Here is a 55,037-nt window from a genome sequence, read left to right on the forward strand (position 1 = left end):
TGGAAGCCTTGCAGAACTACCGGCCGGTCTCGTCGCTGTTCAAGCGTTCCAGAGACCAGGACGTGCGGTTCATCAGGCACTTCAAGGAAGGGCAGACGATGACGGTCAGGCGCTTCGAGCAGCTTCTGCAACAGTATCAGGTTCGGCCGATAGATTGTGTTGGCCAGTTATTCGATCCTGTTACCATGAGTGCGATTGAAACAGGCCATGACCCAAAGCTCGAAAACGGCATCGTGCTGGAGGAGCTGCGGAAAGGTTTTCTGCTCCAGGATCAGGTTCTGCGGCTGGCGGAAGTTAAAGTCAATAAAAATCAACGCTAGGGAACACTTATGAAAGACATCATTATTGGCATCGATTTAGGCACTACCAATTCGGAAGTTGCGGTTGTCGAGCAAGGGAAGGTCAGGGTTATCGCCGGCGACGGCAAAACAATCCTGCCTTCATTTGTCGGCATCGATGACCACGGCAACATTCTGGTCGGTGAAACGGCGAAGAACCAATACCTGGTTTACCCGGAACGCACCGTTAAATCCATCAAGCGCCTGATGGGGCAAGACAGCCGGGTGGAATTGGCGGGACAGCCCTATGCGCCGCAGGAAATTTCCGCGATCATTCTCAAACGCCTGAAAGCCATTGCCGAAAAGCACCTCGGGCAACCGGTCGGCAAGGCCGTCATCACCGTACCGGCTTATTTTTCCGATGCCCAGCGGCAAGCCACGCGCGAGGCCGGCGAAATTGCAGGGCTGGAAGTCGTGCGCATGATCAACGAACCCACTGCGGCGGCGCTGGCTTACGGCGCCAGCCAGTCCGAAGCCAAGCGCATGCTGGTGTATGACCTGGGCGGCGGCACGTTTGACGTGTCCGTGGTCAACATTCAGTCCGGCGTCGTCGAAGTGCTGTCCAGCCACGGCGACAATCACCTGGGCGGCGATGACTTTGACCAGAAAATCATAGAACACCTGCTCAAGCATCTGCAGAAAACCAGCCATGTAGACGCCCGCAGCCACAGCAAAGCCATGGCTCGCATCGCCCGGGCTGCGGAAAATGCAAAAATCCACCTCTCCGATCAGCCTTACGCCAAGATTGAGGAGGAGTATCTGCTGGAGCACGATGGCTCGCCGGTCCATTTGTCGGTTGAGCTGTCCCGGATGGAATACGAGGCGATGATCGAGGACTATGTCAACGCCACGCTGGATGCCGTGCACATCGCCTTGAAAGGGGCAAAACTGACCGCATCGGATATCGATGAAGTCATTCTGGTCGGCGGTTCCACCCGTACCCCTTGTGTGCGGGAGCGCCTGTTCAGTGAATTCGGTTTCGAACCCCACGGCGAAGTCGACCCTGATTTATGCGTGGCCATGGGCGCAGCCATTCAGGCGGCCATGATCATCGGCGAGCAAGTGGACACGGTGCTGGTCGACGTAACTCCGTACACCTACGGCACCAGCGCCATAGGCATGCTGAACGGCGAGTTTTACCCTTTCATGTTCGTGCCGGTCATTCACAAGAACAGCGTGCTGCCGAACCGCAAAACCGAGGCCTTCATGACCAACTATGATGGTCAGGAATTCGTTGAAGTCGCTATTTATCAAGGCGAAGATCCCGATGCCTTAAACAATACCCTCATAGGTGAGTTTCGGGTTGAAGGCCTGCAAAATGTGGCAGCCGGCAACGTGATAACGCTGACCCTGGATCTGGACCTCAACGGCATTCTGCACGTTTCGGCGCAGGAAAAAGCCACCGGCCTGGAAAAATCAATCGTCATTAAAAATGCGCTGTCGCGTTTTGAAAGCACAACGCTCGATACCGCCAGGCAGCGCATCACGTCGTTATTCGGGCAATTGGAACACAATCCTGACGAATTGGGCGAACCGGTACCTTTCGAAGAGCCGGCCGCGCCGGAAATCGAAGCCGCGCGCAGCGTGATGGCAAAAGCCGAAAGCTTGTTTGAGCGCGTCTCCGAGACGGATAAAGAAGACATGGTCGATTTGATCGGCACTATAACGGCGTGCATCAAGGCCAAGGATATCGAAGGCCTGAAAGAGCCGGTCGATCAATTGAACGACATTATCTACTATCTGGAATCCTGATGGAGCGCTGTCCATGCTGCAATGCCCGCCTAGGCGGTGCGGCGCGATGCTCCCGGTGTCAGGCTGATTTAAGCAGCATGATAGCGGCCGAGCAATCCGCCCGGTTCTGGCTGTCCAAAGCGATACAGCACTGGCAGGACAAGGAAGCCGGGCAAAGCGCCAGCGCTGTGGTGCTTTCGCTGCGCCTTAAAAAAACCGGGCTGGCGCTTGTCTTCCGTGATTTCTTGATTCGCCAGCAATGCCGGGAAATTTTGGCGTTGCTGGCGCAAAAACAGCTGCTGCCTGCGAAACAACGGCTCTACAGCGTGCGCAATTTGTTTCCTGACAGCCAGTTGTTGCAGCAATTGAACTCATTCGCTGATCATTTATTGGTAAGGGATCAATAACAGGACTTACGCAAGCCTGTGGGGGCGACTTTAGTCGCCCCCACAGGTTTTAAAACCGCTTGTTTCAGCAGTTGAACAGGCAAAATGCGTAATTCCTGATAGTTTTTCAGAGACGCCATCTTCCAGTGCTGGAGGCGTATGTCATCTACAAGGTCTCGTATACTATTTCTTCCGGCACCGGAACTTGATGTCCTTTGCCATACATGCACTGGATATAGCCGATGTCATAACCTTGCTGGCCTTCCTCTTTAGAGTCGGGTTCTTTTTGCGGCGCCATGATCAGTTCATTGGCGTACTGTCTGCACGCCGCATCATCAGTATGGAATTGGTTAAAGTCTTTGTCGTCGCCTGGCAGCACCAATACGCTGGGGCCTGTCGGCATTGTCGAGCATGAGCTGAGTATAAAGATGAACATTAAGAATTTGAAAGTCCGCAACATTTTTTAATCCCTCCGTTAAGGAACGATCTTTTTCCAGGGAATGGGCACTTCCTTACTTGGGAAGCGTATATTTTGAGCATGGGATTAATTAAATTAGAGCCATCGTATTAGGCATGTGTTTGCACATTGATCTTAATATCAGCGCCGCCTCAGGCCGCCAAAGCCCCCGCCGCTGAATCCTCTGCTGCGGCCGCTGCCCCAGCTGCGGCCGTAGCCTCCATTATAGCGGTTTCCCCAGCCGTAATTTCTGGGGCCATATTGATAGTATCGATATGGCTTGTGGCCGTAATAATAAGGACGATAGCCATAAGGGCGATACCCATAATAACCATACGGGCGGTAACGGTAATAGCTATAAGACCCTAAACCCAAGCCAAAACCGTAATAAGGCCCATCTCCGCCGTAAAATCCTACCTGCCCATAAGGTTGAGCATAGAAAGCGCAGCTTTGAATCATAAAGGCAAGCCCAATTATGGCCAACGAAGATATAACTCGCTTTTTCATAATTGCCTCCCTTTGCGGGCAAGTATTTACTGAATTAAATGAAGTTCGGGTGTTTTTGCTGTGCCGCCGCCTGTGTCCATAGAAGGCTCATTCAGCGTTCTTTGTTACATTCTTCCGGTATTCTTCCGGTATGGAATCATATACATCGGTAAAGTGAATCACGCCTTCTGCATCGGTATAGCGGTAGATCACCCTATTGCCTGGCGTCTGGTCAACGAGAGTTTCCGGGCTTGGATTAACATTTAATCCAAGCTTGGCCTTGATATCACCGAAAAGCTTCAGCGCCTGATCCTTTTTGAGGGCGATTTTCTTTTGATCGCTGGCGACGGAAATTCCCTTCTCGATATCATTTAGCGCGACCGGAGTGATCGGGCGCTCCGAAACCCACCCATTTGAAGGTTTTATGCCCAGATTGCTTAATAGTTCTTCGGCTTTTGTTCCGCCAGAAATAGGGCCAAGCTTTAACGCTTCAGCAAGTTGAACGGCGAAAGTACCTTCAGGAACTTGCGTTTGCTCTGCCGATGGCCAGCTGGCGCCATCCTGGCGGGTTGAAGGCGCTGGAAACGGCTCGACAAGCTCTTCGCCTTGTCCATAAGAGGCTGTCAAAGGCAGACACAAGGCAGCGAGAAGAACGCTTAGGCCGCGAATGAAGTGCCATTTAAAGCCATGTGCGAACATGATTGACACACCTTTCCGGAAATAAAATTTTCGACTATGCGATCGGATGGTTGTTCAATGGCTTTCAGTCGGGAATCCGTACAGTTGGCGCATAATCTATCTCGGATCGGAATTTCTTGCCGGCATTTTTCAGAAGTTCGCAACACACTCTCAAAAAGTCACTATTTAATTTAACTCGACATCAAATTGAACCTTTAGTGTTTTTAAGGGATCAACTATTGAGTATTTGAACTGACAAAAACTCCAATTAAGTGATTCTTAGCTCGAAATTTATCTTTTATGAGGAGGCATTTATGAAAATAAGCAGCAATATAGCGATACTAATAGCAGGTTCTTTAGCTGCCACTACACCTTTATTTGCGAAGAATGGGCTTGATGATGGAATTAGTTCATCGAGCGCATCGGGTACAAATGGCACATCAGGCACAAGCGGCCTATCAGGTACAAATGGCACATCAGGTACAAGCGGCCTGTCAGGTACGAATGGCACTTCAGGTACAAACGGCGCATCAGGCGACATTGATCCCAGGAAAAAAGTTGTAGCCGGTTTTAGTGATAAATTATTGGTCATACCTTGTGTTGATGTGAGAAATTCCCCATTCGATGGACGTTACAACGTATTGATGAGCTTGGCCGGCGACGGCAGCGGCTTTGACTGGAAGCTTAAACGCGCTGAACGCACAACGGATCCGATCTGTGAAAATCCGTTTGATGATGATATCAATACCGACGATGTGCTGGCTGCCATCGGCATGCCGAGCGTTTCGGTGTTCAAAGGCGAGGATGGAGCTGGCAAAATATTGGAAGTCACGATAGATTATGACCTGCGCAAGAAAGTGAGGGTTAGTTTTGACGATAGCCTGCTGGTGATTCCTTGCGTCGACGTGCAACAGACAATCTTCGCCGGACATTACAATGTCGTGATGGAAAAAAATCCGAATAATGTCGAGGAGTGGAAAGTCAGGGAGGCTAAACCTACTACAACTTGCGATGGAACATCGGCCGGAGAAATTAATCTGGAAATTAAGCTTGATGATGTTTTACACAGTATCAATATGGCAAAATAATTTTATAAATCTGTAAAGATCTCGTCATCCGTACCTATCCTTGAGATTGAAAACACGGATGACGCATTTTCTCGCGTTCGAGAGCATTGTAAACAGCACGGATAGAGGTCGCTGTCGAATCGCCCAACAATCGCCGGATTTGTTCACTATGGGCAAAAGCAAACGCAAAAAACAATTCAATTTCCAGAAAGAATTGCCGGTGAATATCTGCCGCTTCAGTTTTATCGACGGCGCGTCGATCGAAATAATTGGCAACGTCAATGAATTTTATCGGGTGCAGTTTATTGACACAGCAAACGATGAAGTCGTGCATCAGGGCGTAATACAGAATAACCAATGGATTCGCACAGCGCGAAGCTATTTTACGAAATGGAAAATCAATATTTTCAGAAAATCCGATAATGCCCAGGTATTCAGTCATGTTTATGATTGTAAAGACAAGAGAGTCTATATTGCCTTGGAATCCAAAGCGCTGGGCGATACGCTGGCCTGGCTGCATTCAGTAGAGGAATTCAGGGAAAAACATGCGTGCCAAATGGTCTGTTCGACCTTTATGAACGATTTGTTTGCGGAAAAATATCCTGAAATTGAATTCGTTGAACCCGGCGTAGTCGTGAGTGACTTGTATGCCATGTATCGTCTCGGATGGTTTTATGATGCCGATGGGAATATCGATTACAACAAGAATGTCAGAAACTTTCGTGAACAACCTTTGGGCGAAACGGCTTCCGACATTCTCGGCCTGGATTATTCAGGCAACCGGCCTCGCATCAAGGAGGTGGATTTGCCTCGGCCCGTGGATCAGGACTATGTCTGCATTGCCGTTCATTCCACAGCCCAGGCCAAGTACTGGAATAATAGGACGGGATGGGAAAAAACCGTCCGGTTTCTGAATGATAGCGGCTATCAGGTCGTGCTTCTGTCGAAAGAGGGGCATGAGCACATGAACAATAAAGCGCCGGATGGAATTATTTATATTCCGGAAGGTCCTCTCGAACAGATTATCAATTATCTGAGGCATGCAAAGCTGTTTATAGGAATCGGCAGCGGGCTAAGCTGGCTGTCCTGGGCTGTCGGATGTCCGACTTGTCTGATTAGCGGATTTTCATATCCTTATTCCGAAATGAAAGACTGCATCAGGATTTCCCCGGATGAGCCGGTATGCAGCGGATGTTTCAACAGGTATAGACTCGATCCCGGCGACTGGAACTGGTGCCCAGACCATAAAAATACGGTCAGAGCATTCGAATGTACAAAAAGCATCACTGCGGAACAGGTTATATCGGCTCTTCAAAAAGCCGGCCATGCGCTCAGGCCAAACGGGTACAATACCGTTTGAGGAATAGTCTGAACCGATCTGATTTGTAGAAATTATTCATCCCCTGTTCATCGGATGAGGTTAGGGTTTAGTTATTTTTTAAGCTTCATGGATAATCAGGATGAAAAAAATATTGCTGCTGTTTGGTTTTTTAGCTGTTGCCGGCGCGGCCGAGGCAGGCTTCAGATGTGGAAATCTGCTAGTTGAGACCGGTGATCATGAATCGAAGGTTTTTGAAAGATGCGGTGAACCCGAATATATGGAAGAACGAATAGGGTATCGTGGGCAGCGTTTACGGCATCCTGGTGGATTGGATATTGAAGGTTATGAACAAGTTATCATTCATGAATGGATTTACAATTTCGGGCCAAGCCGGCTTAGGGAACGGTTAATATTTGAAAATGGTATACTGGTAGAAATTGATGACCTTGAGCATGGCTATTGAAAAATAAGTGATCGCACCAGTTATAAACTTTCCTAAAATACTAATCGCCATTTCATGCTGCCTGCATTTATCGGCATGCACCGAGTTTAAGGAAGCGGGCAGAACCATAGGACACACTACGCGCGATGTCACCCGAGAGATCGGTCATGGCACGCGCGATGCGGCCAAATCGATCGGCAGAGGCACTAAAAGAGTAGTCAAATCAGTGACCGCAGAGGGGGAATAAATTCCTTGCAGACATTCATCAGGCTGGATGTAAATTGTCGATAGGTTTAATATCTTCGATTTAGTTAAAACATTTTCGGATTAAACTGATAAATGCCGCTATTGAATGATAGAAATGCAAGGATGGCAAAACTGATGGCTTATGGCTTAGCTATGTTGCTGAGTTTTTTTAGTAGCCAGATTTGTGCCGAGCCCCATGATTATCAGATTGAATTGATAGTTTTTGCTCAGAATATGCCTAATACCGAAGTATTTGAGCAAACAGAGAGCCAAATTGAATGGCCGGCCGACCTGACTGAATTGTCAGCTTATAAAAAAGCCGATACGCTATCGCTTGACGATGCTTATGCGGCCTTATCGAAAGATCCCGTTTATACACCCGTTATGCATGTCGCCTGGCTTCAGACCGTCGCGGAAGGCGCATCGGGCAGTCCTGTTCATATCCAGAGCGCTGAAGGTGTCTTGAACGGCTTTGTTCACATCCAGCGCGGCCAGACGCTGCAGTTGGTTGTCGACCTGGAATACAAACCCGCTCAGATTAACAATGAAGCGCTTGTTTACCGCCTGAATGAAAACAGGCGCATTAAACTGAACGAGGTTCATTATCTGGATCATCCCAAATTCGGCGTTGTCGCCAAAGTAAGCCAGCTATAGATGATGCAGGGCACAAGTGAAGCATTTCTGCAGCAGGCCGTCCGGCATGCGGTTGATATCCGCACACCCTTGAAGATTGTCGGCGGCAACAGCAAGGCTTTTCTCGGCAGGGAAGCGGCTGGGTTGCTGTTAAATACCCTGCAGCATCAGGGCATCGTCAATTATCATCCTTCCGAGCTGATCATTATCGCCCGCGCCGGCACACCCTTATCGGAGATAGAACAAACCCTGGCAGAACAAGGCCAAATGCTGGCGTTTGAACCGCCGCATTTCTCGGGCCAGGCAACTTTGGGCGGGACACTCGCTTGCGGACTGTCCGGGCCGAGGCGTCCTTTTACCGGAGCGGCACGGGATTTCGTCCTGGGCTGCAAGCTCATCAACGGCAAGGCGGAAATCGTATCGTTCGGCGGCGAGGTCATGAAGAATGTGGCCGGTTACGATGTATCGCGCCTGATGGTCGGCGCCATGGGCACGCTGGGCGTGTTGTTGGAAGTTTCCCTGAAAGTGCTGCCGTTGCCTGCGCTTGAACAGACGCTCTGCTTCGAGCTGGGTATTGTCGCTGCGATCAGTAAAATGACGGAACTGGCTTCGCAATCGCTGCCGGTTTCCGGCTTAAGTTACTATGACGGTATTTTATATGTCAGGTTATCCGGCGGCGAAAAAGCCGTCAAAGCGTCCGCCGGTAAACTGGGCGGCAATAAGGCTATGACTGATCATTCGTTTTGGCCGCGTTTAAACGAGCAGCGCCTTGATTTCTTTCAAGGCGACATGAACTTATGGCGCATCGTCGTGCCTCCCGCCGCCGCAGAACTGGAGCTGGCCGGCGCCTGGCTTTATGATTGGGGCGGCGGTCAGCGCTGGTTGAAGTCGGAAGAGCCGGCGCAACGCGTTTTCTCGGCTGCTGAAAACGCGCAGGGGCACGCGGTTTTGTTCCGAAGCAAGGACCGTACCGGCGATGTCTTTCAGCCGTTAAGCGGCAAGCTGCAAGAGCTCAACCGGAACATAAAGCAGGCGTTCGACCCCTCAGGCATCTTCAATCCGAACAGAATGTACAGGGATTGGTAAATGCAGACTAACCTGGCCGAATTCGTCAAGAAAAAGCCCGAGCACGACGAGCTGGAGGGGATCTTGCGCGCCTGCGTGCATTGTGGTTTTTGTAATGCAACCTGTCCGACTTATCAATTATTAGGCGATGAGCTCGACGGCCCGCGCGGGCGGATTTATCTGTTAAAACAGATGCTGGAAGGCGAGCCCGTCACGCGCATAACGCAACAGCATCTGGACCGCTGCCTGAGTTGCCGGTCCTGTGAGACGACCTGTCCTTCAGGCGTTCGCTATGGACGCTTGCTTGATCTGGGACGGGTTATGCTGGATGAGCGGGTAGGGCGCGCAGCCGGGCAAAAAATACTGCGGGGATTGATCAAGGCGGCTTTGCCTTATCGGAACCGTTTCGGCGCTTTGCTGCATGGCGTTCGGCTGATCAGGCCGGTTTTACCGCAAACATTAAAAAATAAAATTCCAGACAGAACAAAAGTTCTTGGTTGGCCTGAAGCGGTTCATATCCGAAAAATGCTGATCATGCCGGGCTGTGTGCAGCAAGCGCTGGCGCCGTCAATTGATGCGGCAACAGCCAAGGTTCTGGATAAGTTGGGTATTTCATTGATTCAAGTGAAGGCAGCCGGTTGCTGCGGCGCTCTGGATTACCATTTGTCTGATCATGAAAAAGCGCTGGCGTTTGCGCGCAGTAACATCGATGCCTGTTGGCCTTATATTGAGCAGGGCGCTGAAGCCATTGTCATGACGGCGAGCGGTTGCGGCGTCATGGTGAAAGATTACAGCGAGTTATTAAGGCATGATCACGATTACGCCGGAAAAGCAATGCGATTTTCGGCACTGGTCAAGGACGTCAGCGTCGTGCTAATGTCGGAAGACCTGTCCCAATTTAAAGGCGATGGCAGAAAGGTCGCCTTTCAATCGCCTTGCACGCTACAACACGGGCAAAAAATAACCGGAACTGTGGAGGCGATACTCGAAAAAGCCGGTTATCGGCTGGCGGCCGTCGCCGATGCGCATCTTTGCTGTGGTTCTGCGGGCGTTTATTCCTTGCTGGAGCCGGCTTTATCGAGGCAATTATTGCGCAATAAACTGCAGGCGCTTCAGGCGAATGAGCCTGATCTCATTGTGACGGCCAACATAGGCTGCCTGAACCATCTGCAATCGGCTGGCTCCGGAAAGGTGTTGCATTGGATTGAATTGTTGCTTTGCTAAATAGTCTTAAAAGGTAATTGAATCCGGAGCGATGATTGGTCATGGTACGAGTTTCTTGTTTAAACGCTATTCAGGGTATAATGTCTGCTTTTCGTTAAGCTCTTGTTAATGTTCAAGGGTTTTTTTATTATCGGGCGCATGAATCGCCGTTTCATCGCAAAATAAAGCCGGGTTGATTCCGGGCTTTTTATTTCCGGGTGATTTACCAATACAAAATATGACTCAAAAACTTTATATTCAGACCAATGGCTGTCAAATGAATGAGTATGATTCCGATAAAATGCGGGATGTACTTAAGGCTTCACACGGTCTTGAACTGACAGATGATCCGAAACAGGCCGATATTTTATTGCTCAACACCTGTTCGATACGCGAGAAAGCACAGGAAAAAGTATTCTCAGCCTTAGGCAAATGGCGCAAAATCAAAGACAAGCGTCCCGATGTCATCATCGGTGTCGGCGGTTGCGTAGCCAGCCAGGAAGGGGCCGCCATTCAGAAGCGCGCGCCTTATGTCGATATCGTCTTTGGTCCGCAAACTTTGCACCGTCTACCGCAGTTGCTTGATCAGGCACGCACGAAACACGAGCGCGTGGTCGATGTGTCATTCCCCGAAATAGAGAAATTCGACGCCTTGCCCGAACCCAGGGCCGAAGGGCCGAAAGCGTTCGTGTCTGTTATGGAGGGTTGCAGCAAGTATTGTACTTACTGCGTAGTCCCTTATACGCGCGGAGAGGAAATCAGCCGGCCGTTGAATGATGTGATAGCTGAAATCACCGCACTGGCAGCGCAAGGTGTGCGCGAGATCAATCTGCTGGGCCAGAATGTCAATGCCTATCGCGGCGAGATGGATGATGGCGATATCGCCGACTTCGCTTTATTGCTGCATTATGTTGCGGCCGTGGACGGCATAGACCGCATCCGCTTTACGACATCCCATCCGGCTGAATTTACCGACAGCCTGATTGAAGCGTTTGCCGAAATCCCGAAGCTCGTCAATCATCTGCATTTGCCGGTGCAAAGCGGCAGCGATCACATATTAAAACTGATGAAGCGTGGCTACACGCGCGCCGATTACATTGAAAAAATTCGCAAATTGCGCGAAGTAAGGCCTGATATTTATCTGTCTTCGGATTTTATTGTCGGTTTCCCGGGTGAATCTGAAGCTGAATTTGAAGAAACTATGACGCTTATCGAAGAAATCGGCTTCGATTTATCGTATAGTTTCGTTTATAGCCAGCGCCCCGGAACGCCAGCGGCCGATATGCCTGACGATGTGTCTGAGGAAGTTAAAAAACAGCGCCTCGACCGCCTTCAGCAGCGCATCAATGAGATGGCGGCCGCGGTTTCTGACAGCATGGTCAATTCCGTGCAGACCGTTTTAGTCGAAGGCCAATCAAAAAAGAACCCGCTACAGATGCAAGGCAGAACCGAAAATAACCGCGTCGTCAATTTCATCGCCCATCCCAGGCTGGCAGGGCAGTTTGTCGATGTATTGATTACCGAAGCGCTGGCCAACTCTTTGCGAGGACGTATTGTGGATACTTCTGTCGATAAAATTATCCAACACAATTAATTATTGACTGTTATGACAACTCAGGAAATTACCCTGTTGCCTGCCGATAACGTCAGGCTCTCTAATTTTTGTGGTCAGTTCGATTCTCATTTGCGGCAGATTGAAGCCCGCCTTCAGGTTGAAATCGCCAATCGCGGCAACCATTTCAAAGTGACCGGCGTTGACAGTTCAGTAAAAGCGGCTTGCGCAGTCATGCAGAAATTGTTCGAAAGCACCGAAAGAGAACCGCTGACATCCGAATTGATCCATCTGGCCATGCAGGATGCTTCTATAGAACAGATTTTGGCTGCGCCTGAAGAGCCGGATAAACCGAATGTCCTGATCAAAACCAAGCGCGGCATCTTGAAAGGCCGCGGAGCCAATCAACAGGATTATCTGCGAAAAATTATGTCGCATGACATCAACTTCGGCGTCGGCCCTGCCGGGACCGGCAAGACCTATCTGGCTGTAGCCTGTGCGGTTGAAGCGCTGCAAACCGAGAAGGTCAGAAAAATCATCCTGGTGCGTCCAGCCGTGGAAGCCGGCGAAAAACTCGGTTTCCTGCCCGGCGATATGGCGCAAAAAGTCGATCCGTATTTGCGCCCTCTTTATGATGCCCTGTATGAAATGCTCGGTTTTGAGCGTGTTGAAAAAATGATCGACCGCGGCGTTATCGAAGTGGCTCCGCTGGCGTTCATGCGCGGCCGGACGCTCAACGATGCGTTCATTATTCTGGACGAGGCGCAAAATACGACTATGGAACAGATCAAGATGTTTTTAACCCGTGTCGGTTTCGGTTCGACTGCCGTAGTAACGGGCGATGTGACGCAAATTGATTTGCCTTCCGAAAAAATGTCCGGCTTAAGGCATGTGCTTGAGGTTTTGAAGGATGTTGAAGGCATCAGCTTTACTTTTTTCAATGCGCGCGATGTCGTCCGGCACCCTCTGGTGCAGCGTATCGTTTCGGCCTATGAAACGTATGAGAACAAGCACAAGGCGAATTGATGAACCAGATAGACATCCAGCGCGTTTTTGAATCGGAAGGCCAGCCGGATGAGGCGCAACTTCAGGTGTGGGTTGATGCAGCGCTTGAAGATGTCAATCAGGACATCGAAATGGTCATCCGTATTGTCGATGAGGCGGAAAGCGCTCAGCTCAACGAACAATACCGTCATAAAAAAGGGCCTACCAATATTCTCAGTTTTCCATTTGAAGTGCCGGACGGCATTGAATTGAATTTGCTGGGCGATTTGGTGATTTGTGCGCCGGTTGTGGCCAGGGAGGCGAGCGAACAGCATAAGCCGCTAGGTCACCATTGGGCGCATATTGTTGTGCACGGTGTATTGCATTTGTTGGGCTATGACCATATCGATGATGACGAAGCCGAGCTGATGGAAGCTAAAGAGATAGAAATTCTCAAAAAATTGAATATAAATAATCCTTATATTGAGGTAGTAAAAGCATGAGTGATGAGCAACCCCCAAGTAGAAACTCCCCGCAGAAGAGTTGGGTTGATAAAATAAGCCATCTGCTGACCGGGGAGCCGCAGGATCTGGATGACCTTCTTGAGGTTTTGAGAGAAGCTAGGGAAAAACGATTGTTGGATACCGATGCTTTGTCCATGATTGAAGGGGTTTTACAAGTATCTGAAATGCGCGTCAGGGATATTATGATACCGCGTATCCAAATGGTAGTAGTGCCACGCGATGCCGAGCTCAACACCATCTTTCCGCTGGTTTTGGAATCAGCGCATTCACGTTTTCCGGTTATTGAAGATGACCGCAGCAAAGTCGTCGGTATTTTATTGGCGAAAGATCTTTTGGCGCATGCCTTGCAGAATAAGCATCTTAAAATTGAAGAAATCATGCGTCCGGTCAATTTTGTCCCGGAAAGCAAGCGTCTGAACGTTTTACTGAAAGAATTCCGTACTAACCGCGATCATATGGCCATCGTGATAGATGAATACGGCTTGGCGGCCGGCTTGATCACCATTGAAGACGTGTTAGAGCAGATTGTCGGTGAAATCGAAGACGAATACGATGAGGAGGAAGATGAAGGGTATATCTCCCAGCGTAATGAAAACGAGTTCATGATAAAAGCTTTGACGCCGATAGAAGAATTCGATGAGTATTTCTCCACGCATCTGGCAACTGACGAGTACGATACCGTTGGCGGGTTTATTGTCAGCCAGATGGAGCATATGCCTAAAAAAGGCGAAAGCCTGGTTGTCGAAAATCTGCGGTTTGAAGTGATCAGGGCCGATAATCGGCGCTTGCATTTGATAAAGTTGAAAAAAATTGACTAACGAGAGGTCGCGGGCATGAATGGACAAACGATATTGGTCACAGGGGGAACTGGCTATATTGGCAGCCATGCTTGTGTTGAATTGCTTACGGCCGGCTATCAGGTTGTTATCGTCGATAACTTATCCAATAGCAAGGTGGAGCCTTTGCGCCGGCTGGAGCAAATAACCGGTAAAACGCTACAGTTTTACGAAGCCGATATTCGTGACAAGAAGGCATTAACAGAAATTTTTGACCGGGAACCCATCAGTGCCGTCATGCATTTTGCCGGATTAAAGGCCGTAGGCGAGTCGTGCAGGCAGCCGTTAAGTTATTATCATAATAATGTATACGGCACGATGGTACTGGCTGAAGCGATGGCCGAAGCCAACGTTAAGCAGTTGGTGTTCAGTTCTTCCGCGACCGTTTATGGTGAATCTACCTCTGTGCAGTATGTCGAGGATTTTCCTCTGGGCGCGATCAATCCTTACGGCCGATCCAAACTCATGATTGAGGAGATTCTGCGCGACCTGTCGGCGGCCGATGCAATCAACGGAGCGCAATCACCCTGGAAAATTGCCTTACTGCGCTATTTTAATCCGATCGGTGCGCACGAGAGCGGATTGATCGGCGAGGATCCCAACGGTATTCCCAATAACCTGATGCCCTACGTTTCGCAAGTGGCGATCGGTAAATTGGCGCAGTTATCCGTCTTCGGCGATGATTATCCGACCCGGGACGGTACCGGTGTCAGGGATTATATTCATGTGGTTGATCTGGTTAAAGGCCATATCAAGGCGCTGGAAGCGCTACAGAGTGAAAAATTCAAGTCAGGCGGCTGCAAGGCTTATAACCTCGGTACGGGCAGAGGGTATAGCGTTCTCGACATTATAAAAACTTTCGAAGCAGTAACGGGACGGAAAGTAAATTATAAAATCGGTCCGCGCAGAGCAGGGGATCTTCCCGAATATTTCGCCAATGCTGAGTTGGCGTACAAAGAACTTGGCTGGAAGGCAGAGAAAAATCTTGATGATATGGTTGCAGATACCTGGAACTGGCAATGCAAAAATCCGCAAGGGTATGTTTAGGTTTTGCTTTTTAATGCATTGCTGAACTAACGCTCCGTCAAAACTGATCTGTTCTATTTATCCGACCTTTCCGAACCTGTGTTACGAGCCCTTGCTTTAGGGGCGATCTCGTAATAAGCAGGGCTTACGCAAGCCTGTGGGAGCGGCTTCAGTCGCCTTTTATACTCGAATGGGCGACTGAAGCCGTCCCTCCCTGCAGGTTTTAAAACTGCTTGCTGCGGTAGTTGAACAGGCAGACTGCGTAAGTCTTGATAGATACTTTTTTCGCTTCCTTGCGAATTCCAGCAGGCGGACCTAGCTATTTGTTTTCCTGATTCTGCTCGCGCTCTTTGTTTTGGCCGTAGTCTTTGTTTTAGTTGCGCTTTTTGCTTTAGACGCAGTTTTGGTTCTGCTTACCTTTCTGGTTTTGGCTGCGCTTTTGGTTTTGCTTATGTGCGCGGCTTGTCTCGTATGCTTGACTTTGTTCAGGCGCTTGACGTGATGGATCTTTCTGGGGTGTATGGCATGACTCATATTCCTGCTGATATCGTCGCCTTGCGCTAACAGACTTGATGTCGCACGGTGGCTGCCGCAACCAAGTTGATAAGGCGGAGGGCTGAATGAGTTGGCTCGTATGGAATAAATATCTCTTGATGGATTATCGCTAAATCTTTTCGCAAAGCTGGCATCCATGATCTGAGTCATTAGCTGATAGCGTTCCTTGCTGGTCATTCCTCCTAATACGACGCCGATCAGTCGTTGACCATTCTGATGCGCTGATGCCATCAGGTTATAGCCCGATCCGCAGGTAAAGCCGGTCTTCATGCCTTCGGCGCCAGGATAATTCTTCACGAAAGCATTGATACTGCGCAAAGTGGTGCCCTTGTAATCGAAACTTTGAGCAGAAAAAAATTGATAATAAACAGGGAAATCGCGCTGGATCCGCCATGCCAAAATCGCAAGATCCCGCGAGGTGGTGACTTGCAGATCATTAGGAAGCCCGGTTGCATTCATGAATCGAGTGCTGCTCATCCCTAATGAGCGTGCTTTTGCAGTCATCATTGCACCGAAGTTTTCTTCGGTTCCTCCCAGTTCTTCGCCAAGAACGACAGCTGCGTCATTCGCAGAGCGTGTGATTACGGCTAAGATAGCATCCCTGACGGTCAGTGTCTCTCCCTGCCTCAGGCCTAGTTTACTGTTAGGCTGCCGTGCCGCATGCCAGGAAGCAGTCAAAGTATCATGCAGACTAATTTGCCCTTCTTTTAAAGCATCAAATGTCATGTAAAGTGTCATGACTTTTGTCAGGGATGCCGGGAACCAGCGCTGGTTGGCCTCTACTTCGTGCAATATGCTGCCGTTATCGGCATCGATAACAATGGCGGAATGCCGTCCGTAACTGATTTCAGATACGAAAAACAAAAGGAATGGCAATAAAATAAGTCGAATAAATTTCACGTTTAGTAATAGAGAATCTGGTTTTTTAATGAAATCAATAGTTAACGCATGGTTGCGGGTTGCTTTTACTAATCGATAATATAAGTGAAATTTAAATCCACATTATACCAAGGATTCGGTCGTAAATAATTTCCCTGATTAGTAGCAGGATGTGCCGGCGTAAGGCCTATCCTGAGCGCAGCCGAAGGGAGGCGCATCGCCCGCGAGTAATGGCGCTTCACTGCATCGCTTAAAGCGCCTGCTCCTGGTCAGCAAATCCTATGCAAGATTCAAATTTTGGAAGTAATTTTTAGCCAAATCCCACGTGAACTATATATCACCGCCGGAATTGGCTTGAAATTTCCGGTTAAGTACATTTTTTATTAGAAAATGCCTGTGAAAACAATAAAGTATATTTAATTTATCTTAGCGGCGTACCTGTGAGTTAATTTATGTCACGCGATGTTTAATTAATTTCCAGGTATTAGTTCACTATGAGTAAGGCATGGTGACGAAGTTAAGATGATTTTATACTAACTTTTCATTTAATGAAGAGTTACGCGCTTCCTGAGGGCAATGCAATTGCATGCATTGTTTGAACAATTAAAAAAAACGCGTTGTTATCATTATCGTTGATATTTTTACTAAAGATAATGTGCGGCCTCAATTAATTATGAGTTTAATGCCAAGAATTTCTTAAGGTTCATGCCTAATTGATCATATAAGCATATTCTTTAATTCTGTCTGCACAAAATTTGTGGATTTTACAGATATTCAGATTAAGGACGATTTCTAAAATTATTGCTATTGCAAGCAATAAGTTATTTTTAAATTTTATTGATTTTCAATAAAATAGCTTCAAATTTTAACTTTGTAAGAAAAAATAATCAGAAAAGCTCATGATTCTTTTTCTTTTTTGCGATTAATATTTCAATATGAATTCCATGCCAAAAATTACTCACCTTGATGCGTTGCTATTTGATAACCGTTTTATCCGCGAGTTGCCTGGTGACCCTGATGTTTCAAATAATCGCCGTCAGGTGATTGGCGCCTGTTATTCCCGTGTGCTGCCGACTAAGGTCGCCAAGCCAAAACTGATTGCCTATTCCAGAGAAGTTGCAGCTCAGCTGGATTTGGCTCCAGAAATTTGTGAATCGGATTATTTTGCCGACGTATTTACAGGCAACAGATTGTCGGTGGGCATGGAGCCCTATGCGACCTGTTATGGCGGGCACCAATTCGGTAATTGGGCAGGGCAGCTTGGCGATGGGAGGGCTATCAATCTGGGCGAAGTCCTCAATCGTCAAGGGCGGCGGTTGGTTTTGCAACTCAAAGGCGCCGGCCCTACGCCATATTCGCGTATGGCAGACGGTCTGGCTGTATTGCGCTCGTCAGTACGCGAATTTTTGTGCAGCGAAGCTATGCATCATCTGGGCGTGCCGACAACACGGGCTTTGAGCTTGACATTGACCGGCGAGAGCGTGATTCGGGATATGTTCTATGACGGCAATCCAAAGGCTGAGCCGGGAGCTGTCGTGTGCCGGGTGGCCCCTTCTTTTACGCGTTTCGGCAGTTTTCAGATTTTTACGGCGCGCGGCGATATCAAACTGCTCAAAGAGCTGGTGGATTACACGATTCGAACTGACTTTCCGCATTTAGGCGAGCCTTCGCCAGCGGTTTATCTGGCCTGGTTTGAGGAAGTCTGCCGTAAGACAGCCGAGATGATTGTGCACTGGCAGCGCGTTGGATTCGTTCACGGCGTCATGAATACTGACAATATGTCTATCCTCGGGCTCACTATTGACTATGGGCCTTATGGTTGGTTGGAGAATTATGATCCTGACTGGACGCCCAACACGACCGATGCTTCAACGCGCCGTTATCGTTTCGGTAACCAGCCGCAGATCGCTTTCTGGAATTTGGCGCAATTGGCCAATGCCATTTATCCGTTGATCGAACAAGCCGATCTGATGCAACAGGCGATCAATGTTTATGCTGAAAGCTTTGAGAAAGGCTGGCAGGATATGATGGCCGGTAAGTTGGGCTTGAGAGCCTTTGACAATTCATTAAGCACGGAATTATTGGCTATATTACAGTTGGTTGAAACGGATATGACTATTTTCTATCGCAAGCTGGCCACGATGAAGATCGATAATAGACTGCCTGAGGATGACAGTGATGAAGCACTGATAATGCCGCTGATGGAAGCTTATTATGTGCCGGAGCAATTAACTCCTCAATATAGAGAGCGCATTGGTCATTGGTTAAGAAATTACATGCGGCGAATCCAGAAGGAAGAAACGCCGGATCAGGAAAGAAGAGTGCGCATGAATTCCGCCAATCCTAAGTATGTGCTGCGAAATTACATGGCTCAATTGGCTATCGACAAAGCCGGGCAGGGCGACTATTCAATGATTGATGAGTTACTGCAGTTGCTGCGGCATCCGTATGATGAACAGGTCGGCAAGGAAGCGTTTGCTGTAAAGCGTCCGGATTGGGCAAGGAAACGCGCCGGTTGTTCGATGTTATCATGCAGTTCATAGACAAGGTCGATCGGGTCTATTGGCTTTTAGGTGTTTTAGCGGTTTGTAATGGATTTATAGAATAACATTAACATCGGAAAAACAAGGGGGTATATGTAATGGAATTTATATTTTAATATATTCTAATATACAAAAATAAATTGGTTATATTGTGCAATAAAAGCATACAGTATCAGTCGGTCTTTGTTGAGAAAAGCTTGATTTTATGGTGTAATGCCGCTGTTTTATGTCTTAATATGCCTCTTGTTTTGCCGTTCTTAAAATAGGGGGGAAGTTTTACAGCATTGCTTGGAGAATAGGCTTATTAACTATGCAATTTACTATTAAAAAAGGTTTGGACTTGCCCATAACTGGGGGGCCCAAACAAGTTATTGAGGATGGCAATGAGGTTAAGTCCGTTGCCGTCCTGGGGATGGATTATGTAGGCATGAAGCCTACTATGATGGTCAGTGAAGGGGATAAGGTCAAACTAGGCCAGATACTCTTCAGTGACAAGAAAAATCCTGGCGTTAATTTTACTTCGCCTGGAGCGGGCGTTGTGAAAGCCATCAATCGGGGTGCTAAACGGGCTTTACAATCAGTCGTGATTGAACTGCAAGGAAATGCGGAAGAGTCGTTCACAAAATATGAAGAGTCCAAGCTAAATGATTTAACAGCGGAACAGGTTAAAGAAAATTTGTTGGCATCAGGCCTGTGGACGTCCTTGCGTACACGTCCGTATGGAAAAATTCCAGCGATTGACAGCACCCCTCATTCCATTTTCGTAACGGCGATCGATACCAGTCCTTTAGCGGCCGATCCCGTCGTTATCATTAAGGCGCGCGGCAATGATTTTGCCAATGGATTAGCTGTTGTTTCCAAGCTGACGGCCGGTAAAACCTATGTTTGCAAGGCTACCGGCGCCGATATCGCCACAGGCAATACGCCTTCAGTGGTTGTTGCCGAGTTTTCAGGTCCGCATCCTGCAGGGTTGCCTAGCACGCATATCCACTTCATCGATCCTGTCAACGCGGAAAAGTTTGTCTGGCATCTGGATTACCAGGCCGTGATGGCAATTGGCGCGTTGTTTACAACCGGCAAGCTGAATGTTGAAAGAGTTGTGTCATTAGCGGGGCCAACCGTCAAAAATCCAAGACTGATTCGTACCCGTGTCGGTGCCAATACCGAGGACCTGGTTGCCGGCGAGTTGGATGAGAGCGTTGAGAGCCGCGTGGTTTCAGGTTCTGTTTTGTATGGACACAGAGCAGCAGACTGGGCTGCCTATTTAGGTTATTACAGTAATCAGGTTTCAGCACTGCAAGAAGGCCGCGCGCGTGAATTATTCGGCTGGATTGTTCCTGGTAAAGATAAATACTCTGCGCTGGATGTTTATACCTCAAGCGTTGATCGCAAAACCGGCCGCAAGTTTCCATTGACAACAAGCAAAAATGGCAGCAACCGGGCGATTGTTCCTGTCGGCATTTATGAGACCGTGATGCCCTTGGATATCTTACCTACGCCATTAGTGAAATCACTGGTGGTAGGCGATACGGATCAGGCTCAATTACTGGGCTGTCTGGAACTTAATGAGGAAGATATGTCCTTGTTAACTTTTGTCGATCCGGGCAAACATGACTTCGGTCCTGTGCTGAGAGCGAATTTAACTAAAATTGAGAAGGAAGGATAATGTCGGCTAGAGATTTCTTAGATAGCATAGAGCCGCATTTTACAAAAGGCGGCAGGTTTGAAAAGTACTACGGTCTCTATGAGATGGTGGATACTTTCATCTATACACCCTCTGATGTAACACGCGGCACAACGCATGTTCGTGATGGTAATGACCTGAAACGAACCATGACTTTTGTTGTGATAGCAACATTTTTCTGTATTTTGATGGCTTTCTATAACACAGGCTATCAAGCCAACGTGGCTATGGAAACAATGGGGCTGGAAAAGGCGGATAACTGGCGCAGTATCCCCATGATGATATTCGGATACAGCCCGTATAACCCACTGTCATGCCTGGTTCATGGCGCTCTGTACTTCCTGCCTGTCTACATTGTGACACTGGCTGTCGGCGGTATTTGGGAAGTTTTGTTTGCCACAGTGCGTGGGCATGAAGTTAACGAAGGCTTCCTGGTTTCATCAATGTTGTATTCATTGATTCTGCCTCCTGAGATTCCTTTATGGCAAGTCGCTTTGGGTATTTCATTCGGCATCGTTATCGGCAAGGAAGTATTCGGCGGTACCGGCAAAAACTTTCTGAATCCGGCATTAACTGGCCGTGCATTTTTGTTCTTCGCTTATCCTGCTTCCATGTCAGGCGATTCTGTATGGGTCGCTGTAGACGGTTTTACTGCGGCAACGCCTCTGAGCCTTGCATCAGCAGGCGGCGTCGAAGCGATTAAAGAAGGTTATGGCTGGCTGCAGGCTTTCTTTGGCTTTATTCCTGGCTCCATGGGCGAGACATCCACTTTCGCCATTATGCTTGGCGCTGCATTCCTGCTTTATACACGTGTGGCATCTTGGAGAATCATGGTTGGCGTCATGATCGGCATGATAGCGTCATCGTTGTTATTGAACATCATAGGCAGTGAAACTAATCCGATGTTTGCATTGCCTTGGTACTGGCATCTGGTTTTAGGCGGCTTTGCTTTTGGTACTGTCTATATGGCAACCGATCCCGTAACAGCGGCTGTAACCGATACAGGTCGGTGGTTATATGGACTATTAATTGGTGTGATGGTAGTGATCATTCGCGTTATCAATCCTGCTTTCCCTGAAGGCATGATGCTGGCGATTCTGTTTTCCAATATGTTTGCACCGATCATTGATTATTTTGTCGTTCAGGCAAACATTAGAAGAAGGGTGAAACGTCATGCCTAACGCAGTTAAAAAATGTGAACATTACGAAAAATTTAAAGTTTACCGCGATAAAATTCTGGCGCTGAGCAATGATAGCTTGGAAAAAACTATTGCTATTGCTTTGTCTCTGTGTTTGCTTTGCGCGGTCTTGGTTTCATTCGCTGCCGTTGCATTGAAGCCATTGCAATTCGGCAATAAAGAGCTCGACATGAAGAAGAATATTCTTGATGTAGCGGGCTTATTGGAAGCCGATACTGACATCGATCAAGCTTTCCAGGAACAGATTGAAGCCAAATTGGTTGATATTGAAACGGGTGACTATGTAGAAAATATCGATGTTGCAACTTACGATCAACGTAAAGCGGCAAAAGATCCTGCGCAAAGTATCGCTATTCCTGCTGATAAAGATATTGCGCACATTCGTACAAAAGCCAAAATTGCTAAAGTTTACTTAGTCAAAAACGGCGACGATATTCAATCCATTATTCTGCCTGTGAATGGTTATGGCTTGTGGTCAACGCTGTACGGATTTATTGCCTTAGCAGCTGATGGACAGACAGTGCAAAGCATTAACTTTTATGATCAAGCCGAAACACCGGGCCTGGGCGGTGAAGTTGTAAATCCCAACTGGCGTGCCTTGTGGAACGGTAAAAAAGTTTATTCTACATCCGGAGAGCCTGCTTTAGGTTTGGTTAAAGGTGTAGTGGACAAGAATAAACCGGGATCTGAATACCAAGTGGACGGTTTGGCCGGCGCGACTTTAACAAGTAATGGTGTAAGCAATCTTATTAAATACTGGATGGGCAATGAAGGTTTTGCGCCGTATTTAAATAAAGTAAGAAAGGCTGGAGAGAATAAATCATGAGTGCAGTATTAACTGGCGAAACAAAAAAAGTATTGACCGAACCATTGGTCAATAACAATCCGATTACGTTGCAGGTTCTGGGGATTTGTTCTGCTTTGGCAGTAACATCCCAGATGTCTACATCGTTGATTATGGCGCTCGCACTGACATCCGTGACGGCTTGTTCAAGCGCGGCGATCAGCGCCATCAGAAACCATATTCCCAGCAGTATTCGTATTATCGTGCAGATGATCATTATTGCATCCTTGGTAATCGTGGTTGATCAAATTCTGAAGGCATTTGCTTTCGAAGTAAGCAAGCAATTGTCCGTATTCGTGGGTTTGATTATCACCAACTGCATCGTTATGGGCCGCGCTGAAGCGTATGCGATGAAAAATCCGCCTATAGCAAGCTTTATGGATGGCATCGGTAACGGTTTGGGGTACAGCTTGATTCTTGTCACCGTAGCTTTCTTTAGAGAGACTCTGGGTTCAGGTAAATTGCTGGGCTTTGAAGTATTCCATTTATCAAAAGACGGCGGATGGTATGATCCTAACGGTTTAATGTTGTTGCCTCCTAGCGCGTTTTTTATCATTGGTTTGATAATTTGGGCTATTCGTCAATTCAAACCTGAGCAAGCTGAACAAGCGGATTTCAAAATCATGTCGATTGCTCACGGTGAAGGAGGGCATCACTAATGGAAGCTTACATTAGCTTATTTGTAAAAGCGGTTTTCATTGAAAACCTGGCTCTTGCGTTCTTCCTGGGCATGTGCACCTTCCTGGCGGTTTCCAAGAAGATTTCAACAGCTATGGGATTGGGCATCGCGGTAATGGTTGTGCAAACCATTACGGTTCCTGCCAATAATATTATTTACCATACGCTGTTAAAAGAAGATGCGCTGTCATGGATGGGCATCACCGGTGTGGACTTGAGCTTTTTAGCGTTATTAAGCTGTATCGGTATGATCGCCGCATTGGTACAGATTCTGGAAATGATTCTGGACAAATTCTTCCCGGCTTTGTATTCGGCATTAGGTATCTTCTTGCCGTTGATTACCGTGAACTGCGCCATCCTTGGAGGTAGTCTGTTCATGATTGAGCGTGACTACAACCTCGCTGAAAGTGTTACCTACGGTGTCGGCAGTGGTTTCGGCTGGGCATTGGCCATTACGGTTATTGCCGGTGTACGCGAAAAACTGAAATACAGTGATATTCCTGCCGGCTTACAAGGTTTGGGTATTACATTTATTACTGCGGGTCTGATGTCGCTTGGCTTCATGGCTTTCTCTGGAATCCAATTATAAAAAGGTAACATAATGCTGGAAATTGCATTAGGTATTATTATTTTCACGGTTATCGTGATTGCGCTGGTGTTTGTGATTATCGGCGCAAAAAATAAACTGGTTGCCTCCGGGAACGTAGAAATTCTGATCAATGATGAAAAGAAAATTCATGTGCCTGTGGGGTCGAAATTGTTAACGGCATTGGCTGATAACGGCTTGTTTGTGCCATCGGCTTGCGGCGGCGGCGGTACTTGTGCTCAATGTCGAGTAAAAGTGCACAAAGGCGGCGGTGAAATTCTGCCGACTGAAACATCGCACATTACCAAACGTGAGGCAGCTGAAGGCGAGCGTCTCTCTTGCCAGGTCACAGTTAAAAATGACATGGAAATTGAAGTCGAAGATGATGTTTTCGGCGTCAAAAAATGGGAATGCACGGTTAAATCCAACCACAACGTAGCGACTTTCATTAAAGAGCTGGTGCTGGAATTGCCCGAAGGTGAAGAAATCAAGTATCGCGCAGGCGGTTACATTCAGATCGAATGTCCTCCGCATGTGGCTAAATACAGTGATTTCAACATCGAAGAAAGATTCCATGAGGATTGGAATAAATACAACCTGTGGCGTTATGTCTCCGACGTAAAAGAGCCGGCCTTGCGTGCTTATTCAATGGCTTCTTATCCTGAAGAAAAAGAAATCATGCTGAACGTGCGTATCGCGACGCCGCCTCCAGGCGCCCCGGATAGCGTGCCGCCAGGCATCATGTCTTCTTATATCTTTAACTTGAAACCAGGCGATAAATGTATCGTTTCCGGTCCTTACGGTGAATTCTTCGCCAAAGACACCGATGCCGAAATGGTCTTCATTGGTGGCGGTGCGGGTATGGCGCCTATGCGTTCCCACATCTTCGATCAGCTGCGCAGGCTGAAGTCCAAACGCAAGATGACGTTCTGGTATGGCGCAAGAAGCAAACGCGAAATGTTCTATGTTGAAGATTTCGACATGCTGGCCAAAGAAAATGACAACTTTGAATGGCATGTAGCTCTGTCTGACCCATTACCTGAAGATAACTGGACAGGTTATACCGGCTTTATTCACAATGTACTCTTTGAAGAGTTCATAAAGAACCATCCGGCGCCTGAAGATTGTGAGTTCTACATGTGCGGACCTCCAATCATGAACTCCTCAGTCATCAACATGCTGTTGGAAAACGGCGTTGAACCAGAGAATATCTTCCTGGATGACTTTGGCGGTTAAGTAAGACATAGAATTCTCTCCCGCAAGGACAAGTTTCTTGCGGGGGAGGGTTAGTGGAATCACATGAAAATTATCAAACAGCGACGAGGAGCATGGCTTGGTCTGCTCCTCGTTTTTTTATTGTCGGCATGCGGCAATGAAGCAGAAGAGTACCCGTTCATCCACTCAGGATTAACAGAGGGCACCAGTTTCCATATTAAAGTCACTAAATTGCCTGAATCAGTGGTTTCAGAGCAACTGAAACACCAAATCATGGCTCTTTTGGATGAGATAAATGGGCAGATGTCCACTTATCTGGAAGATTCGGAACTGTCCAGTTTTAATCAGAACACTTCGACTGATTGGGTGCCCGTCTCCACGCCTTTATTTACAGTATTGAAAGAAGCGCAAAGAATTAGCCGATTGACCAGTGGCGCTTTCGATGTAACCGTGGGTCCTCTGGTCAATTTATGGGGATTTGGGCCAGACCCGATGAAATCTGTCGCGCCTGACGATGCGCTTATACAGGAGCGATTGAACAAAATTGGCTATAAATATCTAAGTATTAAAGAAGAATCGTTAGCTGTTAAAAAAGCGATACCAGACCTGTATGTGGATTTGTCGGCTATAGCAAAAGGCTACACTGTGGATCAGGTAGGCTTGTTATTGGAAAAGAATGGCATAACCGACTATATGGTCGAAATTGGCGGAGAGATAAGAGTAAGAGGGAAAAATGCGAATGCCGAGCCTTGGCATATAGCTATTGAGAAGCCAACACCGGATACAAGAGTGATAGAGAAAGTGGTTGGCATTTCCGATATAGCTATGGCAACTTCCGGGGATTATCGGAATTTTTTCGAAGGTGATGGCGTACGTTTTTCCCATACTATCGACCCAAGAACAGGGCGGCCTATAACGCATAAGCTCGCATCCGTTACGATCCTGAGCAAAACGACGATGGAAGCCGATGCACTGGCAACCGCTATTATGGTGCTGGGTCCGGATGAAGGTTATAAATTTGCCGAGCGCAATAATATAGCGGCATTATTTATTATTAAAAAAGATTCGGGTTTTTACGAAAAAAGCACGGGAGCCTTTACTGGCTTTACAGAATTGAAAAGGTAATATCATGACTTATTTTCTTGTAACTTTTGTATTCATGCTTGTTGTTATTGCAATAATGGCGATAGGGGTTATTTTTGGCAGAAAGGCTATTAAAGGATCATGCGGCGGCGCTAATAACGGAAATTGCATATGCGTTGAAAAATGTGATAAAAGGAAAAAGCTGGAGGCTGAAGGAAAGGTTTAGGACAGTTCTGCAGGGATTTGCATAAGCAGGACGGCAGGCTCTGAAGTGAAATAATAAATTACAATGAGGAGTTCGTTATGTTGGCTAAAATCACTGTTGCAGATTATATGACCAAGCATTTGGTTACTTTGACTAAAGAAACCAATGTTTTTGATGCTATAAAGAAACTGTTGGATCATAGAATTACCAGCGCCCCGGTGCTTGACAATCATGGCCAGCTGATCGGCATGCTTTCGGAAAACGATGTGATGCGGGTTGTTGCGGAAAACGTTTACGATCAGGGTATGGGCGGTAAAGTCGGCGAATATATGACAAAAGACGTAATTCGTGTTGAATCTGACTCATTTATTGTTGACGTGGCGGAAAAATTTCAGCAATCCAAAGACAGAAGCTTTCCTGTTTTTGAAGATACTGACCTGGTAGGCATTGTCAGCCGAACTGATGTTTTAAGAGCATTGGCTTCGCTCGAATCTTAAATAAAGTTTAGGGATTAATTTTCATTGGATGAAGAGCGGCACGTTTTTTTGGCATGACTATGAGACATTCGGAACAGACCCGCGGAGAGACAGGCCTGTTCAGTTTGCCGGTATTCGGACCGATTATGATTTCAATATTGTAGACGACCCTCTCGTCGTTTATTGCCAACCATCGGCAGATTCACTGCCGCATCCTGACGCCTGTGTTATCACAGGAATTACCCCTCAATTTGCCGAGCAGAAAGGCATTTGCGAAGCGGAATTCACGCGACTGATTCATCAGCAGTTGTCTCAGCCTAATACCTGCACTGCCGGCTATAACAGTATCCGTTTCGATGACGAAGTAACGCGCAATTGCCTTTACCGAAATTTTTATGATCCTTATGCGCGTGAATGGCAAAATGGCAATTCACGCTGGGATCTGATCGATCTGGTCAGGGCTGCGCGTGCTCTGCGTCCTGATGGCATACGCTGGCCAGTTAATGAAGATGGAAGACCCTGTTTCAGGCTCGAAGAGTTAACCCAAGCGAATGGTATTGAGCATTCAGCTGCGCATGATGCGCTTTCCGATGTGTATGCCACTATAGCGATAGCCAGGCTAGTCAGAAAAGCCCAGCCAAAACTGTATCAGTTTTTACTGCAGCATCGGATTAAATCCGAGGTGCTTAATTTGCTGCAACTCGGCAGCTTTAAGCCGCTTGTGCATATTTCAGGCAAATACGCAGCGATCAAGAATTGCCTTGCTGTCATTTTACCTGTTTGTAAACATCCGACCAACAGTAATGGCATTATTGCTTACGACCTTTCTATAGACCCTGAACCCATGCTGTCGTTACCTGTTGAAGAAATTCAGCAGAGGATCTTTACAGCAACCAGCGAATTGCCGGAAGGCGTTGAAAGAATACCGCTAAAAACGGTTCATATTAATAAATGTCCGGTGCTGGCTCCGGTATCTGTTATTAGGCCGAATGATGCCGAGCGGCTGGAAATCGACCTGGCTTTCTGTTATGCCAGTATTGAAAAGATTAAGGCGGCAACTAACCTGGAAACGAAACTTTCGGCCGTTTTTAGTCACGACTACGCAGAGCAGGAATATGATCCGGACTTGGCGCTTTATAGCGGCGGGTTTTTCTCTGAATCAGATAAACAAAAAATGGCGAGGATCAGGGGTATGGCGCCGAATCAATTGGCAAAAGCGATTTTTGATTTTACCGATGCCCGCTTGCCGGAGATGTTATTTAGATACCGGGCGCGTAACTATCCGAAAGCTCTAACTCATGAAGAGACGCAGAGATGGCATGAATTTTGTGGAAACCGGTTAACAGGCCGACGGGCTGGCGCCGGGATTCTGCTTGGCGATTATTTCAATCGCCTTGAAGAACTTAAAGGTAATGGAAATATTAACCCCGATATAATCACAGCACTGGAAGCATACGCTTTCGAGAAAATGGAACGGTTCGGCGTTAAGTTAGTTTGAGAAATATTTTGCAAAATTAATTTTATATTCAGTTGTATCAGTCAAGATAACTGTTCCGCTCATAAGCTTGGATTAAGAATGCGCTAACTGATGCCAGTTGCATGGAGTTGGCATATAATGGGTGGTTCAGTTTATATGTTTCCATAAGGAAGTTAATCACATGAAGAAAATTATTTTATTTCCAGCTTTACTGTTCTTTTTTACTTCAGCTGTTAATGCGCACGGTCCTGTACGCCAGAAAGCTGAAGAAGAAATCACCATCAATGCGCCTGCCGAAAAAGTCTGGGGCATCATCAAAGACTTTGGCGATATGTCCTGGCTCCCTGCTATCAAAGACACCAAAGCCGATAAAGGCAACGAGAAAGGTTCAGTCCGTGTTTTGACTTTGAAAGATGGCGGTACAATTACCGAAGAATTGAAAAAGCATGACGATAAAAAAATGACGTATGCTTATAAAATCACTGACATGAGCACAGCAAAAACCATCAATCATGCCGGCGCTGAAGAGAAAGTGCCCGTTTTGCCGGTTGACAATTATGCGGCCAGCATTGATGTAGAAGGCAAAGGCAATACTTCAGTTGTGTCCTGGAAAGCGGCTTACTACCGCGCTTACATGAACAACAATCCGCCTGCGGAAATGAATGAAGAAGCTGCTAACACGGCTGTGACAGCTATTTTAAAATCAGGTTTGGAAAATCTGAAAACCTTGGCTGAAAAGTAAGGGTTTACGCGTGTTCCGAGTGAACCACATGGCTGTAGCGATGGCGGTCGCTACAGCCTTCTTATCAGCATCGGTTATGGCGGAGCCTTTCGCCTATATCAGTAATCAATTGGCGGACAGCGTTTCCATCATCGATACGGAAAAAGGTACGGTAGTCGGTACGATTGCCGTTGCCGGCAAGCCTGCCGGTGTTGCCGTTGCACCGGACGGTAACAGAATTTATGTCAGCGCCCCGGAAGCGAAAGGCTTTGCTGTTCTGGATGCAGTAAATCGCAGAGTTATTTCTGAAGTCGCAGTCGGCGATGGTGCTTTAGGCATTGCTACCGCGCCGGACGGCAAGCGCATCTATGTGGCGGACTGGTATAAGAATACCGTATCAGTGATTGACGCCGACACTTTAACGATCGTAGAAACCATTATCGTGGGCAAGTCGCCGTCCGGCTTGATGGTGAGTCCCGATAATCGCTGGTTATATGTCGCTAATCGGCTGGATGATTCAGTCTCGCAGATCGATCTGGACAAATTGACGATCAGAAATACTACAAAGGTTGGCGCGCACCCATTTGGCCTGACTGTTGATAGCAAAGGCGAGCGCATCTATGTTGCCAATGTGGAAAGCGATGATGTAACGGTATTGGAAAAAAGCCATCTAAAACGCATTGCGACAGTCAAAGTAAATAGCCGTCCTTATGCTGCGGCCCTGGCGAAGGGCGACAGTCTTTTATTTGTCACCAATCAGGATGACGGCTCGGTTTCGGTCATTGATACTGCCGCATTAAAAGAAATCGCCCTGATTGATGTCGGCGATAAGCCGGAAGGCATTTATACGCATCCGGATGATCGGCATGTTTATGTGGCGAACTGGTTTGACAGCAATGTTTCCGTGATCGACGCACAGACATTGGAAGTGGTTGATACGATCCAGACCGGTGAAGGCAGTCGCGCGTTCGGGCAATTCATCGCCAAATAACATGGCTTCGGATAAGTGCCGGAAAATTGCAGAACTATTGTTTCAAGTGGAAGTTCAGTTACGGCAGCTGAATTATTGGCAGGATTCTTTACCTCCGGCTGAGGCGCTTTCGAGTGAACTGCCTTTTAGCTGCGATACTTTGGATTTCCCTCAATGGCTGCAATTTATATTTCTGCCAAGAATGCAGGCATTGATCGAATATGCGGCGCCGTTGCCGACTGCTTGCGCTATTGCGCTTTATGCCGAGGAATATTTCAGACATGATGCCAATCTACAAACTTTATTGGCGCATCTGGCCGAAATTGATACACTGCTCACCGATTTGTAATAACGTGGAGCTAATATGGCTGAAACTGTAGATGAATTGACTGTAACTTATGAAGATGGCGGGATTGAGACAGTCAAAGAGCTGGATAAAAAAGTGCTGACCAAAGGTGCCTGGGCTACGGTCATGTTCCGTTATCAGGATTGGGATCGCGCCAAAGGGGAATATGGTCCTGATAAATATACCATTCGCCGCTATCAGAAACGCAACGGCGAATACCAGCAAAAATCAAAATTCAATATTTCCAGCAAGGAGCAGGCAAAGGGCATTATTGAGGCGCTGGAAGAGTGGATAGAAAAAGAATAGTCCCAGAGCCACTGGTTGTAGGCTAATTAATCCAGCCATTCAATAATATGATCTTCCAGATCATCAACCTCTGATTCCTTTATCGCATAACTACTGATTGAGATACCTGCTTCCTGCACGCTTTCGGCATTTCCTGAAACCAGAGGATGCCAGTCAGGAAGCTCTCCGCCATCATTGAGCAAGCGGTAGGCGCAGGTTGATGGCAGCCAATTGTATGCAGTAAAGCCGGGCTGTCTTAAATCAATGCACTCGGGCACTACAGTGAAGCGGTCGGCGTAGTGGGTGCATCGGCAGGTTTCCAGGTCTATCTGGTCGCAGGCGGCGCTGGTGAAATAGATATCACCGGTATCTTCGTCTTCCAGCTTGTTCAGGCAACATCTGCCGCAGTTATCGCACAACGACTCCCATTCTTCGGCCGTCATTTCAATCAGTTTTTTGGTTTTCCAGAAGCTCATAAATGTATTCTTTCCATTAAATAACACAGGCAGTCCTGCCTGATCACATGTTCATCCAGTGTCAGCATGGAAGGCATGGTGTGATTTCGGTTTATCAATAAATCGCCGTTTTCAATAGAGAAACATTTTTCAGTCACATCATTTCCGTGTTCATCCTGAGCGATGACCGGTATCAGTGAGTTGAATCTGGAAGTTCCCCATACAGTACCGGCTGGAATCTCGGTAAAGTTCATGCGTTCAAGGTCTTCATTCAGCAAAAGATCGGCATCGGCTCGATTAAAGCTGAAATTGATTTTTTCATGCACCTTGACCTGGGCGATCGTATGAAAAAGGTCAATATCCTGAGGCTGAACCTGATGATGTGACAATTCAACAAGATGCAGGCAACTGTTCAGGTACTCAAGCACATGTTCGACGCCATAGTGCTGGCCTGGGCGGCCACACTCCAGCGTGACAGCCGGGCATATTTCCGCGAATGCGGCAGTTTGTACGCCTTTAGGCCGGATAAAGTAGACAACCAGCCGGCCGAATAGGGAGGCCAGTTGTAGAAACGGGTTATCCAGCCTGTTAACACAGGCATAATGAGGATTCAATCCGGTATTGTTATGTACATCGACGCTGGCAAAAACTCGGCGCTTCTTCATGATCGAGACAATTTCCCTTGCCATTTCGGTTTCCGCGCAATCAGGCAGCTCGGTGCCGGGCCAGATGCGGTTGTAATCAGGCTGGTTATCAAGTCTTCGCAAGTTTTTACTGGCGGCGCCGATATTGCCGAAGAAAATGGACAATGAGCGCGGCAAAGGCTGGCTTTGATATTTTTTCAGCAGCAGTTGCAGTGCAAAAAGCCCTGTCGATTCATTGCCATGCAGCAAAATTGATACAAATAGAGGTTCGGCATGCCTGCCCTCCAAATGAATCAGGGTCGGTTCGGGCAATATTCTGTGCAGACTTTCCGGCGTGGCTTCCAGCAGGCCATCGGGCAAGTAATCCAATTGATTAAGGCGCAATGTTTTCACGCTAAGGCCCAAGTGCTGACAGGGTTGCCGCTATTTTGATATTTAAGGTAATTTCGCATCATCTCCGTGAAATCATGATCGTGCTCGTAGATATACTGGCGCTGCCATTGAGAGCCATTTTGTTTATGGGCGATACGTTGCCGGATAATATCCAGATAAGTGTCGATATCGGTACGGCGGATGCCCAGCGATTCCAGACCTGACGCCGCTCTGGGTAAAAGTTCGGTTTGGAATAAGTGAGGCAGACGCTGTTTATGGCCGTCGAACCAGATGATATGGCTGTCCAGGCCGAAACGGGCTGCCTTATAAAAATTATCCCTGGCCTGGGTGAACGGCAATGGCCAGCCTTTGGTTACGATTTCATCGCAGATGCTTTGGGTCAAACCATAGTAAAACGCCGCGTTGGCGATCGAATCGATAACGCTGGGGCCAGCCGCGGGCGTTCTATGTTCTACTCGGATATGCGGTGTGCCGTCTCCATCGAAACCGACTAATGGCCTGTTCCAGCGCCAGATGGTGCCGTTATGCAGACGCAGGTGTGCGAAGGCTTCGATGGCGGAGTCCTGCTCGACAGGCAATAACACAGGAAAATGATCGAGGTTTTCCTGAAAGCATTCGATGATAGAGCGTCTTGCGTAGTCAGATCCGAAGCTGACGCGTTTGATCGGGCCATGCGAAGCGCCGGAATAGCCGCCGGATTCAACAGACTGCTCGAACAGGGGAATGCGTGATTCATGCCAGAGCTCTTTGCCGAACAAGAAAGGAGCGTTGGCGCACAACGCGACAACTGGGGCTGATGCAATGATCGAAGCGTTATAAAAATGATGCGCGATGCTTAGCGGCAGCTGGATATGCAATTGAAATGATGTGGTGGCTGACTCTATCATCACGTCGTCATGGTCGAATTTCAGGTGTTCCGCACCATTGATATCGATGTGTATCGGCCGACCGCGCGCATGCAGCACTTGCTCATTCAGGGCGCGGTACCTGTTCATGTTTGACATATTGCCCAGATTCAAGTCCGACTGTTTTAAAGTCGGCAGAATGCCAATCATGACAGCGTTGCTGTCCAGGGTTTCAGCGTGTTGACAGGCCGCCGCCCAGGTAGTCTGCAACTGCTCGTGCAGGCGACTGAAAACATCATCCGTTAAAGGTGCAGGTGTGCTGTTGAATTCTATATTGAATTTGGCGAGTTCCGCCGAAGCCCACGGATGGTTGAACGTAGCCAGATAATTTTCATTAGTCGGCGATGGGCGCATGTTTTCATCGACCAGCCAGACTTCAATTTCGAAACCGGCCACAGGCTGATGGGTGGAACAGGCATTCTGTTCAATTAATTGACTGAGCAGATGGGTCTCCTGCTTGAGCTTCTGATAAAAACGCTCGAAGTTCTTCTCATCAAATTGCACTAAAGAAATTTCCTGGCCCATGATTGCACCAAATCAAGCAAAGTTAAATCATCATACGTCGGTTCAAAGCCCACATCAATGTGATCGGCAACGGATGAAAAAGTGCCATTAACCTTGAACTTCCAGTAGTTCCCATACTGGCTTGATATGAGGAGGGAAAGGGGCGAGCCGACCTAACTCGACCCACTGATTTTCAGGATTGTGAAAGTCAGAACCTACTGATCCCGCCAGCTCAAAGCGTGCGGCGTAGCCGGCAGCCAATCTAATTTCATCGGCACTAATTCTGCTTGTTACAACCTCTATACCTTGTCCGCCAGCTTCCTTAAAAGCGGCCAACAGCCGTTTCATCCAGTTGGCCGTCAGCTTGTAACGCAATGGATGAGCCAAGACGGCAATACCGCCTGACTCGGTGATCCAATTGATCGCCTGCTCCAGCTCGGCCCAGGGTGTGGATACATAGGCCGGTTTACCTCGGGCCAGATAACGGTCAAAAGCTTCCTGCTGCGTTGACACGTGGTGCTGTGACAGCAGGAAGTCGGCAAAATGGGTGCGTGTGATCATGCTGTCGCCGGCTGCTCGCTTGACGGCTTCGAATGCGCCGGGAATACGTTTTTTCTCGAGTTTCTGGGCGATTTTTTCAGCGCGTTCCAGACGCACGGTTTGCAGATTCTGAGTGGCTTGAGCCAATGGGCCATAATCAGGATCGATCCCCAGGCCGACTATATGAAAACATTTGTCGTGCCAGTTGGTGGAAAGTTCGATGCCGGATATCAGCTTGATGCCGCTTGCTGCCGCCGCAGCTCGGGCTTCGGCGAGTCCGGCTGTCGTGTCATGGTCGGTTAAAGCCAGTGAGGTAACGCCTTGCTCATGGGCGCGTTTTATGAGTTCCGTTGGCGATAACGCACCATCGGAAGCCGTTGAGTGACAGTGCAGATCGTATACTTCAGCCATGACTATTGATAATCTCCATAAAGCTTGGCGTAAAGACCCTTCTGGTTAATTAAAGTTTCGTGACGGCCTTGTTCGCAAATGCTGCCGCCTTCAAATACATAGACATGATCGGCTTGTTTTACGGCACTTAGACGATGCGCAATAATGATGGTCGTGCGGCCTTTCAGGAAATCGGCGAGGGCCTGATGCAATTTATGTTCTGTTTCGCTATCGAGTGCCGAAGTGGCCTCGTCAAGTATCACGACTTTGGGATTGGCGACTATCATCCGGGCGATGGCCATGCGTTGCCGTTGGCCGCCGGAAAGCCGCATGCCATGACGGCCGACTACCGTATCCAACCCTTTTTCCAGGTCGCTGACCGTGCCTTTTAATTGCGCGATCGCCAGTGCGTGCCATAATTCGGCATCCGTAGCAGGCCTGCCCAGTGTCAGGTTGGCGCGGATGGTATCGTTGAACAGAATAGGCTGCTGCAGGACGGTTACGACATTTTCCCGGACAACCTCAAGGCCAATATGGTCGATGGGGACATCGTCAAAATAAATCCGGCCGGCGCTGGACGGATAGAGGCCGATGAGCGTTTGTATCAGTGTGGATTTGCCGCCGCCGCTGGCGCCGACCAGCGCCACTTTTTCGCCGGCTTTGATTTCCAGATTGATGCCGTTCAGTATTTGCTCATCGCCATAGCTGAAGTGCAGATTGTCGACGCGTATGGAGACGGTTTTTTTATTCAGGAACGGATTTTCCAGATGCGGGTAATGGGGTTCCTGCTGCAGCGCATTCAGGCGGTTGATGCGTCTTAGAGCGGCTTTGGCCGCGTAAAACGCATATTGAATATTCAGCACTTCCTGGACCGGCGCCATCATAAACCAGAGGTAGCCGAATACGGCAAGCATTTCGCCGATGCTGAGGTCGGAATAGAAAACCATGAGCATGGCGCAGGCGCGAAACATGTCGAAGCCGAACAGGAATACCAGAAAGCTCATCCGGTTGGCCGCATCGCTTTTCCAGGCAAAGATCATTGAATAATCTTTCACCGAGCGGGCCGATTCGATCAATTGCTGGCAGTAATGCTTCTCGCGATTGCTGGCGCGGATTTGATGAATCGCTTCCAGCGTTTCGGTTAACGATTGTTGAAATACTTCGTAAGCGGAATTTTCCTTGGCTTTCAGATCTTTAACGCGCGAGCCAATGATGCGCGTGAAATAGATCACGACAGGATTTAATAATAAAATAAACAAACCCAACTGCCAGTGCATCCATAGCAGAATGACGGCTGTGCCGATGATGGTCAGGGCGGCTATCAGCAATTTGCTGATGGTAGAGCCTATGAAGGTATCAATCGTATCCAGGTCCGTCACCAGGTGCGTGACCACAGTGCCTGTTCCCAGGCTTTCGTATTCGGACATGGAAATCGTCTGCAGACGTCTGATCAGATTCTTACGGATACGAAAAATGATATCTTTGGAAATAAAGGAGAACTGCCGGGCCTGAATGATATTGAAAATAATCGCAAAAATGCGCAGCAGCAGGCTTGCCAGCAAAACGGCCGCAATATAAAGGATCGGCGTGTGCCAGTGGGCCGGAGTCAGCGAATTGATGAATGCGATGGTCATGCCGGGCTTGTTCAGCAGGACTTCGTCGACCAGCAACGGCATCAGCAAAGGAACCGGTACGCTGGCGATAGTCGCCAGGATCGCGATCAGATGCGCATTGATCAGCGGTTTTTTGTGCTCTGAAACGATTTGAAAGATATAATCCCAGCCGTAATATTGCGTGGCCTGTTTTGAGGGATGCTTTGTTTGCACGATAGGTATGATGCGTTCTATAAACCGCACATTATATCTGTCTGACATCTTTAAGAGAATAACTAAAACTGTTGTTAAAAATTATGAAGAAGAAATACCGGTACGGATATTTGTTATTAATGTGCGTTCTGACCTTGCCAGTTAACGTATCGGGAAATACGCTGGAACAGCAACGAGCTGATTTTCTGCAAGCGGAAAAGTTGATTGCCCAAGGAAAAAGCGAGGCATTTTGGGACCTCGCCCTGTCTTTAAAAGGCTATCCTTTGTATCCGTATCTGCACTATCAGTGGCTAAAGAATAATTTGCATCAGACGAGCGGAATTCTGGGATTTTTATCGGAATACAAAGATACGCGTTATGCCGGTTTGTTAAGGTCTCAATGGCTGAGCTATCTGGCTCAGCATGAAAGCTGGCGCGAATTTCTTCAACATTATCAGGCAAGCGGCAACAGCGCGCTGGAATGTCAGTTTTACTGGGCCAAATATCTGACGGGCGATACTCAACTGGCATTGAATGAAGCAAAGCGCCTGTGGGCAGTGGCGAAATCTCTGCCTAAGGAATGCGATGCATTGACGTCAGTATTGATCAAGTCGCCGCTTTTTACGCAGGAGTTGATCTGGCAACGCTTCGAATTGGCATTGCGGAAAAACAATGTCCAGCTGGCGGAGTATCTGAAGCGTTTATTAACGGATCAGGCTATTGCCGATGTGTGGCTGCAAATTCATAAAAAGCCCGAGCTAATAGGAAGCGATACTTTAGGGATCAACCCGGACCGGCAGGGTGGGCGTATCTTTGCGCATGCTGTCGATAGAATGGCCAAAACAGATCCCGAGCTGGCGATGCAAATCTGGGACGGCAGGAAATACAATTTCGCTATAGATGCGCAAACGGACCAGCGAATCGAACGAAGACTCGCACTGGCCCTGGCATTCAATAAGAACAAAAAAGCCTATGATCGTCTGAGCCGATTGGGCAATGTCGATGCGGAGGTCAGGGAATGGAAAGCCAGAGCCGCCTTGCTCGAACAGAATTGGCAACATGTTGCCGATGCGCTGGCGGGCTTGACGGATCAGGAGCGGCTGGAGCCCCGATGGCAGTACTGGCAGGCCCGCGCGCTGGCTAAAACGGGCGATGTGTTGCAGGCACAGGCTATCTACAATCATCTTGCTGAAGACCGGAGTTTTTACGGCTTTCTTGCAGCCGATACCGTCAGCAAGCCTTATCAGTTAGTCGATAAACCTGTTTTTCTGCCAGGGAATGAGCTTGAAGCATTAGCCGAAGACAATGACTTTAAAATAGCCCGGGAGCTCGATTTTCTGGGGCGTATGCCAGAAGCGCAGCGGCAATGGTGGTTTGCCGTCAAAAAACTGCCCAAAGAGCGCTTGATAACTGCGGCCAAATTGGCTCAACAGTGGCAATGGAATCAAGTGGCTATTTTTACGCTGGCTAAGGCCGATTACTGGGATGACATGGGGCTACGGTTCCCGGTCAATTATCTCAATGAAGTCAGTAATAATGCGTATAGACACAATCTTGATCCGGCTGTAATTTTCGGCCTCATTCGCCAGGAGAGCGTGTTTGACAGGTATGCCGAGTCGCCGGTCGGCGCCAGAGGTCTTATGCAGATTATGCCGAAAACGGGCCAGCAAATTGCACGGGACCTTCGCGAGAATTGGCAATCCGAGGCAAGCCTGTTTGATCCCGGTATTAATGTCAAGTACGGTTCCTTTTATTACAGACAACTGTTGGACCGGTTTAACGGTCATTTCGCACTGGCAACTGCCGCTTATAATGCAGGGCCGAGGCGGGTAGGGCAGTGGCTGCCTAGTGGCGAGACTGTGCCGGCGGACATATGGATAGAGACCATTCCATTTAAGGAAACCCGAAAATATGTATCTTCAGTGCTTTCTTACATCATGATTTATCAGGAGCGTATGCACAGGAAAGCGCTCAGGATAAAAGATTTCATGCTGGATGTGCTACCGGGCTAAAAATTGAGCTGATTTTTTTTGGTGTCTGTTAGATAATGCGCGTTTGATGCAAGAATAATTATTATTAACTTAGGTACATAAATATTATGGAGAAACAGCATAGTTTTACGCGCGAAGAATTATTGAAGTCCGGTAGGGGGGAGCTATACGGGCCGAAAAATGCGCAATTGCCTCTACCAAATATGCTAATGATGGACCGGATTACCCATATATCGGATGAAGGTGGCGCTTACGGGAAGGGCGAAATTATTGCTGAGCTGGATATAACTCCTGATTTATGGTTTTTTGCTTGCCATTTCCAAGGCGATCCGGTGATGCCGGGCTGCTTGGGATTAGATGCCATGTGGCAATTGATAGGCTTCTATTTGTGCTGGATGGGCGGACCTGGTAAAGGACGGGCTTTAGGGGTAGGTGAAGTTAAATTTACTGGGCAGGTTTTGCCAACCGCTAAAAAAGTGATTTACCGAGTCAATCTGAAAAGAGTAATAATGCGGAAGCTGGTTATGGGTATCGCTGATGCCACTATGGAAGTTGACGGTAAAGTAATTTACGAAGCTACCGATTTGCGGGTTGGTCTATTTACTTCTACAGAAGATTTCTAGAGGCTATTGTAATGAAAAGAGTCGTGGTAACCGGTTTAGGCATCGTTTCCAGCATCGGCAATAACCGAAATGAGGTTGTAAATTCCTTAAAAGAAGGGCGTTCTGGAATCGTTTTTGCCGATGTTTATAAAGAACTTGGCTTTCGCAGTCATGTTCATGGACCTGTCAATATAGATCAGGACGAATTTATCGACCGTAAAATAAAACGTTTTATGGGCGATGGTGCTGCATTTAATTACATTGCCATGCAACAGGCCATTGATGATGCAGGCCTTGCGGAGTCGGACGTATCAAATGTCAGGACCGGTCTGGTGATGGGATCGGGTGGGCCTTCCACTTCAAATCTCGTGGATGCGGCAGATATTTTGCGCGAAAAAGGTATCAAGAAAGTAGGGCCTTACATGGTGACCCGGACTATGTCCAGCACCAATACAGCCTGTCTGGCAACACCGTTTAAAATCAAGGGCGTCAATTATTCCATCAGTTCCGCCTGTGCAACCAGTGCTCACTGTATTGGTCATGCCATGGAGCTGATCCAGATGGGCAAGCAAGATATCGTGTTTGCCGGCGGCGGCGAAGAAGTGCACTGGACCATGTCCGTCCTGTTCGATGCGATGGGAGCTTTGTCTTCCAAGTACAACGACACGCCTGAAACGGCCTCAAGGCCTTATGATGAAACCCGTGACGGTTTCGTTATTTCCGGCGGCGGCGGTGTGCTGGTTATCGAGGAGCTGGAACATGCCAAAGCCCGCGGCGCCAGGATCTATGCCGAACTGACAGGTTACGGCGCAACATCCGATGGCTATGATATGGTTCAGCCTTCAGGCGAAGGCGCTGTGCGCTGCATGCAGCAAGCTATGCAAACCGTGCATGACAAGATCGATTATATCAATGCGCACGGCACCAGTACGCCCGTCGGCGATACCAAGGAACTGGAAGCCCTGCGTACCGTATTCGGTGCCGGTAACGTGCCGTGGGTCAGCTCAACGAAGTCTCTGACAGGTCACGCATTAGGCGCAGCCGGTGTCAATGAGGCCATTTATTCTTTATTGATGATGGAAGAAAATTTCCTGAGCGCTTCAGCCAATATCTCGCATCTGGACCCAAATGCGGAAGGCATTCCCATCGTGCGCGAGCGCCAGGACAATGTCACGCTGAATACCATCATGTCGAACAGTTTCGGCTTCGGCGGAACCAACGCAACCTTAATCTTCCAACGTTACAACGGTTAACGTATTCCATCCGGGGTTCTGATGAACCCCGGTCTTTATTTCGTTTTATTAAGTCAACATTATTCTGACCATGTCAGATCCAGATCAAAAATCCAGAACCCAATTTAATAAATTACAGAAGCGTTTGCGCCATGCTGTAGGCGATGCAATTGCCGACTACAACATGATCGAAAACGGCGACAAGATCATGGTGTGCCTGTCCGGCGGCAAGGACTCCTATACTTTATTGGATATTCTGCTCAATCTGCAGAAAACAGCGCCGGTTGAATTCGAACTGATTGCCGTTAATCTGGACCAGAAACAGCCGGGCTTCCCCGAGCATGTATTGCCGGACTATCTCGAATCCATCGGCGTTCCTTATCATATTATCGAAAGGGACACTTACAGCATCGTCAAGCGCATCATTCCCGAAGGCAGCACAACCTGCGGCCTTTGTTCACGATTGCGGCGCGGCGCCTTGTATGGTTATGCTGAAGCCAACGGCATTACCAAAATAGCTTTGGGGCACCATCGCGACGATATTCTTGAAACTTTCTTCCTGAATATTTTTTATGGAGGCAAACTGAAAGCCATGCCGCCCAAACTGCTCAGTGACGACAGGAAAAATATCGTGATCCGGCCGCTGGCCTATTGCCGCGAGAAAGATATTGAACGGTTTGCTGCATTCAAGAAGTTCCCGATCATTCCTTGCAACCTGTGCGGCTCTCAGGAGAACCTGCAGCGGCAGGCCATGAAAGTCATGCTGAAAGGCTGGGACAAACAGTTTCCGGGCCGGTTGGAAACCATCTTTACCAGCCTGCAGAACGTGGCGCCTTCGCAATTGGCCGATACGCAGTTGTTCGATTTTGCAGGACTGAAACGCGGCGAGTCTACTGGAGAGGAAGAACGGGTCATTTCATTTAATGCCGGGTTGGATATATTAGCTCAATAAAGGGCTATGGCAATCATCGTTCTTTTTACTGACTTTGGGCCGGCCGGGCCGTATACCGGGCAAATGGAAGCGGTACTGCGGCAAATGGCGCCGGCGCATCCTGTTATTGATTTGCTCAGCAATGCGCCTATTGCCAATCCTCGCGCTAGTTCTTACTTGCTGGCCGCTTTGCGGCACAGTTTCCCGGAAGGCAGCATTTTCCTGACGGTGATCGATCCCGGCGTCGGCAGTGAACGCAAAGCGGTAGTTTTGCAAGCCGACGGCCAGTATTTTGTCGGCCCCGATAATGGTCTGTTAAATACCGTCGCCGTGCACTCCCGACAGGTGCAGTGGTTTGAGATTGTCTGGCGTCCAGAGCAGTGCTCGATGAGTTTTCATGGTCGGGATTTATTTGCGCCGGTCGCGGCCAGGCTGGCCTGTGATGGCGCAGATGATTTATTGAGGCCGTTTATCAGACATGATTTGAATACCTGGCCTGTAGATTTGGCTGAAGTGATCTATTTTGATCATTACGGCAATGCCATGACCGGCTTGCGCTATCATGAAGGGCTGGCGGGCAAGTCGTTGATGGTCAACGGCATTGTTATGGAGCAGGCCGATACTTTTAGCGCTGTCGCCGAACATCAGGCTTTCTGGTATAAAAACTCCAGTGGCCTGGTTGAAATAGCCGTCAATAAAGGCAGTGCGAGGCAGCTTGGCTTTGATGTAGGCGCTGTCATTTCTTTCGGCAAATAATACACCTGCCGATATTCACTGACATTCGCTCATGATTGAATCATCTAACCGCTGGCAGTTCTGGATAGACAGGGGCGGGACCTTTACCGATATCGTGGCCCGCAGTCCTGAAGGCGGGCTTGTCAGCCGGAAACTCCTGTCCGAAAATCCGGAACGCTATCAGGATGCTGCTATACAAGGTATTCGCGAAATACTGGGTATTAAGGATGGGGCATTGCCCGGTGAAATGATAGAGGCGGTGAAAATGGGCACGACGGTAGGGACCAATGCCCTGCTGGAGCGTCATGGCGAGCCGACCGCTTTGATCATAACCCGTGGCTTCAAGGACTGTTTGCGCATCGGTTACCAGAACCGTCCCGATATTTTTGCCTTGAACATCCAGTTGCCTGAGCAGCTCTATCGAAGCGTCACAGAAATCGACGAGCGGGTTAGCGCCCAGGGCGATATTCTGGTTCCTCTCGATAAACAACACGCCAGACAGCAATTGCAGGCTGTTTACGATGCTGGTTTTCGCTCCATAGCCATCGTGCTGATGCATGCCTGGCGGTATCCGGCTCATGAGCAGTTATTGCAGGATTTGGCCGAAGAAATCGGTTTTCCGCAAATATCGGTATCGCATCAGGTCAGTCCCTTGATGAAGATTGTCGGCCGGGGCGATACGACAGTCGTTGATGCCTATCTGTCGCCGTTGCTCAGGCGCTACGTCAAACAGGTGGCCGACGGCATTAATGGCTGTCATCATAAGGCTCGATTGCTGTTCATGCAGTCGAACGGCGGTTTGACCGATGCCGCAAGTTTTCAAGGCAAAGACAGCATTCTCTCAGGGCCGGCCGGCGGCATAGTCGGCGCAGTGGCTGTTTCGGCCAGGGCCGGGTTTGACAAGATCATTGCCTTTGACATGGGGGGGACATCCACAGATGTTGCCCATTATGCCGGTGAATATGAGCGCAGTTTTGAAACGGAAGTGGCGGGCGTACGGATGCGTGCGCCAATGATGCATATTCATACCGTTGCTGCGGGCGGCGGCTCGATTCTGCATTTCGAAGCGGGACGCTATCGGGTAGGGCCCGATTCCGCCGGAGCCAATCCGGGGCCCGCTGGCTATCGTCGCGGCGGCCCTTTAACCGTTACCGACGCCAATATTTTGCTCGGCAAGCTGCCGTTATTTCCCCATGTTTTTGGCCCGGAGGGTAATCTGCCATTGGATCAGGACCGAGTCAGGCAGTTGTTCACCGAATTGGCGGACCAGATAAATGCAAAGACCGACGACAATAGAACACCCGAACAGGTTGCGGAAGGATTTTTGGCCATTGCGGTTGAAAACATGGCGGCCGCGATTAAAAAAATATCGGTACAGAAAGGCTATGATGTCTCCCAATACAGTTTATGCTGTTATGGCGCGGCCAGCGGCCAGCATGCCTGTGCGGTTGCGGATAGATTGGGCGTTCAGCGCATTCTGTTGCATCCGCTGGCCGGCGTCTTGTCGGCTTACGGCATGGGGTTGGCCGATGTCAGACTGCTGAAAGAACAGGCGCTGGAACTGCCGTGGCAGGAAACTTCGCTGGCCGATTTGCAATCGATTATAGCGGACCTTGAGCAGCGCGGCCGCCAGGAGATGCTGGCGCAGCATATCGATGCGGCTCACATTAAAGCAATCGGCCGCCTGCGCCTTCGTTTTCAAGGCACCGACACGGCTTTACCGGTCGTGTTTGCCGATAAGGAAACAATGCTCAATGCGTTCCGAAGCAAATACAGGCAGCAATTCGGTTTCGTTTATCAGGGCAAACCGCTGGTGATCGAAGCAGCTTCGGTGGAAATTATCGGCGTCAATGAACAGGTCGAAGATCGGCAGTTTTATGCGGAGCATCCGCATGATCAGCCGTTGCTCGTCACGCGCGTACTCATGCAGAATGACTTTCATCAGGCGCCGGTTTACCGCAGAGAGCAACTGCAGGCCGGCGTTCCGATACCGGGCCCCGCCATTATTATCGAGCCGACTTCGACTATCGTCATCGAGCCGGATTGGCAGGGCGAAATAACCGCTCAGCAGGATTTGATCCTGACGCGCGTACAAACCAAAGTCCGGCAGAACATTCTGGCATCATCGACACCCGATCCGGTGATGCTGGAGATATTCAACAAACTGTTCATGTCCATTGCCGAGCAGATGGGCTTTGTGCTGCAAAATACCGCGCATTCGGTCAACATCAAGGAACGATTGGATTTTTCCTGCGCCATTTTTGATGGAGAAGGGCAATTGGTTGCCAATGCGCCCCATATTCCTGTGCATCTGGGATCAATGGGTGAAAGCGTTCAGGCCTTGCTGCGGACCGAGCGCGCCACCATGCAGGAAGGCGATGTCTATCTGCTGAATTCACCCTATCATGGCGGAACGCATCTGCCTGATATTACGGTCGTGACACCGGTTTATAGAGACAACGAGCTATTGTTTTTTGTCGCTTCCCGAGGACATCATGCCGACGTCGGCGGCATCACGCCCGGCTCAATGCCCCCGCATAGCCGGGAAATAGAAGAGGAAGGCGTGCTCAGCAGCGGTATGAAGATTGTCGGCGGAGGGCATTTTCAGGAGCATCTCATTCGAAACTGGCTGTTGTCAGGAAAGTATCCTGCACGCAATCCGGAACAAAATATAGCCGATCTGCAGGCTCAGATTGCCGCCAATCAAAAAGGGCTGCAGGAACTCAAAAACATGGTCGACAGCTATTCGCTGGATACGGTCCGGGCCTACATGCAGCATGTGCAGGACAATGCCGAAGCGGCGGTGCGCCATGTCCTGAAGTCGCTATCCGGCGGACAGTTTGTTTACAGTATGGATGACGGCGCCGAAATCGCCGTAGCTATCACCGTAAATCGGAAAGCCGGAACAGCGATAATCGATTTCAGCGGCACTTCCAAACAGTCGGCAACTAACTTCAACGCGCCGTCAGCCGTTTGTAAAGCCGCCGTGCTGTATGTGTTCAGAACCTTAGTGCAGCATGACATCCCACTGAATGCGGGGTGTCTGAAACCGCTGGAACTCATTATTCCGGAAGGTTCGCTGTTAAATCCGCATTATCCTGCGGCAGTTGTCGCAGGCAACGTCGAAACCTCGCAATATATTGTCGATGCTTTATATGGCGCATTAGGCGTATTGGCAGGATCGCAAGGCACAATGAATAACCTGACTTTCGGCAATGCCCAATACCAGTACTACGAGACAATCTGCGGCGGTGCGGGAGCGGGCGCTGATTTTGACGGTTGCGATGCCGTTCATACGCATATGACCAATTCCCGCATAACCGATCCTGAAGTGCTGGAGTGGCGGTTTCCGGTTTTATTGGAAGAGTTCTCAATGAGAGCGGGCAGTGGCGGCGCCGGCAGGCATAAAGGCGGCAATGGCGTGCAGCGCAGGATCAGATTCATGGAGCCTATGACTGTCAGTGTTTTATCCAGTCACCGGTTCAAACCCACATTTGCAGTCAACGGCGCAGAACCGGGGAAATGCGGCAAAAATACCGTTATCCGGAAAAACGGCACAATAGAATGTTTACCGGGCTGTGCACAAATTGAGGCTCAAGCTGGTGATGCAATCCAAATTGAAACTCCAGGAGGAGGCGGTTATGGATGATTTTCAATTTTGAGCCGGATTTTGAGCTAAAAAGCTGACGAAAAAGGTTGCTTTTTAAAGTGGTTGGGTTAATATATACAGATCGCGGAGAGATGGCTGAGTGGTTTAAGGCAGCGGTCTTGAAAACCGTCGTGGGTTTGTAGCCCACCCAGAGTTCGAATCTCTGTCTCTCCGCCACTCATACTTTCCTTTCTAAAAATAATCACCTGGCATTCATTCAAAACCTTATCTAAGCTAAGGTGTTGCTTTGATATGGTAGTAATGCATTAATTGATTATCAAATTCTCATCTCAATATTTCTAAATTTTATTTCAATAAATTAAACATTAATTTATTGATTCTCGTCGTACAAGTTTTCATAATCCAGTAGCGCGAAATTAGTTGCAATAGCTAACGATTTGCGAAATTCATCTTCAAATTTGCGCTTGAAAGGGACGAAAGTCATTTTCGTGTGCGACAACCCACCTTCTCCCGTGACTCATGCCGATCGTTCAAGAGCTCTCGGTCGTATTTGTACTGAGAGGCTTCGGATCAACCTCATTACCGAAAAATGGCTGGGCGTCCAGCTGATGGGTGGAGAAGTGGTCAATGCCGAGAAGAACGAAGACATTGTCGAGGTGTATGGGGTTCTTGGGTACAGCAGTTGGCGCTGCAAATCTAAAATTGAGCATTGAATAACCCTGAAAGTCGCTGTTGATTTTGCTGGCAAGCCGAGAGGCACTGTTGGCGGTAGAAGACGCGTAGTCTGACCCGGCGAGCTGTATGTGATGAATTGAATCGGTTTGGAATCAAAGCCGCATGAAGCGGTCAATAATTATTGATTCGAGTGCAGCGGGTTATGGCTTAGTTATAGGGATTTGCAGTTGGCGCATAATCATGAAAAATTATCTCCCAGGCGCGATTTCATGCTTTATCTGATTCTTTTGAGTAGCCGTTTAATCAGTAATAGAACTTTGAGAGAAGCAAATGAGTTTACAAACAAAATTAATAGTAGCTGTCATAGTTGGTAGCGTAAATGGCTCGTCAATCTCAAGCCATCAATTCAGCGAGCCGACTTACATTAAGATGGCTGGTGCTGAGGCATTTGGCGTCAACACGTCAGATACACCTGAAGTCGATACGCCTGATACACCAGACGTACCTGAAGTCGATACGCCTGATACGCCAGACATACCTGAAGTCGATACACCTGATACGCCAGACGTACCTGATGTTGACATACCTGATACACCAGACGTACCTGAAGTCGATACACCTGATACACCAGACGTACCTGATGTTGACACACCTGATACACCAGATATTCCTGAAGTTGATACACCTGACGTTGATACTTCCGATTAAGCTGCCTGGTGTTTAAGCACGCCACCTTTCCATATTCGCTGGCGTATTTGACGTGCTACTGAAAAAACTCAAGGCTGGAACTATCGGAAATGGACATTGCTCCACTGATCTGCCAAAGATCAATTAATTTTTAAATTGATTCCTCAATATTGGCAGGATCGCACCGTTGCCATCCCGGTTTTTTCGTTTTTACATAGAGATATACCCCTGTATGGCGAAAAAACACATAACCAACTTAATTTTTGCTCTGTCTCGGAATGACTTGATATACATAAGATTATTGGAGCCATTCTTTAGGCGAGCCTGATATTCAATGGCGGCAGGATAATACATGGAATATATTTATTTATGTAACATCCTAAAATTCAGTTCGTTAAGCTCGCATTAAGTTTTCAAGATGAAAATATATTCAAATAATTCAGACTAAGAATAAATGAGTTATTTGAATACATGAAACGTTTATTAAATAAAACTGTTAGCACCAGTTAATTGCCACAAAAGCGCATTAAAATTGACTGTATAAAACTCTGATCTATTGTTTCTTAATAATATTGACGAGAAAAAGGTAAAGATAGGCGCTGAAAGTGGAAAATATTAAAAAATGCTTAACTTAATATATAAGTTATTTTTGTAACAATAATCTATAACAAGGAAAAAATAATATGAAAAAAGTAATAAAATTATCAATGATTTCCCTGGTTTTCAGCATGGTTACGGCTTGTGCGACTACTTCGGACGTTGAAAATTTACAGTCGCAAGTTGATGGCTTGAATTCTAAAGTATCTCAAGCGTCCGCTGATGCGGCTAACGCACAGACTGCAGCGGCTGATGCGGCTGCAAAGGCTGAAGCTGCTGAAGCCGCCGCTAATCGGGCAGCCGAATTAGCTCAAGATACCAATAACAAACTGGACAATAGGTTCAGAAGATCAATGATGAAATAAACCCTTGTCGCTGGAGCGGAAAATAGACCAGCGAGAAAACTCCTTGTTCTTTTGGAGTCAATTTCTGCCTATCTAAAGCTGTGACACGGCTTTAAAGGATTATTGATAAATATTATCAAAACTGATAGTCAATAATATGTATGTTTTTGTTTTAAATAATGATTATTTTCAGTCGGTAAAAATTGGAGACCGAAAAAGGAACTTATCGGACGCTGATTTCCATGCTTTAGATAGGTTTTTTGTATTAATCACTATCAACAACAGTTATCATGTTAAGGCACTGAAAAATAGCAGTGCTTTAAGTTTTAGAGTATTGATAGGGCTTTAATCCTTTGTAATGCTCAACCGGACAGTGCTTCAGATGAGGCGGCAGCTGTCGTAGTCAAGCTATTGCTGGCTGTCTGTCTCTTCTGTCAGAGAAAATAGAGACGCTGACTAATGCACTGATTCGGATTATAAGAATAACTGATGAGGGTAGTGAATTGATTGCAACAAGTGTTTATATTTTAACGTGTGTTTTTACAACCTATGTCTTTTATAGAGCGCGTAAAAGCTAGTTCGTTTTAGCTTGGGTTGTAAACAATATTCTACACAGTCACATATGCGGATTTTGAAAAATAGCTAAATGCGCACAATAGGCTCATAGCGTTAACAGTTTCTGCATCTGTGGCTGTGTAGATCATAACTTCCATGACTTTATTTTCAGTATTCAAGCGATACCGCTGTGCCAATTTTTGATAACCTTCCTCGGTTTAGGCGAAGCAGCTTGATATCCAGCTAAATGATCTTTCTGATTTGATCAGAAATGCCCGGGCCGTTTTTATGGGCTTCACGCCAAATGCTTTCGAAAGACATGGCGCGAAATTCGAGAGCGAACTGCAGATGGCGCGTATGCTTTGCGTTCGACTTTTTCAAGTTTTCAGGCGGTTTTTTACTCATAAAATTCTTTTTTACGATCAATGCGCCAGAGCCGCCTATCATCGGCCATCTCAAATCCGGCTCCCATCTGGCTGGAATCCTCATCAAAAACGTCATCGGCGATCACATCAGCGTGTTGATGGCGGCCGCGGCTAAATCTATCGCCATATTGCTTGTCGGCCTTTGAGGAATCCCGCGGAGATGATTCGACAATAACTATGAAATCTTTTTTCAGAATCAACTAAATCCTGTCTATTTTAGCTATCTTGAGTATTGTTTATGTTATGCTTGAGCTCCCTAAATCAGAGTAATGTAATTATGGATCAAGCAAGCCTGTCTAGTAATTACAGTTTAGGCTAACTATTGAACGAGATATAAAGAGACAATGAAGATCAAATACTATCAATTCTATCTGGGCGGCCTGATGGCAATCATGAGCGCAGGGGCAATAGCCGAGGAAAACGCGGCAATGGAAGACGCCTGTCGAAAAGCCGCCAACGAGTCCGCAAAAGGCGAAATCGTCAAAATTGAAGCGAAAAAAGTAATTGACGGCGGCGAGATTTATGAAATCGACCTTAAAGCGGCCGACGGAGCTCAATGGGAATTTAAGTGCGATAAAACCAGCGGCAAAATAATCAAGAAGGAACAGGAATTGCCGAGTGCCGATCATCCGGCTTTCGCCGCCTTGAAAAAAATCGATGAAGCCGAAGCCCGTAAGATCGCATTGACGGCATATACCGGCATAATTAACAAGGTTGCGTATGAAATTGAATCGGATGGCACCGCGGTTTACGAGATTATCATCCAAACAGGAGACGGACTTGAAATGGAAGTCGAAGTCGATGCGGCTACCGGCAAAATTATAGAAGCCGACGAAGACTCTGATTAAAATGGCCGGCCGGGTTAGGCAATAGCCATAACCCGGCGTTGCTGCCTTGACTTGCCGGGTTATGCCTATGACATACCCCATGCTTGGATGGCTTTTTGCATTTGCCGTTACTCTGCACAATGCGGAAGAGGCAATATTTTTGCCAAAATGGTCGATACGTACCGGAAGATGGCATGTTCCGGTGGGCGAGCTTGAATTCAGACTGGCTGTAGCAATGCTTACGCTTCTCGCATATGGGGTTGCATATCTCTGCTCAATACAAGGGCTACAAACAGTTGCAGCTTATGCGCCTGGTACGGCACAGCTTTATTATTCAATCTGCCTGTGTGCAGTGTATTACTGAGTGCATTACTGTATGTCGGAGTTCAGGATGGATATATCGATGTCGAAAAGCTTGCGTGGTTTGGCCCAGCGAGTACTGCAGTCATTTTGGCGAGCATACCGATACTGTTCCTGATTGGCTGAAAGTTGGCCGGTGCAGTAAAACATTCTTAATCCGAATCTGACGATATTTTCACTGTTCCCTTTAAAAACAGCCAAAGACTTTTTGAGCAATTGCTTCTCCTTGTCGGTCGTAGCTTAAATAGATTCTGTTAGATTCTGCGATCGCCCAATTTAACTTGCCGGAGGTTTCGAATGAGCATTCAAAGCGAATTACAAGCCACCATTGCCGATATGGTAGTCGAGGGTAAAGGCATCCTGGCGGCCGATGAGAGCCTGCCGACTATCGCCAAGCGTTTCAAGGCGGTCAATGTGGAATCGACCGAGGAGAACCGCCGCACTTACCGCTCGTTGTTGCTGACCACGCCAGGTTTGGGCGAATTCATCAGCGGCGTGATCCTGTTTGAAGAAACGCTGGGGCAGAAAACCGCTGACGGAAAACCTTTGCCGCAAGCAGCGGCCGAGCATGGCGTCGTGCCCGGCATCAAAGTAGACAAAGGTACGATTCCGCTGGTCAATGCGCCGGGTGATCTGGTCACGCAAGGGCTGGACGGTCTGGCTGACCGGTTGACAGGCTATAAAGAGCAGGGCGCGCGCTTCGCCAAATGGCGCGAGGTCTACCCGATTGCCGGACACAATCCGACAATGCTGGGCATAAAGACCAATGCCGAGGTGCTGGCCCGCTATGCGGCCATTTGCCAGTCGCTGGGCATCGTACCCATCGTGGAACCGGAAGTGCTGCTGGACGGCGATCATACCATCGAGCGCTGCTTTGAAGTCACGGAAGCTGTTCAGCATGCGGTCTTTCACGCCTTGCATCGACACCGCGTAGAGCTGGAACATATCATACTGAAACCGAGCATGATCCTGCCGGGCAAGGATGCGCCGAAGAAAGCCGGCCCCGGGGAAATTGCCGAAAAAACGCTGGCGCAGCTGCGCCGGACCGTACCGGCAGCCGTGCCCAGCATTAATTTCCTGTCCGGCGGCCAGACGCCTGAAGAAGCGACCGCCAACCTGAACGCCATCAACGCGATGGCCGGCAATGCGCCCTGGCAGCTGAGCTTTTCCTATGCGCGGGCGCTGCAAGACCCGGTATTAAAGACTTGGCAGGGCAAGGCTGAAAATGCACAGGCGGCGCAGCAGGCGCTTTATAAACGCGCAAAACTGAACAGCGTGGCGCGCACCGGCAGTTATACTTCTGAGATGGAAAAGGATTAGCGGCTGGCTGTCGGGCGAATTCACTTGTGCCCCTTGCGGGTATTCGCCCTCTGGGTGCTTGTGCCCTTTTGGGTGCCCGCCCTAGGCCACTGAAGTCGCCCCCACAATGGGCAGCGCACAATCAGATAAACGCCTGTTCTCAAAATCAACAACAAAATGAACATCTTATGCAGGAAGTCATAATCGTCATCAATGCCGGTTCATCGAGCATCAAGTTCGCCCTGTTCGCCGCCAACGGCAGCCAATACCCCGATATGCTGTATCGAGGGCAGGTTTCCGGTATCGGCAGCGAGGCGCGGTTTACCGTTCAGGGCGATAGCCGCTCGCTGCCGATACATGATCATCAGGAGGCTTTGCGCGTCCTGGTCGACTGGCTGGACGCGCATGACGACGACTTGAGGCTGCTGGCCGTTGGGCATCGCATCGTGCATGGCGGCAGCCGATACATTCGCCCGGCGCTGATCGATGAGGCCGTGATGGCCGACCTCGAGGCGCTGGTTCCGCTGGCGCCGCTGCATCAACCGCATAACCTGAGCGCCATCCGCGCCCTGCGGCAACTGCATCCCGGCCTGGCCCAAGTCGCCTGTTTCGACACGGCCTTTCACCACACGATACCCGAGGTCGCCCACACGTTCGCGCTGCCGAAATCCCTGTATGAAGAGGGCGTGCGCCGCTATGGCTTCCACGGTCTGTCCTACGAATACATCATCAACGTACTGCCGCAGCATTCGGAAGCCGAAGCCGGCGGGCGCGTCGTGATCGCGCATTTAGGGCAGGGCGCGAGCATGTGCGCGGTCAAGAACCGGCAAAGCATTGCCACGACGATGACGTTCACGCCGCTGGACGGCCTGCCCATGGGCACGCGCTGCGGTTCCATCGATCCGGCCGTCGTGCTGTATCTGCTGCGTGAGAAAAACATGACGGCCGATGCCATTTCGGATCTGCTGCATTACCGGTCCGGCCTGGCCGGCTTGTCCGGCATCAGCGGCGACATGAAAACGCTGCTCGGCAGCGGCCACGTCGATGCCGACAAGGCTGTCGACATCTTCGTCTACCATATCTGTCGCGAGCTGGGCTCTCTGGCCGCGGCCCTGGGCGGCCTCGATACGCTGATTTTTACCGCCGGCATCGGCGAACGCGCGGCCGTGATCCGCGACAAGGTCTGCAAGGGCGCCGCCTGGCTCGGCATCGACATCGACCCTGAGGCCAATCGCAACAATGCGGCGCGGATCAGCAGCGCGAGAAGCCCTGTTTCGGTCCGCGTGATTCCGACCAATGAAGAACAAATTATCGCGCATCATACCTATACCTTAACCAGCGGAGGCCATAATGAATAGCATTCAGGACCCATCGGTATTGCCCCTTTCCGAGCAGGAAGCCACGCGCATCAACGCCTACTGGCGCGCGGCCAATTATCTGTCAGTCGGGCAGATTTACCTGCTTGACAATCCACTGCTCAAAGAGCCGCTGCAACTGAAACATGTCAAGCCGAGGCTGCTGGGCCATTGGGGCACCACGCCCGGCCTGAATTTCATTTACGTGCACTTCAACCGCGTAATCAAGGCGCGCGATCTCGATGTCATTTATATCGCAGGCCCCGGCCACGGCGGGCCGGGACTGGTAGCCAATACCTATCTGGAAGGCAGCTATAGCGAGTTCTATCCCAATGTCTCCCAGGATGCCGAAGGCATGCAGCGCCTGTTCAAACAGTTCTCGTTTCCGGGCGGTATTCCCAGTCATGCCGCGCCGGAAACGCCGGGTTCCATCCATGAAGGCGGCGAACTCGGTTACTCGCTTTCCCATGCTTACGGCGCGGCATTCGATAATCCCGATTTGCTGGTATGCTGCGTGGTCGGCGACGGCGAGGCCGAAACCGGTCCGCTGGCGACCAGCTGGCATTCCAACAAGTTCCTGAATCCCGAGCGCGACGGTGCGGTGCTGCCGATACTGCATCTGAACGGCTACAAGATCGCCAATCCAAGTTTTCTGGCGCGCATCGATAATGACGAACTGTGCGCCCTGTTCACCGGCTACGGCTACAAGCCCTATTTTGTCGAGGGCGACGAACCTGAAATCATGCATCAAAAAATGGCCGCTACGCTCGATGTCGTGCTCCAGGAAATCGCCGATATCCAGAAGGACGCGCGCACCAACGGCTATTCCGGACGCCCGCGCTGGCCGATGGTGATCCTGAGAACGCCGAAAGGCTGGACCGGCCCTGAAGTGGTTGATGGCGTGCCGGTCGAGAATACCTACCGCTCGCATCAGGTCCCGCTTGCCAAGCTGGCCGAGAACCCCGCGCATTTGAAAATGCTGGAACAGTGGCTGCGCAGTTACAAGCCGGAGGAATTATTTGACGACAACGGCACGCTGATCCAGGAACTGGCGGATCTGGCCCCGAAAGGCGAGCGGCGCATGGGCGCCAATCCGCACGCCAACGGCGGCTTGCTGCTGCGGGATCTGAAAATGCCGGATTTTCGCGACTATGCCGTGGACGTGAAAAATCCCGGCACCGAGTCGGCCGAATCGGTGCGCGTGATGGGCAAATTTCTCAGGGACATCATGCGGGCCAACGAGGACCAGCGCAATTTCCGGATCATGGGGCCCGACGAGACGGCCTCGAACCGGCTCGATGCCGTGTACGAAGCCACCGACAAGGTTTTCACCGGCGAGATTATCGCCACCGATGATCATCTGTCGGATGACGGCCGGGTCATGGAAGTGCTCAGCGAGCATCAATGCCAGGGCTGGCTCGAAGGCTATCTGCTGACCGGGCGTCATGGCCTGTTCTCCTGCTACGAGGCCTTCATCCATATCGTCGATTCGATGTTCAACCAGCACGCCAAATGGCTCAAGGTCACTAAGGACATCCCGTGGCGCCGGTCCATCGCTTCGCTGAACTACCTGCTGACGTCGCACGTCTGGCGCCAGGACCACAACGGCTTCAGTCACCAGGACCCGGGCTTTATCGACCACGTCGTCAACAAGAAGGCCGAGGTCATCCGCGTCTACCTGCCGCCCGACGCCAACACCCTGCTCTGGGTGACCGACCACTGCCTGCGCAGCCGAAACCGGGTCAACGTCATCGTGGCCGGCAAGCAGCCGCAACTGCAATACCTGGATATGAGCTCGGCCATCAAGCATTGCACGACCGGCATCGGCATCTGGGAATGGGCCAGCAACGACCGCAATACTGAGGCCGATGTGGTAATGGTCTGCGCCGGCGATATTCCGACACTGGAAACGCTGGCCGCCGTATCGCTTTTACGCGAGTTTTTCCCAGAGCTCAAAATCCGCGTCGTCAATGTCGTCAACCTGATGCGTCTGCAGCCGAGATCGGAACATCCGCACGGCCTGTCGGACAAGGATTTCGATTCGCTGTTCACGGACAGCAAGCCGGTTATCTTCGCCTATCACGGCTATCCGTGGCTGATCCACCGTCTGACTTATCGCCGGACCAACCATGAGAATCTGCATGTGCGCGGCTATAAGGAAGAAGGCACGACCACGACGCCGTTCGACATGGTCGTGCTCAATGAGATGGATCGGTTCCATCTGGTTATCGACGTCATCGACCGGGTGCCGCACCTGCGCTATGTCGGCGCTCATGTGAAGCAGATCATGCGCGACAAGCTGATCGAGCATAAGGAATACATCATCGAGCACGGCGAAGACATGCCGGAGATACGCAATTGGGCCTGGCCGGTTGGATGACTGTGTAGGTCGGGTTAGCGCAGCGTAACCCGACGCATCGGAGTTGCAGATGTCGGGTTACGCTGCGCTAACCCG

Annotated in this window: 52 protein-coding genes and 1 tRNA gene (1 of these 53 only partly in view); 43 read left to right on the forward strand and 10 right to left on the reverse strand. The window is 48.9% G+C overall.

Annotated features, from left to right (window positions below):
• The 3 genes in view from grpE to V2P20_RS12995 are tightly spaced (at most 9 nt apart) and all read left to right on the forward strand, a layout consistent with a single transcriptional unit that may run on beyond the window.
• Window positions 1–320, forward strand: partial view of a nucleotide exchange factor GrpE gene (grpE, locus tag V2P20_RS12985; RefSeq protein WP_331818967.1) — the end only. It extends 337 nt beyond the left edge of the window; only the last 320 of its 657 coding nucleotides appear in the window; its start codon lies off the left edge, out of view; it ends in the stop codon at window positions 318–320.
• A gap of 9 nt (window positions 321–329) precedes the next feature.
• On the forward strand, window positions 330–2,090 hold the full coding sequence (locus V2P20_RS12990; RefSeq protein WP_331818968.1) for an Hsp70 family protein: 1,761 nt from the start codon (window positions 330–332) through the stop codon (window positions 2,088–2,090).
• Window positions 2,090–2,476 carry a hypothetical protein gene (locus V2P20_RS12995; protein WP_331818970.1) on the forward strand — a complete coding sequence of 129 codons (387 nt, stop codon included), beginning with the start codon at window positions 2,090–2,092 and terminating at the stop codon, window positions 2,474–2,476. Before V2P20_RS12990 ends, V2P20_RS12995 begins: the two co-directional genes overlap by 1 nt.
• A gap of 145 nt (window positions 2,477–2,621) precedes the next feature.
• On the opposite strand, the gene V2P20_RS13000 is transcribed toward V2P20_RS12995, so the two are convergent.
• From V2P20_RS13000 to V2P20_RS13010, 3 genes are all read right to left on the reverse strand, one after another.
• On the reverse strand, window positions 2,622–2,891 hold the full coding sequence (locus V2P20_RS13000) for a hypothetical protein (protein WP_331818972.1): 270 nt from the start codon (window positions 2,889–2,891) through the stop codon (window positions 2,622–2,624).
• Window positions 2,892–3,053: 162 nt separating this feature from the next.
• On the reverse strand, window positions 3,054–3,419 hold the full coding sequence (locus V2P20_RS13005) for a hypothetical protein (protein WP_331818973.1): 366 nt from the start codon (window positions 3,417–3,419) through the stop codon (window positions 3,054–3,056).
• A gap of 87 nt (window positions 3,420–3,506) precedes the next feature.
• Window positions 3,507–4,097 carry a hypothetical protein gene (locus V2P20_RS13010; RefSeq protein ID WP_331818974.1) on the reverse strand — a complete coding sequence of 197 codons (591 nt, stop codon included), beginning with the start codon at window positions 4,095–4,097 and terminating at the stop codon, window positions 3,507–3,509.
• 293 nt (window positions 4,098–4,390) lie between these two features.
• On the opposite strand from V2P20_RS13010, the gene V2P20_RS13015 reads away from it, so the two are divergent.
• The 12 genes from V2P20_RS13015 (at window position 4,391) to galE (ending at window position 14,996) form a co-directional block, all read left to right on the forward strand.
• Window positions 4,391–5,164, forward strand: a complete 774-nt coding sequence (locus V2P20_RS13015) for a hypothetical protein (RefSeq protein ID WP_331818975.1) — start codon at window positions 4,391–4,393, stop codon at window positions 5,162–5,164.
• A gap of 148 nt (window positions 5,165–5,312) precedes the next feature.
• On the forward strand, window positions 5,313–6,503 hold the full coding sequence (locus V2P20_RS13020) for an autotransporter strand-loop-strand O-heptosyltransferase (RefSeq protein WP_331818976.1): 1,191 nt from the start codon (window positions 5,313–5,315) through the stop codon (window positions 6,501–6,503).
• 100 nt (window positions 6,504–6,603) lie between these two features.
• A complete protein-coding gene (locus V2P20_RS13025; RefSeq protein WP_331818977.1) occupies window positions 6,604–6,927 on the forward strand; it encodes a DUF2845 domain-containing protein in 324 nt (107 codons plus the stop codon).
• 7 nt (window positions 6,928–6,934) lie between these two features.
• On the forward strand, window positions 6,935–7,153 hold the full coding sequence (locus V2P20_RS13030) for a hypothetical protein (RefSeq protein WP_331818978.1): 219 nt from the start codon (window positions 6,935–6,937) through the stop codon (window positions 7,151–7,153).
• Between the two features lie 233 nt (window positions 7,154–7,386).
• Window positions 7,387–7,806, forward strand: coding sequence for a CsiV family protein (locus V2P20_RS13035; RefSeq protein ID WP_331818979.1), 420 nt, complete (start codon window positions 7,387–7,389; stop codon window positions 7,804–7,806).
• Entirely contained in the window at window positions 7,807–8,871 is a 1,065-nt protein-coding gene (gene glcE / locus V2P20_RS13040) for a glycolate oxidase subunit GlcE (protein WP_331818981.1), read from the forward strand.
• Entirely contained in the window at window positions 8,872–10,074 is a 1,203-nt protein-coding gene (gene glcF / locus V2P20_RS13045; protein WP_331818983.1) for a glycolate oxidase subunit GlcF, read from the forward strand.
• 217 nt (window positions 10,075–10,291) lie between these two features.
• Window positions 10,292–11,647: a tRNA (N6-isopentenyl adenosine(37)-C2)-methylthiotransferase MiaB gene (gene miaB, locus V2P20_RS13050; RefSeq protein WP_331818985.1), complete on the forward strand. Its 1,356-nt coding sequence runs from the start codon at window positions 10,292–10,294 to the stop codon at window positions 11,645–11,647.
• 12 nt (window positions 11,648–11,659) lie between these two features.
• Window positions 11,660–12,631, forward strand: coding sequence for a PhoH family protein (locus V2P20_RS13055; protein ID WP_331818987.1), 972 nt, complete (start codon window positions 11,660–11,662; stop codon window positions 12,629–12,631).
• Entirely contained in the window at window positions 12,631–13,092 is a 462-nt protein-coding gene (gene ybeY / locus V2P20_RS13060; RefSeq protein WP_331818989.1) for an rRNA maturation RNase YbeY, read from the forward strand. The genes V2P20_RS13055 and ybeY overlap by 1 nt, the downstream gene beginning before the upstream one ends.
• On the forward strand, window positions 13,089–13,931 hold the full coding sequence (locus V2P20_RS13065) for a transporter associated domain-containing protein (RefSeq protein WP_331818991.1): 843 nt from the start codon (window positions 13,089–13,091) through the stop codon (window positions 13,929–13,931). Before ybeY ends, V2P20_RS13065 begins: the two co-directional genes overlap by 4 nt.
• Window positions 13,932–13,946: 15 nt before the next feature.
• Window positions 13,947–14,996, forward strand: coding sequence for a UDP-glucose 4-epimerase GalE (gene galE, locus V2P20_RS13070; protein WP_331818993.1), 1,050 nt, complete (start codon window positions 13,947–13,949; stop codon window positions 14,994–14,996).
• Window positions 14,997–15,290: 294 nt separating this feature from the next.
• Here the strand turns inward: galE and V2P20_RS13075 are convergent, their stop codons facing one another.
• Entirely contained in the window at window positions 15,291–16,430 is a 1,140-nt protein-coding gene (locus V2P20_RS13075; RefSeq protein WP_331818995.1) for a D-alanyl-D-alanine carboxypeptidase family protein, read from the reverse strand.
• 914 nt (window positions 16,431–17,344) lie between these two features.
• On the opposite strand from V2P20_RS13075, the gene V2P20_RS13080 reads away from it, so the two are divergent.
• The 15 genes from V2P20_RS13080 to V2P20_RS13150 all read left to right on the forward strand — a co-directional run bounded on the left by V2P20_RS13080 (window position 17,345) and on the right by V2P20_RS13150 (window position 30,742).
• Window positions 17,345–18,952 (forward strand): protein adenylyltransferase SelO family protein, encoded by a 1,608-nt coding sequence (locus V2P20_RS13080; RefSeq protein WP_331818997.1) that lies wholly within the window; start codon window positions 17,345–17,347, stop codon window positions 18,950–18,952.
• Window positions 18,953–19,262: 310 nt separating this feature from the next.
• Window positions 19,263–20,618, forward strand: a complete 1,356-nt coding sequence (locus tag V2P20_RS13085; RefSeq protein ID WP_331818999.1) for a Na(+)-translocating NADH-quinone reductase subunit A — start codon at window positions 19,263–19,265, stop codon at window positions 20,616–20,618.
• Window positions 20,618–21,817 (forward strand): NADH:ubiquinone reductase (Na(+)-transporting) subunit B, encoded by a 1,200-nt coding sequence (locus tag V2P20_RS13090; RefSeq protein WP_331819001.1) that lies wholly within the window; start codon window positions 20,618–20,620, stop codon window positions 21,815–21,817. Before V2P20_RS13085 ends, V2P20_RS13090 begins: the two co-directional genes overlap by 1 nt.
• Complete coding sequence (locus tag V2P20_RS13095; RefSeq protein WP_331819003.1) at window positions 21,810–22,661, forward strand: Na(+)-translocating NADH-quinone reductase subunit C; 852 nt, start codon at window positions 21,810–21,812, stop codon at window positions 22,659–22,661. The genes V2P20_RS13090 and V2P20_RS13095 overlap by 8 nt, the downstream gene beginning before the upstream one ends.
• Window positions 22,658–23,338, forward strand: coding sequence for an NADH:ubiquinone reductase (Na(+)-transporting) subunit D (locus V2P20_RS13100; RefSeq protein WP_331819005.1), 681 nt, complete (start codon window positions 22,658–22,660; stop codon window positions 23,336–23,338). Before V2P20_RS13095 ends, V2P20_RS13100 begins: the two co-directional genes overlap by 4 nt.
• Window positions 23,338–23,946, forward strand: coding sequence for an NADH:ubiquinone reductase (Na(+)-transporting) subunit E (nqrE, locus tag V2P20_RS13105; RefSeq protein ID WP_331819007.1), 609 nt, complete (start codon window positions 23,338–23,340; stop codon window positions 23,944–23,946). Before V2P20_RS13100 ends, nqrE begins: the two co-directional genes overlap by 1 nt.
• Window positions 23,947–23,958: 12 nt before the next feature.
• Entirely contained in the window at window positions 23,959–25,179 is a 1,221-nt protein-coding gene (gene nqrF / locus V2P20_RS13110; protein WP_331819008.1) for an NADH:ubiquinone reductase (Na(+)-transporting) subunit F, read from the forward strand.
• Between the two features lie 63 nt (window positions 25,180–25,242).
• The gene (locus V2P20_RS13115) at window positions 25,243–26,283 is read left to right on the forward strand and encodes an FAD:protein FMN transferase (RefSeq protein ID WP_331819010.1); all 1,041 of its coding nucleotides are present in this window, start codon (window positions 25,243–25,245) and stop codon (window positions 26,281–26,283) included.
• A 4-nt stretch (window positions 26,284–26,287) separates the two neighbouring features.
• Window positions 26,288–26,467 (forward strand): (Na+)-NQR maturation NqrM, encoded by a 180-nt coding sequence (gene nqrM, locus V2P20_RS13120; protein ID WP_194970088.1) that lies wholly within the window; start codon window positions 26,288–26,290, stop codon window positions 26,465–26,467.
• 77 nt (window positions 26,468–26,544) lie between these two features.
• Window positions 26,545–26,943: a CBS domain-containing protein gene (locus tag V2P20_RS13125; RefSeq protein WP_331819013.1), complete on the forward strand. Its 399-nt coding sequence runs from the start codon at window positions 26,545–26,547 to the stop codon at window positions 26,941–26,943.
• Window positions 26,944–26,971: 28 nt separating this feature from the next.
• Entirely contained in the window at window positions 26,972–28,420 is a 1,449-nt protein-coding gene (gene sbcB / locus V2P20_RS13130) for an exodeoxyribonuclease I (protein WP_331819015.1), read from the forward strand.
• 160 nt (window positions 28,421–28,580) lie between these two features.
• A complete protein-coding gene (locus V2P20_RS13135; protein WP_331819017.1) occupies window positions 28,581–29,141 on the forward strand; it encodes an SRPBCC family protein in 561 nt (186 codons plus the stop codon).
• Window positions 29,142–29,169: 28 nt separating this feature from the next.
• Window positions 29,170–30,111 carry a beta-propeller fold lactonase family protein gene (locus V2P20_RS13140; protein WP_331819019.1) on the forward strand — a complete coding sequence of 314 codons (942 nt, stop codon included), beginning with the start codon at window positions 29,170–29,172 and terminating at the stop codon, window positions 30,109–30,111.
• A gap of 1 nt (window position 30,112) precedes the next feature.
• Window positions 30,113–30,439 (forward strand): YqcC family protein, encoded by a 327-nt coding sequence (locus tag V2P20_RS13145; RefSeq protein ID WP_331819021.1) that lies wholly within the window; start codon window positions 30,113–30,115, stop codon window positions 30,437–30,439.
• A gap of 15 nt (window positions 30,440–30,454) precedes the next feature.
• Complete coding sequence (locus V2P20_RS13150) at window positions 30,455–30,742, forward strand: hypothetical protein (RefSeq protein ID WP_331819023.1); 288 nt, start codon at window positions 30,455–30,457, stop codon at window positions 30,740–30,742.
• 26 nt (window positions 30,743–30,768) lie between these two features.
• On the opposite strand, the gene V2P20_RS13155 is transcribed toward V2P20_RS13150, so the two are convergent.
• From V2P20_RS13155 to V2P20_RS13175, 5 genes are all read right to left on the reverse strand, one after another.
• Entirely contained in the window at window positions 30,769–31,197 is a 429-nt protein-coding gene (locus V2P20_RS13155) for a YcgN family cysteine cluster protein (RefSeq protein ID WP_331819025.1), read from the reverse strand.
• The gene (locus V2P20_RS13160) at window positions 31,194–32,213 is read right to left on the reverse strand and encodes a M14 family metallopeptidase (protein ID WP_331819026.1); all 1,020 of its coding nucleotides are present in this window, start codon (window positions 32,211–32,213) and stop codon (window positions 31,194–31,196) included. Before V2P20_RS13160 ends, V2P20_RS13155 begins: the two co-directional genes overlap by 4 nt.
• Window positions 32,210–33,643, reverse strand: coding sequence for a glutamate--cysteine ligase (locus V2P20_RS13165; RefSeq protein ID WP_331819028.1), 1,434 nt, complete (start codon window positions 33,641–33,643; stop codon window positions 32,210–32,212). The genes V2P20_RS13160 and V2P20_RS13165 overlap by 4 nt, the downstream gene beginning before the upstream one ends.
• Window positions 33,644–33,730: 87 nt before the next feature.
• A complete protein-coding gene (locus tag V2P20_RS13170) occupies window positions 33,731–34,573 on the reverse strand; it encodes a PHP domain-containing protein (protein WP_331819030.1) in 843 nt (280 codons plus the stop codon).
• 2 nt (window positions 34,574–34,575) lie between these two features.
• The gene (locus V2P20_RS13175; protein WP_331819055.1) at window positions 34,576–36,228 is read right to left on the reverse strand and encodes an ABC transporter ATP-binding protein; all 1,653 of its coding nucleotides are present in this window, start codon (window positions 36,226–36,228) and stop codon (window positions 34,576–34,578) included.
• 269 nt (window positions 36,229–36,497) lie between these two features.
• Here V2P20_RS13175 and V2P20_RS13180 point away from each other — a divergent pair, with 269 nt between their 5' ends.
• The 9 genes from V2P20_RS13180 (at window position 36,498) to V2P20_RS13220 (ending at window position 47,782) form a co-directional block, all read left to right on the forward strand.
• Window positions 36,498–38,369: a transglycosylase SLT domain-containing protein gene (locus V2P20_RS13180; RefSeq protein ID WP_331819032.1), complete on the forward strand. Its 1,872-nt coding sequence runs from the start codon at window positions 36,498–36,500 to the stop codon at window positions 38,367–38,369.
• Window positions 38,370–38,455: 86 nt separating this feature from the next.
• Window positions 38,456–38,971, forward strand: coding sequence for a 3-hydroxyacyl-[acyl-carrier-protein] dehydratase FabA (fabA, locus tag V2P20_RS13185; protein ID WP_194970078.1), 516 nt, complete (start codon window positions 38,456–38,458; stop codon window positions 38,969–38,971).
• A gap of 11 nt (window positions 38,972–38,982) precedes the next feature.
• Entirely contained in the window at window positions 38,983–40,203 is a 1,221-nt protein-coding gene (gene fabB, locus V2P20_RS13190; protein ID WP_331819034.1) for a beta-ketoacyl-ACP synthase I, read from the forward strand.
• A gap of 70 nt (window positions 40,204–40,273) precedes the next feature.
• Complete coding sequence (gene ttcA / locus V2P20_RS13195) at window positions 40,274–41,134, forward strand: tRNA 2-thiocytidine(32) synthetase TtcA (RefSeq protein WP_331819036.1); 861 nt, start codon at window positions 40,274–40,276, stop codon at window positions 41,132–41,134.
• A gap of 6 nt (window positions 41,135–41,140) precedes the next feature.
• A complete protein-coding gene (locus tag V2P20_RS13200) occupies window positions 41,141–41,869 on the forward strand; it encodes an SAM-dependent chlorinase/fluorinase (protein ID WP_331819038.1) in 729 nt (242 codons plus the stop codon).
• Window positions 41,870–41,900: 31 nt separating this feature from the next.
• Entirely contained in the window at window positions 41,901–45,497 is a 3,597-nt protein-coding gene (locus V2P20_RS13205; RefSeq protein WP_331819040.1) for a hydantoinase B/oxoprolinase family protein, read from the forward strand.
• An 86-nt stretch (window positions 45,498–45,583) separates the two neighbouring features.
• Window positions 45,584–45,674 (forward strand) — tRNA-Ser (locus V2P20_RS13210).
• 789 nt (window positions 45,675–46,463) lie between these two features.
• Window positions 46,464–46,841 carry a hypothetical protein gene (locus V2P20_RS13215; protein WP_331819042.1) on the forward strand — a complete coding sequence of 126 codons (378 nt, stop codon included), beginning with the start codon at window positions 46,464–46,466 and terminating at the stop codon, window positions 46,839–46,841.
• Window positions 46,842–47,503: 662 nt separating this feature from the next.
• Window positions 47,504–47,782, forward strand: coding sequence for an Lpp/OprI family alanine-zipper lipoprotein (locus V2P20_RS13220; RefSeq protein ID WP_331819044.1), 279 nt, complete (start codon window positions 47,504–47,506; stop codon window positions 47,780–47,782).
• Between the two features lie 931 nt (window positions 47,783–48,713).
• On the opposite strand, the gene V2P20_RS13225 is transcribed toward V2P20_RS13220, so the two are convergent.
• Window positions 48,714–48,941 (reverse strand): hypothetical protein, encoded by a 228-nt coding sequence (locus V2P20_RS13225; protein WP_331819046.1) that lies wholly within the window; start codon window positions 48,939–48,941, stop codon window positions 48,714–48,716.
• Window positions 48,942–49,085: 144 nt separating this feature from the next.
• On the opposite strand from V2P20_RS13225, the gene V2P20_RS13230 reads away from it, so the two are divergent.
• The 4 genes from V2P20_RS13230 to V2P20_RS13245 all read left to right on the forward strand — a co-directional run bounded on the left by V2P20_RS13230 (window position 49,086) and on the right by V2P20_RS13245 (window position 54,962).
• Entirely contained in the window at window positions 49,086–49,589 is a 504-nt protein-coding gene (locus V2P20_RS13230; RefSeq protein ID WP_331819047.1) for a PepSY domain-containing protein, read from the forward strand.
• A gap of 636 nt (window positions 49,590–50,225) precedes the next feature.
• Window positions 50,226–51,248, forward strand: a complete 1,023-nt coding sequence (locus V2P20_RS13235; protein WP_331819049.1) for a class I fructose-bisphosphate aldolase — start codon at window positions 50,226–50,228, stop codon at window positions 51,246–51,248.
• 167 nt (window positions 51,249–51,415) lie between these two features.
• Window positions 51,416–52,585 (forward strand): acetate/propionate family kinase, encoded by a 1,170-nt coding sequence (locus tag V2P20_RS13240; protein ID WP_331819051.1) that lies wholly within the window; start codon window positions 51,416–51,418, stop codon window positions 52,583–52,585.
• The gene (locus tag V2P20_RS13245) at window positions 52,578–54,962 is read left to right on the forward strand and encodes a phosphoketolase family protein (protein ID WP_331819053.1); all 2,385 of its coding nucleotides are present in this window, start codon (window positions 52,578–52,580) and stop codon (window positions 54,960–54,962) included. The genes V2P20_RS13240 and V2P20_RS13245 overlap by 8 nt, the downstream gene beginning before the upstream one ends.
• The last annotated feature ends 75 nt before the right edge of the window (window positions 54,963–55,037 follow it).

The sequence above is a fragment of the Methylobacter sp. Wu1 genome (assembly GCF_036553575.1).
GTDB lineage: Bacteria > Pseudomonadota > Gammaproteobacteria > Methylococcales > Methylomonadaceae > Methylobacter.

Excerpts from the sequence above, each read along its gene's own strand:
- V2P20_RS12990 (WP_331818968.1), top strand. The coding sequence starts at position 330 with ATGAAAGACATCATTATTGGCATCGATTTAGGCACTACCAATTCGGAA.
- V2P20_RS12995 (WP_331818970.1), top strand. The coding sequence starts at position 2,090 with ATGGAGCGCTGTCCATGCTGCAATGCCCGCCTAGGCGGTGCGGCGCGA.
- V2P20_RS13000 (WP_331818972.1), bottom strand. The coding sequence starts at position 2,891 with ATGTTCATCTTTATACTCAGCTCATGCTCGACAATGCCGACAGGCCCC.
- V2P20_RS13005 (WP_331818973.1), bottom strand. The coding sequence starts at position 3,419 with ATGAAAAAGCGAGTTATATCTTCGTTGGCCATAATTGGGCTTGCCTTT.
- V2P20_RS13010 (WP_331818974.1), bottom strand. The coding sequence starts at position 4,097 with ATGTTCGCACATGGCTTTAAATGGCACTTCATTCGCGGCCTAAGCGTT.
- V2P20_RS13015 (WP_331818975.1), top strand. The coding sequence starts at position 4,391 with ATGAAAATAAGCAGCAATATAGCGATACTAATAGCAGGTTCTTTAGCT.
- V2P20_RS13020 (WP_331818976.1), top strand. The coding sequence starts at position 5,313 with ATGGGCAAAAGCAAACGCAAAAAACAATTCAATTTCCAGAAAGAATTG.
- V2P20_RS13025 (WP_331818977.1), top strand. The coding sequence starts at position 6,604 with ATGAAAAAAATATTGCTGCTGTTTGGTTTTTTAGCTGTTGCCGGCGCG.
- V2P20_RS13035 (WP_331818979.1), top strand. The coding sequence starts at position 7,387 with ATGCCTAATACCGAAGTATTTGAGCAAACAGAGAGCCAAATTGAATGG.
- glcE (WP_331818981.1), top strand. The coding sequence starts at position 7,807 with ATGATGCAGGGCACAAGTGAAGCATTTCTGCAGCAGGCCGTCCGGCAT.
- glcF (WP_331818983.1), top strand. The coding sequence starts at position 8,872 with ATGCAGACTAACCTGGCCGAATTCGTCAAGAAAAAGCCCGAGCACGAC.
- miaB (WP_331818985.1), top strand. The coding sequence starts at position 10,292 with ATGACTCAAAAACTTTATATTCAGACCAATGGCTGTCAAATGAATGAG.
- V2P20_RS13055 (WP_331818987.1), top strand. The coding sequence starts at position 11,660 with ATGACAACTCAGGAAATTACCCTGTTGCCTGCCGATAACGTCAGGCTC.
- ybeY (WP_331818989.1), top strand. The coding sequence starts at position 12,631 with ATGAACCAGATAGACATCCAGCGCGTTTTTGAATCGGAAGGCCAGCCG.
- V2P20_RS13065 (WP_331818991.1), top strand. The coding sequence starts at position 13,089 with ATGAGTGATGAGCAACCCCCAAGTAGAAACTCCCCGCAGAAGAGTTGG.
- galE (WP_331818993.1), top strand. The coding sequence starts at position 13,947 with ATGAATGGACAAACGATATTGGTCACAGGGGGAACTGGCTATATTGGC.
- V2P20_RS13080 (WP_331818997.1), top strand. The coding sequence starts at position 17,345 with ATGAATTCCATGCCAAAAATTACTCACCTTGATGCGTTGCTATTTGAT.
- V2P20_RS13085 (WP_331818999.1), top strand. The coding sequence starts at position 19,263 with ATGCAATTTACTATTAAAAAAGGTTTGGACTTGCCCATAACTGGGGGG.
- V2P20_RS13090 (WP_331819001.1), top strand. The coding sequence starts at position 20,618 with ATGTCGGCTAGAGATTTCTTAGATAGCATAGAGCCGCATTTTACAAAA.
- V2P20_RS13095 (WP_331819003.1), top strand. The coding sequence starts at position 21,810 with ATGCCTAACGCAGTTAAAAAATGTGAACATTACGAAAAATTTAAAGTT.
- V2P20_RS13100 (WP_331819005.1), top strand. The coding sequence starts at position 22,658 with ATGAGTGCAGTATTAACTGGCGAAACAAAAAAAGTATTGACCGAACCA.
- nqrE (WP_331819007.1), top strand. The coding sequence starts at position 23,338 with ATGGAAGCTTACATTAGCTTATTTGTAAAAGCGGTTTTCATTGAAAAC.
- nqrF (WP_331819008.1), top strand. The coding sequence starts at position 23,959 with ATGCTGGAAATTGCATTAGGTATTATTATTTTCACGGTTATCGTGATT.
- V2P20_RS13115 (WP_331819010.1), top strand. The coding sequence starts at position 25,243 with ATGAAAATTATCAAACAGCGACGAGGAGCATGGCTTGGTCTGCTCCTC.
- nqrM (WP_194970088.1), top strand. The coding sequence starts at position 26,288 with ATGACTTATTTTCTTGTAACTTTTGTATTCATGCTTGTTGTTATTGCA.
- V2P20_RS13125 (WP_331819013.1), top strand. The coding sequence starts at position 26,545 with ATGTTGGCTAAAATCACTGTTGCAGATTATATGACCAAGCATTTGGTT.
- sbcB (WP_331819015.1), top strand. The coding sequence starts at position 26,972 with ATGAAGAGCGGCACGTTTTTTTGGCATGACTATGAGACATTCGGAACA.
- V2P20_RS13135 (WP_331819017.1), top strand. The coding sequence starts at position 28,581 with ATGAAGAAAATTATTTTATTTCCAGCTTTACTGTTCTTTTTTACTTCA.
- V2P20_RS13140 (WP_331819019.1), top strand. The coding sequence starts at position 29,170 with ATGGCTGTAGCGATGGCGGTCGCTACAGCCTTCTTATCAGCATCGGTT.
- V2P20_RS13145 (WP_331819021.1), top strand. The coding sequence starts at position 30,113 with ATGGCTTCGGATAAGTGCCGGAAAATTGCAGAACTATTGTTTCAAGTG.
- V2P20_RS13150 (WP_331819023.1), top strand. The coding sequence starts at position 30,455 with ATGGCTGAAACTGTAGATGAATTGACTGTAACTTATGAAGATGGCGGG.
- V2P20_RS13155 (WP_331819025.1), bottom strand. The coding sequence starts at position 31,197 with ATGAGCTTCTGGAAAACCAAAAAACTGATTGAAATGACGGCCGAAGAA.
- V2P20_RS13165 (WP_331819028.1), bottom strand. The coding sequence starts at position 33,643 with ATGGGCCAGGAAATTTCTTTAGTGCAATTTGATGAGAAGAACTTCGAG.
- V2P20_RS13170 (WP_331819030.1), bottom strand. The coding sequence starts at position 34,573 with ATGGCTGAAGTATACGATCTGCACTGTCACTCAACGGCTTCCGATGGT.
- V2P20_RS13175 (WP_331819055.1), bottom strand. The coding sequence starts at position 36,228 with ATGCCGTTGCTGGTCGACGAAGTCCTGCTGAACAAGCCCGGCATGACC.
- V2P20_RS13180 (WP_331819032.1), top strand. The coding sequence starts at position 36,498 with ATGTGCGTTCTGACCTTGCCAGTTAACGTATCGGGAAATACGCTGGAA.
- fabA (WP_194970078.1), top strand. The coding sequence starts at position 38,456 with ATGGAGAAACAGCATAGTTTTACGCGCGAAGAATTATTGAAGTCCGGT.
- fabB (WP_331819034.1), top strand. The coding sequence starts at position 38,983 with ATGAAAAGAGTCGTGGTAACCGGTTTAGGCATCGTTTCCAGCATCGGC.
- ttcA (WP_331819036.1), top strand. The coding sequence starts at position 40,274 with ATGTCAGATCCAGATCAAAAATCCAGAACCCAATTTAATAAATTACAG.
- V2P20_RS13200 (WP_331819038.1), top strand. The coding sequence starts at position 41,141 with ATGGCAATCATCGTTCTTTTTACTGACTTTGGGCCGGCCGGGCCGTAT.
- V2P20_RS13205 (WP_331819040.1), top strand. The coding sequence starts at position 41,901 with ATGATTGAATCATCTAACCGCTGGCAGTTCTGGATAGACAGGGGCGGG.
- V2P20_RS13215 (WP_331819042.1), top strand. The coding sequence starts at position 46,464 with ATGAGTTTACAAACAAAATTAATAGTAGCTGTCATAGTTGGTAGCGTA.
- V2P20_RS13220 (WP_331819044.1), top strand. The coding sequence starts at position 47,504 with ATGAAAAAAGTAATAAAATTATCAATGATTTCCCTGGTTTTCAGCATG.
- V2P20_RS13230 (WP_331819047.1), top strand. The coding sequence starts at position 49,086 with ATGAAGATCAAATACTATCAATTCTATCTGGGCGGCCTGATGGCAATC.
- V2P20_RS13235 (WP_331819049.1), top strand. The coding sequence starts at position 50,226 with ATGAGCATTCAAAGCGAATTACAAGCCACCATTGCCGATATGGTAGTC.
- V2P20_RS13240 (WP_331819051.1), top strand. The coding sequence starts at position 51,416 with ATGCAGGAAGTCATAATCGTCATCAATGCCGGTTCATCGAGCATCAAG.
- V2P20_RS13245 (WP_331819053.1), top strand. The coding sequence starts at position 52,578 with ATGAATAGCATTCAGGACCCATCGGTATTGCCCCTTTCCGAGCAGGAA.